The organism is Algivirga pacifica, assembly GCF_039543525.1.
In the GTDB taxonomy this organism is placed as follows: Bacteria; Bacteroidota; Bacteroidia; order Cytophagales; family Flammeovirgaceae; genus Algivirga; species Algivirga pacifica.
This window is the reverse complement of sequence record NZ_BAABJX010000016.1, coordinates 57,672-115,342: the sequence shown is the minus strand read 5'-3', so window position 1 is coordinate 115,342 and position 57,671 is coordinate 57,672. Positions and strand designations below refer to the sequence as shown.

Below are 57,671 nucleotides of genomic sequence, written 5' to 3'. Positions count from 1 at the left end.
TAACTGAGCGAAAGCTCAGTGAATAAATACTTTTGTTGTTATCAAAAACAACTAAACATTATGAACGAGCGAAGCTCATCTAAACATCATGAACAAAACTATTCTTGTATTTTATGTTTCAATTGTTGCTGAAGAGGAATATGAGTGTTTCCTTCTTTTTCTGGAATCATGGACATCGCATATTCACTCAAAGTAGTAATGGTCAAAGATGGGTTCACTCCTAAATTACAAGGTATAATGGAGCCATCCAGAATATACATATTGGGATACCCATGAACTTCGAAACGATCATTGACTACTCCTTCCGACTTGTCTTTTCCCATAGGACAACCTCCGAGAATATGAGCTGTAGTAGCGGTATTCAAGAAGATTTCCATCGCTACATTTTGAGGAATCCCTCCTGTTTTCTCTGCATAGCGGTACATCACCTCTTGACCGATTGGGATATAAGCCGGTACCTTCTGATGGCTTTCCCGATTATCAAAAGCGAGTCCTTTGCGGAAAAAACCTTTTCTCCATCTCATTTTCAAGGACTCTTCCAGGTTCTGCATCACCAAGAGGATAATCGTGTCTTTTCCCCATTGATGAAAATGGAAAAAACTTTTGAGGAACTGAAAAGGACGACTGATTATTTTTCCAATCAATTTAGCCGTACGCACTATACCACTTCCTGGTCCTACAGCCATCATGGCCAAACGTCCCATTACCCCTGAGTCTGAGTTATATTTTACAACTTCGATATGGGTGTTTTTATCTGCATTGAATACTGAAGTAATCGCAATACCATGATTCATCTTCTCCCCTATATTCGTCACTCCGCAAAGCATTTCCGCATTGGTCATAATATTACGACCCAATGTATCCGATAAATCAGGAAGGGTTTTCTTTCCGTGTTTCTGGTCCATCAATAAACTCAATGTCCCCAATACTCCTCCACTAACGATCAGCCCCTTACTCTTGAATAGTTTCTTCTTTTTACGGAACCAGCTTGTCGTGGAATGTACTTCGATCTCGTAATGTCTATTTTGGTAGGTAATTCGATGGGCTTTGGACTCTGGCAATATCTCTGCCCCGAAGTGCTCTGCAAAATGCAGGTAGTTTTTACTAAGGGTATTCTTGGCCCCATAACGACAGCCTACCATGCAACCGGCACATTTGACACACCCTTTGCGTAAAGGCCCCAACCCATTAAAGTAAGGGTCTTTTGCTTCCTCCGTATCTCCGGTATATACCCCTGCATTGACACCACTGAAAGTGTCTCCCCTCCCCATATCCTCAGCGATTTCCTTTAGGATATAATCTTCCTTTTGAAAGTCATCATAGGGAGTCGTACCCAGCATATATTTAGCCCTATCATAAAATGGCATCAGTATCGCCTTCCAGTCCTTGAAGTCTTTCCACACCGGGTTATTAAAAAAGTCATCCTTGGGAACCATATGGGTATTGGCATATACATTACTTCCTCCACCAACCCCAACCCCACTCAACACAAATACCTTACGAAAAAATGTCAACTGCTGTATTCCAAAACAACGAATAAAGGGTGCCCATAAGAACTTACGGATATTCCAATCTGACTTGGGATAATCCTTGTCTTTATAGCGTTTGCCCTTTTCCAGCAATAGTACCTTATAGCCCTTCTCCGCCAATCGCATGGCCGAGACACTACCACCAAATCCGGAGCCTATGACAACGTAATCGTATTCTTGTGTGTTCATCGTTATATGCAGTTAAGGTATTGGGTAATCAACAGGGATGTAGCGGTCCCTTTCCTTAAATATACATAATAAATGAATGATTATTACTCTATTATGGATGGGTAATTGATGAATATCTGCTTCTATAAGAAATATCAGTCATCCCATATTAACAAATGACTTAGTTTTCTGTTAATTCATTACTTTACAGCTACCCCACAAGCCCTTTATTAAGCTTCTTCATTTTTTCCTTGATGAAAAAACGAAGCAAAAAAATCAAGGCTTTGAAGAATTCGCCTAATTTTGAATCGTAAAAGCTAAAAATTCCAAACTCGCTACGCTCAAACAATGGAATTTTCTTAACGCCTTTACGATTCAAAATCTTAACGGCAATTCTTCAAGGCCGTTTTTAAACAAAAAAATAGAGTCCCCCCTTTAAATGTTAATATGGAATGACTCATCTTCTTATTTAAAATCCCAATGCATCTAAGATCTTCGCATCCAAATGCCTGTTCTTTCCTTGATAAGGATGGCAGTGAATATGGATGGCCGGATTAAAGTTCAGTTCTATAATACTGTAATTATTCGGCTGGGCAGGGGCTTGAATATTATCAATCATCATATCCAAACCGGTGATCTTTACACCCATGGCTTTGGCGGCTTCCACAGCAATTGCTTTGTAAGACGGGTGAATATCATCCGTATAATCAATACTGTCTCCCCCTGTACTGATATTAGAATTTTCTCGAAGGTATATCACTTGATCTTTCGCAGGGATATCCTCAAAAGTCAACCCTTGTGTTTTTAGGAACAACGCTTCCGCATCTCCCTTAGCAATTTTTTCAAGAGGTGTTTTATAGCCTTTTCCCCTTAGAGGATCTTCATTTTTACGATCGATTAACTGGGCAATGGTATGCTCTCCATCCCCAACCACATTTGCTGGTACTCTATGAAGAATCCCTACCACCTCATCGTTAATTACGAAAATCCTGAACTCCCTTCCGGAGACAAATTCCTCTGTTAAGATGGTATTATCGTGTTCGAAAGCCATTTCTACAGCTTTCTCATAGTCTTCTCGGGAATTATTTTCTTTCAAAATACTAATCCCCAACCCAAAATTGGTAGACTTCGGTTTAATTACAATGGCCTTTCCTTTCACCAATCCAAAAAAGTCTTTGGCCTTTTGAGCATCCGTAAATTCATTCCCTTCCGGCGCCTGAATACCTGCGGCTTTTAATACTTTCTTGGTCACCACCTTATTTTCCATCATCAAGATATGACTGTAAGAGTCCAAGGAAGTTTTCGTCGCTTGTACCACATATTCCTTTTTCTCTCCCTTACTAAGGGTGATGAAATTCTCGGAGCGGTCTAATAGTTCTACCTTTACGCCTCTTTTGACCGCCTCTTTCATTAAGAGCTGAGTCGATAACTCCAGGTCTTTTTTACCATAGAAGTTATAGTTCTTACCCTCTGCTTCTTCTCGATGTTTTCTGGACTGCTCCAAGTGCCACTGAATAAACATTTCAGGCGTATCAAAGGATGCTGTGATCTTGGATGCTAACCGTTGTTCCGGTTGCTCAAGCAACCCCTTTAAATGATCTATTGCTTCCTGATAAGCTATAGGCAAATCCTGAGGAAGCTCTTTAAGAAAACGCTCTGCAAAATCAGCCAAGACTTCCTGAAAAGATTGCTCTTTTTCACCTGCTACAGAAACCATTGCTTGGGGATCTCTTCCTCTGTCTGCTGCAGTCAGCTGGTATTCATGCGCTCTTCGCTGTGCTTGCTCATTGAACTCCTTATCTTCCTCCAATAGTCCATACAGCATGACTAAATGCACAATACGCAAGTCAATGGCCGATACTCCTGATGCTTCAAAAGGGTTAAGGTCAATATGGCGTACCTCCAAATGAGATATGGCTCCATTATTAGGGTTTTCTTTGATCCGTAAAGCGGAATAGTTCTCTTTCTCCGAATTAATCACCTTATGAGTGATCAATTCCTGTAAACTTTCCTTATACCTTTCGTAACTGCTATAGTCCAGAATAAACTCTCGCTCATTGCGGTACCCACATTTCCCTATTCTAAAAGAAGAAGCCAAAGGGGAAACACAACCTTTTTCCGTATGCGCTGTCTTTGATTTACAGACATACTGGGAATACGAAGCATGTATTGCCGGGCTTCCTCCCAAAAGTGCTATCACAAACCAATGGTTTTTCATATAGTTTGCTGCCGCTTTCATATAGATTCCTTCTCGGAATTGCTCATAAGAAACCTCTTCTGACTTCTTCTCCTGGTATAATAAGGCCAATAGTTCTTCCGGAAAGGATATATTAAAATGAATACCTGACACCAGTTGTTTACGCTTGCCATATACCTTGGAAAGATACTGTCGATATTCCTCCAGTTCTTTTCCCTGTTCTCCAAAATTGGCAATAGGAATTGTTTCCTCATCTATTGGAAGAATTGGCGGCATACTCTGTGGCCACAATAGTTCCTCATTCTCCAATGACTCCTCTACGATATTGTGAAGGGTATGTAAAAAGCCCACCGCTTCTTCAATCGTATCTTGCACAGGCGTAATCATCTCCACCTGACTCTCTGAAAAATCTGTCGTGATATAAGGGTGTGTCAGCTTATCACCCAAGGCGGCAGGGTGTGGAGAAAAAGCTAGTGTCCCATCCGAATTGACTCGAAGGTTTTCTTTTTCTAGTCCAAAATTCCCTTCCACTAACATGGAAGCCTTTAATGTATTCTTCATCGTCTGACTAATTTGTAGTGGATGTATTTAAGATAGATGAACTGGAACCCATGAGTTTACTAAATACAACCCGATAGAGTATAAGCATGGCAATTCCCCTAAAGAATGTACTGATAAATATCGTCCACCATACCCCATCAATTCCCAATACGGTAGGCTGTGCTAGCCATAAGGCCATTGGAATACGGGACAATAAAATGACAATGTTGATCCTTGCAGGCAGCTTCGTTTTCCCTAGTCCATTGATCAAATGACTGGTCAGCATTTCGGTGATCATAAACAATTGGGATAGTCCCACAATCTGTAGGTAACGTCCTCCTATCTCAATCGTCTTTATATCCTGAACAAATAATCTCATCAATTCTTCCGATTGCGTATACAATAAGAAGGTAATCAAGACCCCAAACACCAAGGCCATTTGAAGTGTTACCTTATACCCTTTCTGTATACGGGCATATTGTTGGGCGCCAAAATTTTGTCCCGAAAACGTCATCATAGCTCCTGAAAGCCCTCCAACAGTCATAAAGGTCAAAGCTTCAATCTGATGACCAATCTTCTGGGCGGCAATTGCCTCAGGGCCCCAACCCGCTACAATCTTACCGATAGCAATACTTGCCAAAGAAAAGATAATTCGTTGCACAGAAGGAGAAAACCCCAGCTTAACCATTGGCTTAAATAGCTGCATATCAAAAGTATGTCGAAAACCTTCTCCCAAAAAGGCTGTACGCCCCCTTAACATAAATACCAAGGCTACGATCGCTTGCGCAATAAAAGTGGAAAGGGCGGCTCCTCTAATCCCCATTTCCAATCCATAAACAAATACCGGAGTCAGTATTAGATTGATTACAATACCAATCATCCGAATTCGGAAAGAAGTTTTGGAATCCCCAAAGGCCATACTGATACTGGTCAGCACGTTAGTAGATAGAGTAAAGATCAATCCCAAAGCCATCCAGGTAATATACTCTTCAAATTCACCCCCTCCGGATAAATTAAAAAATGCCCCCAGAGGTCCCTTGTATAGTAAGATTAACAAGGAAAAAAGAAGTGCTATCCCCCAAGTTGCCAATAACGCATGACGGGCAATATGCTGTGCTTTTTCTTTGTTTTTCTCTCCCAAGGAATGGGAAATCTCTATGCCGGATCCTACCGTTAAAATAGAGCTGATGGCCCAAATTAAATGGGTATAAAATCCTGATACGCCTACCGCTGATATAGCTTGGCTCCCTAGTGTCCCTACCCAGTACATGTCAATAATATTATTGGCAAACTGCATAAAAGACGTACCAATCAGTGGAACCGCCAAGCTTACAATAGACTTGGGAATATTACCCGTTGTCAAATCTTTCATAGTGTATGATTGAAATTCAATCTGTCAGTTTAGTGATATAGGTGAATATACCTGTTAATGTCTTAGAGTTTATTCTTACCCATAGGCAACAATTCTCCTAATAGGTTTGGTTTCCGTAGGTACTTTTTAATCTTCCCCATAACCTTTATCGTAATATTGCGATATTACAATTATATAGTATTCCTAAAGACAATACAAATATATTTAAGCATATTCATAGATAAGATGACGGTGATCTCATGAACTCAAGCGATGATCTATATTTTTATAATACAAAATATCACTTCCTAAATCCCCAAAATTCTCCAATTATCAATATATTATGTCTTCATAATAACCAAAGTTAAGAGAGCCCCTTGTAACATGATGAACATCGACCTTCTTACCCTTCTACTTTATCTTTCCATCCCACTATCCAGTGGATTCATTGGTTGGTTTACCAACGTAACGGCTATTCAGATGCTGTTCTATCCTGTGAAGTACTTTGGAATCCCTCCTTTTGGCTGGCAAGGGATCGTTCCAGCCAACTCTCACAAAATGTCGCTGAAAGCGGTAGACCTACTCACCAATAAACTTTTTAAGATAGAGGAGCATTTTGAGCGCTTGGATGCCAATAGAGTGTCACTCGAAATGAAAGGGAGTATGAGGGATTTAACGATACGTACGGTTGATGAGGTCATGCAAAAAGAGCTTCCTAAGGTATGGAATACGCTTCCCTCCTCTGCCAAGGACTTGGTCTATGATGCGGTAGAGGAAAACACAAAGCATATGGTAGAAGATGTATTAATGGATATCAAAGAAAATATCCGACCCATGCTGGACCTTAAGATGTTAACCTTAGAGGCTATTGAGCGGGACCCACAACTATTAAATGAGATCTTTATCAAGTGCGGGGATCAGGAGTTTCGTTTTATTGAAAAATCCGGGTTTTACTTTGGGGCACTATTTGGTCTAACTCAAATGGCCGTTTCTATCTTCTTTATGGACTGGTGGTTATTGCCCCTATTCGGTTTGGTGGTAGGTTATCTAACGAACTGGCTTGCCCTGAAGCTAATTTTCAAGCCCAACAACCCTATACACTTTTTGGGATTTACCTTTTTGGGGCTGTTTCTAAAAAGACAAAAAGAGGTGGCGGCAGAGTATGCCTATATTGTCACCCAGCGTATCGTAACTACAGAGGCATTATTTCGATATGTTTCCCGCTCATCCGGTAAGGAAATCTTAAGCAGCCTAATTCGTAAACGATTGGATAATGTGATTGACAATAGCTATGATAAGGTCAAAGGGATCATTACCCTATGGGCCGATAAGCAAGATGCCGCAGAGCACATTAATATCATCAAGAATGTAGCTCATTTTCGTTTTATGCAAGAATTCCCCATTGCCCTCCGCAATGTCTATCCTTATGCCGATGAGGTATTTGATCTGAACAACGTCATTCGAAGCAAGATGGAAGTATTACCTTATAAAGACTTTGAGGGGGTACTACGCCCGGCATTTCAGGAAGATGAGTGGAAGTTAATTTTGGTGGGGGCTATTTTGGGGGGACTGGCCGGGGTGTTGCAATATATTTTCTTGTTTATGGCGTGATTTGGAGCGTGGACGCTCCACTTGTGGGGTGAGTCGTAGCGTGGACGCTACGACTAGGGCTACCCAATTTGTTGGGTAGTCAATAATTTTACGTAGCAACTGGTCTTTGCGTCCACGCAAAGACCAAAACATAATAGGAGCGTCCACGCTCCAGGTCTCAAAAATTCCCTACCTTTAGGATATAAAAACAAACCTTTCAAAAAATAAACTATGGCTAAAACTGCACTCATCACCGGAGCCACTTCCGGTATCGGCAAGGCTACTGCCGAACTTTTTGCTGAAAATGGCATTAACCTTATTCTTTGTGGTCGAAGAGAAGAGCGTTTACAAGCGCTAAAAGAAGAACTGGAGCAACATGTACTGGTTCATACCCTTAGCTTTGATGTAAGAGATCGTAAGGGCGTACAAAATGCGATGGATTCTTTGCCAGAAGTTTTCTCAACGATTGATATCTTGATCAATAATGCTGGGAATGCCCATGGATTGGACCCTATACAGACTGGGAATATGGACGATTGGGATGCGATGATGGATATTAATGTCAAAGGACTACTTTATGTTTCTAAAGCAATTATTCCTGGGATGGTCCAAAGGCAGGCTGGGCATATTATAAATATTGGTTCTACTGCAGCCAAAGAGGTTTATCCAAATGGAAATGTATACTGTGGCTCAAAACATGCGGTGGATGCTATTACAAAAGGCATGCGTATTGACCTTAATGAGGCAGGGATTCGTGTAGGAGGTATTCATCCGGGACTGGTACATACCGAGTTTTCTGAAGTTCGTTTTAAAGGAGATACGGAAAGAGCAGAGAATGTTTACAAAGGATATGAGCCTTTGAGAGCTGAAGATATCGCTGATATTATTCACTTTGTGGTAACGAGACCTTATCATGTCAATATTGCTGACTTGGTGGTATTCCCTACAGCTCAGGCTTCTTCAACGATTGTCAAAAAGAGTTGAATCAAGTTTTAATATTTATCGGTTATCGTTTATAAACAATAAGCGATAACCGATAAACTCAATATCTACTCATTATAGTAAAAACGCTCATACACGATTTGTCCATCTTTCCAGCGCTGTACTCCCGCTTGCTCCATTTTCACACGATTCCCTCCCTTAAATGTGACTTCCATGGCTGTTTCGTGCATAACGATTCCATTAGCCTCATCACTGGTAATGGCACGAACTTCTAGATCGTGAAACTCCTCTACCATATCCAAGAATTCTACTTCATGTTCACGGCATTCTTTTTTCCCTTTGAAGGTTTTGGTAGGCTCTCTCATTTCGACATTCTCTGCATAGTACTTGTCAAAGGCCTCTAGCAACTTGCCCTCTCCTAGCATACGATAAATGTCTTCGGTTTTTTCCTTTAAGGTCATGATATTTGGGTTAAATGGATAATTAAACAGACTCTTAAGAGTCTATAAAAGTTAAGCGTTCTATCAAGATTATTCAAGGCTTTTAGTTTAATATCCCTAGTAAGTTTTTGTAAGCTGAGGTTTTACAATGTTATCATTACGTTTTCATAAGGTCCTACTCTCATTATTTGATATAATTTAATTCAAACTCTTTTATTTAGTTGCAAGTTTAGACTAAAATACCCTTTAAAAAAAACACACCTCAAAATTAATAGAGGTGTGTTTTTTTAGAGCTTGTTTGGAATACTGATTTAGATAGAGAAAATTTCTACAACCTGTTCAAATTGATTCAAATTTGAGAATAATAGTGGTTCTATTTGTGGAAAATTTGAGTCGATTTGAACAGTGATTAGAGGAATTTTCTATCTGAAGACGTATTCCAAACAAGCTCTTAAAGATTTAAGCGAGAAATCACTTCACTTTCTCTACAACTTCCAACTGAGATACTTCCAAAGCTTGAGCGATATCCGCTTTGATATCTTCTATATGCTCCAAACCAGCAGATATACGAATCAATCCTGGTGTAATCCCCACTTGTAGACGCTCCTCTTCCGTCAACTTAGAGTGTGTTGTCGATGCCGGATGCGCACAAATCGTACGGGTATCCCCCAGATTAGCTGTGAAAGAACACATTTTCAAGGCATTCAAGAACTTTCGTCCCGCTTCAATTCCTCCTTTCACTTCGAAGGTGGTTAACCCTCCTCCTGCTCTCATTTGCTTTTTAGCCAATTCGTACTGCGGGTGTGAAGGCAAGAATGGATATTTCACAAATTCTACCTCTTCCCTTTCCTCCAGGAATTGCGCCAGTGCAAGCGCATTCTCACAATGACGCTCCATACGTACCGCCAAGGTCTCTAAACTCTTGGACAAAATCCACCCATTAAATGGTGATAATGCCGGACCCGTATGTCTAGCCATAAAGCGCACTTGCTCAATCAACTCTTTAGAACCTAGTACCGCACCAGCGATAGTACGTCCCTGCCCATCAATAAACTTGGTAGCAGAATGGGTCACAATATGCGCACCTAGTTTCAGTGGGTTTTGTACATATGGTGTTGCAAAGCAATTATCCACATTCAAAATAATCCCATGCTTATCCGCCAACTTACCCAGGTACTCAATATCTAATAGATCAATCGCCGGATTGGAAGGTGTCTCAATAAAGATCATCTTCGTATTTTCCTGAATCGCCTCCTCAAACCCTTCTGGATTATCAATATCGACATACGTATGAGAGATTCCCCATTTAGGCAATAATTGCGTAAGAATCTGGTGCGTAGAACCGAATACAGAACGAGAGGCCACAATATGATCTCCTGCACTGACAAAAGCCGCAATACTGGTAAACATTGCTGCCATACCCGAAGCCATAGACATTCCATCCTCAGCCCCTTCCATCAGGCAAAGCTTCTCGATAAACTCATTGTTATTTGGATTGGAATAACGGGTATAGATATTCCCCTCTACCTCATTACTAAATAACGCACGAGCATGCTCTGCATCATTAAAGGTAAATCCAGAGTTCATGTAAATCGGAGCAGAATGTTCTCTTTGTGACGTTTGTTCCATCTGCGTACGGATGGCCAATGTTTCGAAGTTTTTGAATTCCATATTCGGTTCGTTTATAGTTGTTCTTTTTGGAAGGTAACTGTTGAGTCCATTACATGGCGTCGATCACGCCGCTAATTGAGTAGCGCTACGTGCCATTGAGTTGAGTTTCGCTTATTGAACTGAATGAGTAATTCACTGAACTCAATCAACAATTCAACTCGGTTCAACGAGCGAAATTCAACTCAGCTGCTTACAGCTGACGTTCAACGATTCAACAAATACTATTCGTTGATAATCTCAAAGCTATGCGTAATCTCTGCAGTCTTTCCTACCATTTCCCCTACGGAGCAATATTTATCTACCCCTAACTCAATCGCTCTAGCTACTTTTTTCTCATCCAAGTCACCATACATTTTGAAATGCAAATGTGCTTTGGTAAATGGAGAAGGCGCTCCTTCCTTACGGTCTCCTTCAATCGAGATCTTGACATCTTTCAAATCTTGACGCTGTTTTTTCAAGATACCCACAATATCAAAAACACTACATCCAGCCAGTGCGGACAATACCAATTGCATAGGACTCATGGCTTTGCCTTCCCCTAGCTCTGAACCAGGCTTTCCATCCATTTCCACTTTCAATCCTTCTTCTGATACTGCTTCAAAGTGAATGCCGTCGTTTAATCTATTTAGTTCGATTTTCATATTTATATTTTCTTATAATTCCATTTGGGGCATGAAACAAGCTCTAATCATACCTCAATAAAAAATTGATTGCGTCCTAAAAATATTTAAGGCAAATTTTGTTGATTGAAAGGAAAATAAAAACTTATTTCGCCTTAAATTCTTCTGCCTAACTAGGCTTTTAACAGAAAAAAAATCTTTAAACAATACTGAGATGAAAGAAATTACGGTTCAAGAATTAAAGAAACTTCAGGACGAAGGAGCTGATTTTCAACTAATAGACGTAAGAGAACCTGTTGAATTTGAAGAAGCAAACCTTGGTGGTGAGCTAATTCCATTGGGAGAATTCATGGAGGATATCGATGCCGCTACAGAAAACATCAGCAAAGACAAGCAAGTGATCGTACATTGTCGCAGCGGAAAGCGTAGTGCTAACGCGATCATGATGATGGAAATGCAAAAAGACTATGATAACCTTTACAACTTGACGGGAGGTATCATGGCTTATATTGACGAGATCGGACTATAATGGAGAAAGGAAGAAGGAGAAAGGATTAATAATTCCTTCTTCCTTCTTCCTTCTTCCTTATTCCTTCTTCCTTCTTCCTTCTTCCTTCTTCCTTCTTCCTTAAACCGTTTAAAAGTAGCACTCAACCATCAGTTTACTTAGCAATCAATTCACTAAAATACTACTCTTCTATAAAGGATCCCACTCTCTGCAGATACTGCTTCATAATATACCTCTCCCAACTTAAAGTAATTCTGTCCATCCTCTGTTACCACCATACATCCTGACGGTAATTGCTCCAGGTACATTTCATTTGGCGGAGGTACTACAGTAAAGAAGATATCCTCCCCCATCGCTCTTGCTTCATAATAGGCACCTTGATACACATAGTAAGTTTCTCCATATACTTCCTCAATCACTGCTCCCTCCGGCAACATATTTACTGTCATCCCTACTAATGGGCGTACTACTTGGTATCTACCCCAACCAAGTCTTCTATAGACTGTCCCTGCAAAGTAATAATACTTCACACCGTCAATCACCATCTTCTGTGCTCCATCAGGCACCACGGAAACAATTGCCCCCAAAGGAGCCTCTATAACTCTGTATCCTCCATCATAAGCACTATAATAAACTCCTTGATTATAATAATATTGATTGCGGTTTAAATAAAAAGACGACCAAGTAGGTGAGTAATCATAATACACTTGCCCTATGGGCCTCCAATAGGTTCCCCAATATCCGGCACCTGCGTAATAAGTTGGTACGTAATGGTGCACTCGGTGATACGGTCTATAATGATATTCCTTGATCACTACTGTTCTAGGAGCATTCACCACTACCGTTGTAGGTCTACTGCGAGGTCGGCTCGTTACACTTGCATAGTCTCTATTCGCATGTGATCGACCACGTGTAGGAGTAGTCACGATTGTTTGTGCTTTAGGTCTACCGTTTACTCCTTGAGAAGTTGGCGTAAAGTTTTTCTCTCGGCTATTGGTTTGATGTATTTTAGTATTAGGTCTGTACACTGCCCTTCCTTTGGTAGGTTCGTGTACATTTGCCGTTCTGCTAGAACTTTTTGATTCATTTGAAGTCGTAGTGGTCGTTCCTCTCACTCTACTGCTTCTGGTGGTCTTATAAAAAGGCTTTGAGGTAGTTTTAGGAGTAGTATATACCGCCTTTGATCTTGTCGAAATAGGTTTCTTCGGTGTAGTCTTTACCGTACTTTTACGAGAAGGTGTTGAAGGACGAGAGGTTACTTTCTTCGTTCTTGAGGGAGTAGAGGATGACTTTACCGTTGACGTATTTCTTCTACTTTTGGTTGACGGACTACTTTTTCGAGTAGGACCTGAAGGACGAGAAGTCGTCTTCTTGGTTCTCGAGGATGAACTCGAAGAAGCTTTTTCTTTTCGGGTGCTTGTACTTGACTTTTTAATTGGCACCGCTGACTTATTGGACTTTGTTCTTGAAATTGTTCTCTGTGCATATCCATCTATACTTCCTAACAATAACGTTAGGCACCCTAACAGCATGACGTATCTGAAAACCATAGCAAATGTGTTTTTAGTTAAAATTTATCTTTTACCCTCCCGCAAAAAAATCCTTTTCATCTGGATTTCAAAGAAGCTCTTAATACAAAGACAAACAAAGGTATTCAGAGGTCAAAATTTTTCATTTTGATAAAATTGTATTGATAGGGTCAGAGGATGAATAGTCCTTTTTGGAATGTATTCATTTCGATCGGTATCACATACCAAATAGTGGGTAGATCTTATCCTTGATTATGGGTAGTACACTTCTAATTTTTCAATTATTTCAATAAAATATACTATCCATTATTTCATTATTAATATTTTTTATGTTTTATTAGCATTCAACTAAAGACTATTGATTGCGTCACGCCATACTAAACAGTATACAAACACAGCCTTACAAAAATATTACAACAGTCCATATTCTCTGTTGACAATAGTCAGCAAAACAATATGGCATGGATTATTTTTTGACTTCCATTCTAAATTTGGGTTAGGAAATGGAAGGCATATCACACACTTAGATTAAATTAGAACTATGGTAATTGGCATTCTGAATGAAACAAGCGACAAGCGTGTAGCTGTCGTTCCTGCACTGGTGCAAAAACTGGTAAAGGAAGGACACAGCGTGTATTTTGAAAAAGGAGCTGGATTAACTGCCTCCGTAACAGATACAGCTTATGAAGAGGCTGGTGCAATCAGCAAAGAACGTAATAGTATTTTAGAGGAATCAGACTTTATTCCTACAATTCACCCAATCAGTAAAGACGAAGCTACTCAATTAAAGGCTAACGCTACCCTACTGACCCTATTGCAACCTTTTCAAACAGATGAATTCTACAAGGGGCTTTCTGTAAAAGAAATCACTGCATTTTCTTTTGACATGATCCCTAGAAGTACGATTGCACAGAGTATGGATGTACTTTCTTCTATGGCTTCTATTGCAGGCTATAAGTCAGTACTGACTGCAGCAGATTTACTACCTCGTTATATCCCTATGCTATCTACAGCAGCAGGTACAATACCTCCTGCCAAAGTACTGATTCTGGGTGCTGGTGTTGCTGGTTTACAAGCGATTGCCACTGCCAAGAGATTGGGAGGACAAGTAGAAGCTTTTGACACACGTCCTGCTGCTAAAGAAGAGGTGCAGTCACTGGGAGCTAAATTTGTAGAAGTAGAAGGTGCTGCTGATGCTAGTAATGCCGGAGGGTATGCCGTAGAGCAAACGGAAGAATACAAGCAAAAGCAAAAAGCATTGATTGAGGAAAAAGTACAGAAAGCAGACGTTATCATCACAACGGCGCAGCTTAGAGGAAAACCTGCTCCTACCCTAATTACAGAAGAAATGGTAAAGAGCATGAAAGAAGGCTCTGTCATTATTGACCTGGCTTCCTCTACAGGAGGAAACTGCGCACTAACTGAAGATGAGAAAACAGTCGTAAAGCATGGCGTTAATATCCTGGGTAGCTCACAACTAGCTGCTGAAGTCCCAGAACATGCTTCTCAACTATTCAGCAGAAATATTGAGAACTTCCTTAAGATTCTTCTGGTAGAAGGTCAACTTACCTTAGACTTCTCCAACGATATTCTTCGCAGTAGCTGTGTCATCTATAACGGGCAAAGCGTTTATGGTGAAACCGATAGCTTGATTAAAAAGAACACTGAAGCTGAAAAAGAGGAAGCTATAGAGGCTTAATCTAAAAGCAATTTTTTTGAAGTGTTTTTTATTTAGTTGCAACAAACGACTAAAAATCTGCCACTTACATCATTTTTGAAAACGAAATCATCTTAATCCTATGGATACGAATGTCTTATTTATAGAGCTGTTCTTGGCTCAATACCTACCAATCATCACTATATTGGTATTAGCTTCTTTTTTGGGAATGGAGATTATCGGTAAAGTCCCTACCGTACTGCATACCCCACTTATGTCTGGTGCAAATGCTATTTCTGGAGTCGTAGTAATTGGTGCGATTATCCTGATTCGCAATGCAGCAGCAGATGACTACCTGACACTAGGAATGGGTTTTTTGGGTATCTGCCTGGCCATGATCAACGTGGTAGGAGGATTTGCCGTGACCAACCGTATGTTAGATATGTTCAAGAAGAAGAATAAATAGTGTTTGCTTGACACTTATACGTATATAGCATCCGTTATTTATTATTTTAAAGATTTAACTTAAGAAAGAAGTGAATAATACTATAGATTTTTTGTACCTGGCCAGCATCATTGTATTCGTCTTTGGTCTTAAAGGACTGGCTCACCCTGAAACTGCCCGTAGAGGGAACCTTATCGCAGCTGGAGCTATGGGAGCTGCTATCCTGATTTCCATCTTCGCTCCTATGGAGAACGGAGACAATAACTACCTTTGGATTCTTGGAGGTATGGTCGTAGGTAGTGTGATCGGCTTGATCTCTGCCAAGAAAGTAGCCATGACCAAAATGCCAGAAATGGTATCCCTATTCAATGGTCTGGGTGGTGCTTGTGCCATGCTGATTGGTATTGTAGAGTTCAAGAACCTTGACCCTATTACGCCAATGATGAGCGGAGCAGTTTTCGCCAACTTATTTGCCTTATTCATTGGTTCTGTTTCCTTTACAGGTTCTATTATCGCCTGGGGAAAACTTAATGGATCATTAAGAGATACTTTAAAATTACCAGCACCACAGGTCATTAACCTGGTTACGCTGCTACTGATCATTGGAGGTTCTGCTTGGACGATGATGCAGCCTGAACTAGACATGACATTGGTATTTGCCCTATTGGCACTATCCCTGTTTTATGGTGTTGCTTTCGTTAGCCCAATTGGAGGTGGCGATATGCCCGTAGTGATTTCCCTACTAAACTCTTTTACAGGGATTGGCGCAACAGGTGCCGGTCTGATCTACGGCAATAATGTCATGATCATTGGTGGTATTCTGGTAGGAGCTTCCGGAATCATCCTTACGGTAATGATGTGTAAAGCCATGAACAGATCCCTGATCAATGTGATTATCGGTGGCCTTGGCAGTGGAGGAAGCAGCAGTGGTTCTGATCGTGAGCAAGTGGTCAAAGAGGTAGGACTTTCTGACTTGGCTATACAGTTGAAATACGCTAGTAAAGTGGCTATTGTACCGGGATATGGTCTAGCGGTAGCACAAGCACAGCACATTTGTCACGAAATCGAAGAGGCCTTGGAAGAAGAAGGCGTAGAAGTAAAATATGCGATCCACCCAGTAGCCGGACGTATGCCAGGGCATATGAACGTACTATTGGCTGAATCTGACGTTCCTTACGAAAAACTAATGGAACTAGAGCCGGCTAATGCTGACTTCCCAACAACCGACGTGGTCTTGGTCATCGGTGCCAACGACGTGGTTAACCCAGCGGCTAAAGAGGACAGCGCCTCTCCTATCTACGGTATGCCTATCCTGGATGTAGAGCAAGCCAAAAACGTTGTGGTATTGAAAAGAGGTATGAGTACTGGATACGCAGGGGTGCAAAACCCGCTATTCTTCGGAGATCGTACCAAAATGCTATTCGGAGACGCTAAAGATTCATTGAATAAGCTGAAGGATGAGATCCATCACGCATAAAATATTAAAGATAAAGCATCTATAACAATTGAACCAAATCACGTACGGCTGCGCCATTGGCGCGGCCGTACTTATTTAAGGGGTGGCCGACTTATTTAAAGCAATGATCTTGCTTTTATATCACATTTATCGAACAGCCTCAATCGTAAATGTCTTTCTCCCGGCTGGCGTCTGTACCTGAACACTATCCCCTACAAACTTATCCCAAAGAGCTTTTCCGATAGGTGACATAATACTCAATGTCTTCTTACGGGTATCAGCCTCGTCCTTTCCTACCAAACGAAACTCCATGGAACGTCCTGTTTCATCCTTGAACTTTACAAAACGTCCGAAACATGCTTGTCCTTCTTTTCCGGCAGGAGTAAATATTTTAAGAATCTGTGTACGCTTATGCAGGTAACCAATACGGCGATCCAGCTCTCTTAGCTTCTTCTTACCATAAATATATTCTGCATTTTCAGAGCGGTCTCCCATGGCTGCGGCTTCTGATACTGCTTCGGTTACAATCTTTCGCTCGTCCCACAACGCCTTCATCTCTTGGTTCAACTGATCGAACCCCTCTTTTGTGATTAATATTGACGTATCCATCTGTTTGATATTATTATAGTTCTTGTATGTTTTATATGCTGTGTTCCCCTATTGTTCACTCTCCTTCTTTTGTTCCACTTCATTCTTCAGGAGTTTCAAGGCTTCTGTATATTGTGCTTTCATATTCTCATCAAAGTCTGACAGCAACGCATATCCTCTAGCTAATAGATTAAACCCAAAATCTCCCTTTTCTTCCCATAACAATTTAGTACCCTCCTCAGAAGGAGTTAGAATAAAAGTACCTTGATTCACAAAACTGCCATCATTAATACTCATCACCACCTCTACTTTCTCATAAGGAATAGAGGTTACAATTTCCAATCTGCCATTCCCTTGTTCTCCCTGATCCCAGGTCAACAGGCTGCCTACCCCTTCTTCTATCCCTTTGTATTGTATAGAAGCCAATTGACTGCTATCCATTTCCGCAAAGGCCCAAGATTCCCATAAGCGCAAGGTATTGATATGAGGAAAAACCTCTTTAGGGGTCGCTTCAATAGTTACCTCTGCCTCTACCTTATAATCACTTGGCAACATAAAAGTAATTAGCATCAATAACCCCAGTACAGAAACTATACCTAGCAAAAACGATTTGATCATACGATATCTACTTTGAACATGTAATTTTTTAACTCACCACATCAGATTTATAGGTAATTATGATTAAAATCCCCATATACCTTTCAACTGCTTTCTTTATTCAAAACTACTCCCAGCCTCCCGTATATCGATCAAAGCGAAGCAAAAGCTTATATAAAACTGAATAAATGAGTTAAGTTCTTAATTTTTTAAAGCGCAAATATCATAATATTTAGTTCTACCAAACAAGTATAAATGACTTTTTGAACACAATTCTTACAACCCTATATTGAAGATATAAATTATTGCATATCGAAACCTTTCTATGCAATCAGGGTAACGTTGAACTATTAATTAAGGTAAGTTTAGGCTTACAAATTGTGCTTACTGCTCCATCTTTGATAAGGTGGAGTAGTTTTTTTTGTTCTCTTCAGAAATACGGTGCGATTCTATCCTAATCTCTTGGATAAATGCAATGAGGTATCCATTTTTGTAGCTGAATACACGGTAGCAATTACAGATCGAAATTAAGAGCGTCATGCAGAATGATCCAACATTAAACGGAAAATACCTGGGTAGCATTACCCAAGACTTCTTGAAAGTAGCCAACGCTTTAAAGGAAAGTGCTTACCAAATCAAGGCACGAAAGATTTCTGAATTCCCCATTTTCCCCATAGCCAAAGAAGAGTTGCTTGTCGGACAACTTTTGATTGGCATCAAGGACAAGCCTCAGTTGAACTGGAACTATCATATTTCCTTTGCTGAAGAGTTCGTTCAAAGAAACTTAATTGAGGAAGACAAGCTGGAGGAATTTGTCGCCAACTACAAAGACCCCGAAGAATACTGTTGTCTTTTTGTAGTGGACGAAGGGTTTGTCAATTTTGTATACGTCCCTTATCCTTTGGAAGAGGACTAGAGCTAGCAATTACATTTACAATAAACTATACAATGGCTGAAATTAAATGGAAAACCGTTAAAGAATACGAGGATATCACTTATAAAAAATGTGATGGCGTAGCCCGTATTGCTTTTAACAGACCTGAGGTACGTAATGCCTTTCGTCCAAAAACTGTCGCTGAACTATACGAAGCTTTTCTGGATGCCAGAGAAGATACAAGCATCGGTGTAGTACTATTATCTGGTGAAGGACCATCTCCAAAGGACGGGAAATATGCATTCTGTAGTGGCGGTGACCAAAACGCCAGAGGATTCCAGGGATATGTAGACGACGACGGTATGCCGCGTCTGAATATCCTTGAGGTACAGCGTTTGATCCGCTTTATGCCAAAGGTAGTCATCTCTGTCGTACCAGGATGGTGCGTGGGTGGTGGCCACAGTTTGCACGTTGTATGTGACATGACTCTAGCGAGTAAGGAACATGCGATCTTCAAGCAAACGGATGCGGATGTTACCAGCTTTGACGGTGGTTATGGCTCTGCTTACCTTGCTAAAATGGTAGGACAGAAAAAAGCAAGAGAGATCTTCTTCCTTGGAAGAAACTACTCCGCACAAGATGCCTATGAAATGGGTATGGTCAACGCCGTAATTCCTCACGACGAACTAGAAGACACCGCTTATCAGTGGGCTCAGGAAGTCCTTGCAAAATCACCTACTTCTATCAAGATGCTTAAATTTGCCTTCAACCTAACCGATGACGGCATGGTAGGACAGCAGGTATTCGCTGGAGAAGCCACTCGTTTGGCTTATATGACAGAAGAAGCTAAGGAAGGTAGAAATGCCTTTTTGGAGAAGCGTAAGCCTAACTTCAAAGATATCAAGTGGATTCCTTAGTGGGGTTGAATCGTTGAATCGTTGAATTAAGCTTCGCTCGTTGAATCGAGTTTAATTGTTGGTTGAATCGTATTCTCTTTCAGTCAACAATTCAACTCGAATCAACTCACCGAAGGTGAAATTCAACGATTCAACGATTCAACATCATGCACATACCGAAGATCTGTATACGGAGTCATTGCTCAGTATACAGATTTTTTATTAGTATTCATCCATCACTAATCACCTACCAACATGTCAACCTTTTCTTTTCAGCCAGCGAACTATAAGATTAAACGTTACCCAAGTACTTCCAACCATTCCCTTAAAAGCTGGAGTGCGGCAGACGAGTATATGCTACAATACCTTTCGGACTTGGAAAGCACCCCTTCCCATGCGATTATCTGCAATGACCGATTTGGGTATTTGGGCTGTCACCTCTCCCCTTTCAGTCCTCAAGTCGTAATCAACTATAAATCACAGGAAAAGGCTATTCGCCTCAATCTGGAAAAGAATGGCATTGCTCCTGAGAAGCTATCCTTCTATACGCCTTTGGATACGCTTCAGGATACTACTATTGCGCTGATACGCATCCCTAAATCTACCGATCTCTTCGAGTGGTTTCTTCATCAAGTACACACACAAATTGACGATAAAGGAGAAGTGATATGTAGTTTTATGACGAAGTACTTCAATCCTCAATTATTGAAAGTTGCAGAGAAGTACTTTGAAGAGGTGGAGCAAAGTAAAGCATGGAAGAAAGCCCGTCTACTGATCTTGAAAAAACCAAAAAAGATAGATACTTCCATCACTTCTTTGGTGCACCAGCTTCCTTATCAGGATCAAAAAGTATTTGAGCAATATTATGGGGTATTCTCAGCCAAGAATATTGACTATGCGACCCAGTTCTTTATGGAAAATATGCTGATCGAAGGAAATGAAAACACCGTATTGGACCTGGCTTCTGGCAATGGCGTATTGGCTTGGGCCGCTAGACAAGTTCTTCCAAATGCAGATATACATTTGATGGATGATGCTCATTTGGCAGTAGCCTCTTCCCAAAGAAATTTAAGTTCTGAAAAGACCTCCTTTCACTTTGAGGACCATATAGAAGACTTACCTGTGAAGCAATTTGATTTGATTGTCAGCAACCCTCCTTTTCATTTTGAGCATGAAAACAATATAGAGGTATCCATAGGGTTATTCCAACAGGTAAAAAAAGCATTATCTCCTACCGGTAATTTCCAGTTAGTAGCCAACAAGCACCTGAACTACAAAACCCATCTGGAAAAAATATTTGAAAAAGTAGAGGTGGTTCAAGAAAATGATAAGTTTATCATCTATCAATGTCGATAGTCCTAAATAGATAAAGGATAAAGGATAAAGGAAGAAGGACTCCTTTATCCTTTATCCTTTATCCTTTATCCTTTATCCTAAAAAAGCTCTTATTGTGTAAGTCCCAATACTCCTAACTTATACAATTCTTTCTCCTTATCAGCAACTCTACTCACATCGCTAATCAACCAACCGATATTGTCCGTAGAACGCTCAAAGTGATCTACCGTAAACACCCAATTATCCGCTTGTAGGAAGTGATAACGTATCTGATCTACTTGATTCATTTTGAGATCTCCCGTTTTCAGTAAATAGAAGAAAACATTGCGTTGGTCTTCCTTAAAGGTTGTTCCCGCATAATTGGCAAAGTTATCAGGATGCTGTTCCGCTGCCGTCATTAACTTCATGAAATTCAACTCATGACTAATAGGTGATAGAGAAGCAGTCATTTTTGTCGGTTTTACAGAAAGAAAATCTGCTTTCACGGAACGAATAATCCATCTGGAAATCTTTTTCGTATTCGTTTCCTGCTGCATGACAAGAGTTATCTTTTCTGACGTCCCTTTATATTCTACATCCACATTTACTTCTGCGTACCAATGGTTGTCATAAAAAGATAAAGCTGTATTGTTTTCCACTACCTGCTGCACAAACTCTTTAACCACCGCAGCCTTTTCCTCGTTCAGGCCACGGGTATATACTGCATCAATCAAACGATGGATTCCCTCCATACGTAAGTCAGCGGTAGGCTCCTTAATTTTATTGCCGTCATAATCAATTTCTAAGTTAAAACGCTTGATAAACTCATCCAGCTGTTTTACTCTCAATTTAAATTGTTCTTCTTGTGCATGAGAAATATGCTGCAATTTGTCTTGTGCGAACAGGGGAAATGTCGTTAACAGCAAACTGAAAACGATAAGGTATTTTTTCATGATGAATTATTTTAAAAAAACGGAGCTAATAATTCTTGGGCTCAGTTAAGATTGGAATATAGCGAACACGCAGCATAAGACCGCTGCAAGCCGTAGCATTACATGACGTACGTAACGCTACGACCAGTGTGTCTAAGACAAGATCTACGTGACTGACTCCACTTTATTAAGTGGAGATTATCAGTCTAGTAGAATCAATTTAGGCAGATTTGGTTTCGGCTACAGAAATATCTCCTAGCAACACAATCCAACGGCCTCCAAACAAATCCACGTGTCTTCTGATCTCAATTTCGATCGTCTTTTTCACGGTATCTTTATATACAGGCACACCATCTGCATTATACCCCACAAACTCCTGAAAGATTGTAGCTGTTGCCGTATAAACAGGATTTCCATCTGCGTCTTCTCCTTTTTTCATAAAGGAGCTAACGACACAACTCTTGGACGACTTGATATCTACTTTTGCATATGGCAATCGAGCCAAACGGTCTAAATACATAATCAAAGGACGTCTGATACGTTTCTCTATTCCTTTTTTAAGAATAGAAACCTCCATCGTCACGGACTCTCCTTTGTTGATGAACATCTTCAGTGCTAAGTCGATGTAAAGCTTTTTGGTATCCACTGTTTCTTCCTTCGACCCAATCACCGAAAAGTATTCTTGTACCTCATTGATCTTATCTACCGTACGGTTACGGAACTCTTCCAGTTCCTCGTAAGTAAGACTTACTGCTTTTGATGTATCCTCTCCTGAAACTTCTTCCTGCGCTCCTACTACACTGCTAAATCCCGCTATTAGAGCGATCATTATAAACCACTTTCTCATCTTAATTTAATCTATTTAGCTAATTAGAAATTTTCATTTTTGGTCTGTCGAATAAACTCAACAGTTAAAGTAAATTACTTGCTTTTACGCTCATAATACTCGTGAATATCCATAGAGGTATACTTTCCATCCTCCGTAGTCTCCGATCGAATTTCAATCACTCTAGCCAAGTTAGTGGACGTCGCTAGTTTCTTAACGAAATCAGCTGCTGTATAGCGATCCAACATAGTGTTACCATCCAAACCAAACACTTGTATTCTTGCATTTGGAGATGCAAAGACGTCATTTAACACTTTACTGAGTAAGCGAATACGTTCTCCTCTGGATTTATTATAATCATAAAGCTGAGCAATCATTTCCATAGGTGTCAATGGTTCCTCCTGTTTTACTACCTTGGGCTCTACTTCTGCGACCAATTCCTCCGGTTGCTCTTCTTCCAAATTGATTTCAAACTGTGGCGTAAACATCTTTTCGGATGCACTACGCTCCATCGTCATCTTTTTGGCATCATTCATCAGGCCATCCCATGTCACAGGGGTTGCCATAATTACTGATTTTTGTAATGCTTCCAGAAAGCTATTGGTGTATATTCCTCCCTTGTCATTTCCCAGTGCTTGTTCTCCAGGGCTACTACTCGTCACAATAATATTCCCTTTCGGAAGTAAAAATAAGTTCTCATATACATCAAAAGACTCATCAATATCTTCTACGATAGATACTCCTCCCCTTGCTTTTTTCACGGACAACCCTTTGATTACCTCATTACAACAATCGGCCATCACAATACTGAATTTAGGATTCTTCTCCTTAATCAAGTCATTGACAAAGGCCAAAGGATAATGACTGGCATTTGTTTTTCTAAGTCCCAAAGACAATTGAGGCCATTTGGATTGATCATCTGCCGAACGAGCACCATGCCCTGTATAATAGAAATAAACTACATCATTTGGACCGCAAGCCAACTCTTCTTTCAAAACCTTTTGTATTGTTTCTTTCGTAAAGGAAGTTCCTTCATGAAAATAACGTTTGATCTTCATTCCATTGGCATTGGCAATCGTTGCAAACTCTACTTCCATGCGTTCATAATCCGTCAAACAACTGGAACCAATACTAGGATCAGCCGTATCGGCAAACATAATGGCATGAAATGTCTGTGCCTTCAAGGTTGTTGCACTCAAAAGCAAGAATAAGAAATATAATAGAGGTAATTGTTTGTTGGTACTTCTCATGTTTCAATTGCTTTTGGTTATTGTTTCGCGGATATTTTTTTGAGATAACGCTTTGGGAAAACGCTCTTTAACGCTTTCATTAAGTGCCTATTTCTATCTAGAGGCGTACGACGTATAGGCATATTCTTGTAGCCAAACCCAGTCTCATCAATGGATAAAAACATATAAATCACAACAGACTCTTCTCCCCGATGAAAAGAGATCGCTAGTTCAGGGGCGAAAGGCGTTCTGCTCGTCATTTCAGTAAAATGATAATTATCGGCATCCAAAAATGTCTGCTTTAGCTTTTCTAAGCTTGCCTCATTGATTTCATAGTGCTCAGAATATGTGAAGTCCCCAACATACGTTGTACTGTCTAGTTCCTCCATAGGCTCTAACATAAAAGCTTGAGCACTATCACTTTGAGCGATCAACGTCAACACTTCTTCACCATAATATTTCTCTAAAGTCATTGTCAGACTATCTTGGGGGGTATATTTACTCGTTACTCCTTGATGATGAATAACCGGAATAGCATAGATCGTGGAAGCTAACAATAAGATAGCCGCACTCAGAATCATTCTTCTCATATAATCGTTTCAGTTGATAGTATAATAGTTATTACAGTACCTTGTTAAAGTATATTGCAATAGCACAATAATACGCTATATTTGCATAAATCGACAACAAGGCAATATTTTTTTAGCAAATATTGCTATCCCAATACAACTTTCCCAAGTGGGCTAACGTTGAATACTATGCGATAGCTTATCGCCTTACTTACTATTGAACAGTTTATCTATATTATCAACGACAAATACTTCTGTGAAGTAGTCAATAAACAACTACATTTCGACGAAAAGTTATCCACTTAAAAAATAAAAGATAATATTTTTTGTCTATTACAAATAAGTGGTTGTCTATAAAACGAACCGTTAGCAGCTATCGCAATAAATCATCTAAAAGAAGGCTAACGGTATTGAATAAAAAAATTACAACTATTTCATAATACATCAGATAATTGTAATATTACGCTAGTATATAGCACTATTTTTAATACGCTTAAATCAACAAAAATGAGAAACACTTTAAAGTTTTTGACGGTATTTGCCATTGCTTTTATGGTAGCCTTCACGGTATCTAATGACGCCACTGCTCAACGTAAAAGAAAAACTATCGGTAAGAAAATGGATACGCCATTTTCACAAAAGAGATATAAAACTGACAAAAAAGCTTTCAGAGCAATTGGTAACGGTAAAAGCCGTAAAGAAAGAAGTGCCATGCTAAAAGCAAGAACTGATGCACAAAGAAAGTTAGCTGAAGAAATGAAAGCTGTTGTAAAAACAGTTACTGAGGAGTATATGAAGGAGTATGAAGTAGGTGATACCTATGAGTTCCAATCAATGATGGAAAACAAAACCATCGTTGCAGCAAAAGCCTCTATCTCTGGTGCTAGCGAAATGGACTCTGAAGTATACACTATCAAGCAAAAGAAAAACGGTGAGAAATTCATCCTATTCAATGCTTATGTAGTTCTTGAAATGGACAAAGAAACGTTCAAGCAAAAGCTGAACAACGAAGTAATGAAAGAGAAAAAGAACGAAGTTGAGTTCAGCAAAGAGAAATTCAACGAGATCTTTGACAAAGAAATGGAGTCTCTTGAGTCTGAAATGTAATACAGGTCACTCCTAATAAATAAGAAAGCAGGCAGTGTCATGTTACGATTGCCTGCTTTTTTTATCTAGTTTCATAATGCCTCAATATTGAGTGCAATATTAATTATCCGGTACATCCTGTCAACGCTCGCTGGCGGACTAACGTACACTATGTACACCTCTCCTACAAACTAGGGTAATCCCTAGCAACACATCCCTAGGGAGGTTTCCTTCTTAACAGCTTGTACCTTGCTATGACTACGTTATTAAAAAATGATGAATAAACACACAGCAACCATCCTGCTTTATAGCTGCCTGCAATTTATGGTTAGCCTGAGTTATGGACAAAAGCCCGAATGGGTAATCAACCGTGGAGAAAGCAGTAAATACCACTCTTCTGTATACCTTACTGGCTTTGGTATGTGCCGTGTCAATAACGATACCTGGCTTGAAGATGCTGAAGCTACTTCCCTGGATCACGCCAAGAAAAACCTTTCAGAAAAAATAGTGGTAAAAGTAGTTTCCCAAACAACTTACTCTGAAGAAGAATACAACGATGAGTTTTCTGACGATATTCAAAGTAAAACTTTTAGTAGCAGCAATATAGAAATCACGGGGTTACAATCTGAAACCTATTACGATGAGCTAGATGGAGTACATTATACGATTGCCTTTGTCAAAAGGGCCAATCTAGTCAAAAGCTATTCAGAAAGAGTCGATCGCCTTCAAAGAGAAATTGATGGATTATATGCCTTTGCGCTAAACTATGAGCAAGAAGGTAACACTGCCATGACCTTGAAAAAATCACTTCGCTCGACGGTACTGTTTGAAGAAATGGAAAAGTATCAGGAAGTACTGATTGGCTTGGGACAAAGCACTCCCTTAAGAAAGGATGCTATCACAAAGCTACAGGTCGAAGAACTTATTGAAAGAAATAAAAATAGCGTAGCCAATAGCCTTGAAGACCTAGCCACTAAATTAGCCTTCAAATTGGATGAGAATAACGGTAAAAACACCCCTCTAAAAGGCGTTATTGTTATTCCTTTCTCCTATGAGGACTCCAAAACACCAACCCCTTTCTCTAAGTACTTCAAGCAAGTGCTGGAGGAAAAACTAAGCAGCTTTGTGGATTGGAAAATCTCGCAATACGAAGACTATAAAAACTCCGGCAACCGAGACCTATTAAAATATTATCTCAAAGGTTCTTATTGGGTAAATGAAGACGTAGTGACCTTCACAGTATTTGTCAAGGCATTTGGTGCGGGCCCTACCCTAGTGAGACTAGAGCAAAAAGTAGACAAAGCAGTAATTACCTCTGCTACACTGGAATATGAAATTCCAAAAGAGGAAAGCATCGTGACTCCAGACTCCATGGCCACCGAGCAGTAATCGTTGACGGAGTTCCTATCAGGATTCCGTATTGAAAAGGTATAGATCTTTTTCTTTCACAAGCGCTAAAGTATATAATATCAAAATGAGACACCTAGCTATCAGATTTTTTTGTGGGCTAAGCCTTCTGCTTATTGGCAGCACTACTGCCTTAAGTCAAAAAAAAGACCCTCCTCGTTGGGTCTTACAGAAAGGAAAAAGCCTTAAATATAATGACAGAGACTTCCTTACAGGCTTTGGTTTTGCTGCCATTGACAAAACTACTACCGTAGAAGAAGCTGCACAGTTGGCTAAAGATATGGCCACCCAAACCTTATCCCAGCAAATCATTGTCAAGTTTAAATCTGAAACAAACATCCACTTGATGGAAACGGAAGATGCTATCTTTGAAGACCTTCAAAGTACTAGTCAGTCCATCAGTAATGTGGAAATATCCGGGCTTCATTTTGATCAATTTGCTGATAAAAAAACATACTATTTTTTAGCGTATATCGAAAGACCGCAGATTATCCTACAGTTCCAAAATAAATTGGACATGGCCAATCAGGAGATCTATAGAGAATACCATATGGGATTAAAGTATGAGAAAGAAAACCAAAAAGAAAAAGCACTGGAAAAATTCACCGCTTGTCAGCTAGTTGCTGGTAAACGCAATGAGTACAAGGCTATTCTGGTTGGTCTGGGTGAGAAAATATCCCAAGATGAAATTTCCTCTAATACGATCGCTGATGCACTTAACCGTAACAGCCCAAACAGTGTTCGATCAGCAGAAGACCTGGCTTATGCCATTGCCTATAGCTTCAAGGAGCAATCGAACATTCCACTGAAAAATGTAAAGGTACACCATCTTACTTTTGAAGAAACGGGAGTCAGCAGTCCTTTCTCTAATTTTTTCACTACGTTATTGGATAATAAGCTTGCTTCTTTAGCCCAATGGCAAATGATAGATTTAAGAGATTATAACCCTGAATTGAGAGACCAATACCAGATTGATTATGCAGTAAGAGGAAGCTACTGGTTACAAGGAGATAAAGTAAAGTTCTCCTTAACCACCAAAGACATACAGTCTGGGCAACTGATCACCGTTTATGAAGTACAAATAGACAAGGAAATCCTGCTAGCAACGGCTAAAGATCTAAAGCCTGTTGGCTACGATGAGCGAAAAAGGGATTACCAACGTTTTCAGCAAAATGAAATCATAAATTCAGGGTTAATGCTAGAGGTCTTCACCAGCAAAGGAGAAGACAACCCTGTATTTGAGGATGGCGATCGTATGAAGTTGAGCTTCCGTGTCAACTATCCTTGTTATATTCGTTTGATCTATCATGATGCCAAGGGCAACAAAGTATTGCTCCTAGACAATATGTATATTGATGAAACTAAAGTGAATAAGGTCTATACGCTTCCTCACACTTTCCAAACCAGCCCTCCTTTTGGACTGGAAACCCTACAGGTCAATGCGCAACCTGAGAAGTTTACTGGACTACAAACGCGTATGTATGGCCCCTACAAGATCATTACGGAAAGCATCGATGAGGTCTTAATGAAAACCAGAGGTATGTTTTTGGATGACAGTGGGCAAACCCAACAAGGCTCTAGTTTTAAGGCTGAGAAACGAATTAATGTCATCACTACTCCAAGAGTAAACTAAGCACCACTCAAGGGTAATAAAAAAACCTCCGTTTCTCTTAGAAACGGAGGTTTTTTTGTTGAATCGTTGAATTTCATCACTTCGTAATGAGTTGAATTGAGCTTTGCTCGTTGATTCGAGTTGAACTGTTGATTGAAATATATACTAATACTTATATCATACAACAAATCAACTCGAATCAACGAGCAAAGCTCAATTCAACGATTCAACGATTCAACTGACATACATCTCGCATAAGACTAATACTTAATCTCTTACCGGTCTAGCCTCAGCAGGCAAGTCCTTCAAAATATTGATGATATTACCTCTTTTGTCTACCACAATATAGTTAAATACCATCTCATCAATCTCATCTAGATCGTTGGAAATCTGCTTCTCAATACGGATAATACCATACTTTTCTTCTACCACCCCAGTACCAGTATCTTCAGCAACTGTTTCTACTCCAGTTCCTTCCTCATTCAAAACTCTAGTATACTGTGACACAACTGCTCCGTTCTCTATTCTCAATCCCCACATTGGCATATTAATAAATGCCTCACTAGGAGGGAATGAAAAAGTAAAGTCACTCATTCGCTTCAGAGAAGTAACGTAACGGCTAATTGAAATTAAATCAGTACGAGAAACATTAATATCATCATATACCTGTGCCTCTTTCTTCTGTCCAAATAATTTAAACATAGCCGTGATTGCATCTACGTCACCAGACATTTGCTTATGAATAACATCACAATAGGTCTTGGCCGCACCACGTACAATAGAACGCATGGTAGGTGTAAGGTCAATCGATTCCTTATACATTGGCTCGTAGAATACCTTTACCAGCTGCTCTGTTGACATCCCCCCTGTATCCTCAGCCTTCACCTGAATTTTATTCTGCCCTTTTTTCAACTTCAGATAGGTCACAAATGTACCGTCATTAGGGTTTACCTTTACTTCACGGCCATCCACAAAAACCGATACGGTTTGCACTCCTCGACTATCTTTCACGTGTCCTTCCAAGCGCATACTTGGCTCACGAAACACCTCTATCTTTTTCCCTGACTCATCCGTCTGCCCTTCCAGGAAAATTCCTCTACTAGCATACGAAGACGTTTCATCTTTAAAGGCCTTAATTTCTGCAAGGAATAATTCTGGTGGATCATTTACTCCAAAGTCCAGATAAAAAGGCTCACTCGTCGCTGTTGCTGTTGGAATGGATTGCTGTGCGAAGGCACTCATACAACTACCCAACAACATCGTTCCAACTATAATTAGTTTAGTATTCATATTATTTATTCTCATTCATTCAACATGGTATAAATGGTCACTTACGGGCCAAATGATCGTTTGACAATAAAGAAAAAGGAGAAAACAATGATCTACTTATACCCCCTCCTATAATCCTTACATCCTACTAGAAGCCCGTTGGATCAAATGGAGGATCAGGCAATGCATTAGGCCCTGGTTCAGGCTCATCTATATCATCACCACCTGATGTTAGCACAACGCCTGCAACGGCCCCTGCAGCACCCAACAACAATACCTTTCCAAAAGCACCACTGCCTTTGACCTTAAACTCCGGCGTCCCTGCTACTATAATTCCTTTCTCATCTCTCAAGCGATACTGGTATTTACTTCCTTTATCAGTTGGAGTACTCAACATCATCTGGTGGTCAGTCGCATTGGCTTCAGCAACTCCCTCTTTGACCAATCTTCCATTTTTGTAAAGGTCTGCATATACCTTATACTTACTGAGATTACCACCTCCCATCCAAGATAATTTTAGTTGCTTTGGCTTTTTCTTCTTGAACTTTGTTCTCATACCTTTATTTGCCAAAGGCATGATAGGTGAATAATTTTGCTTTGCCTCTACCATGACACGGATATTACCACGATACTCATCCAGGTCTTCTTCTGGTTTCCAGTAAATAAGATTCCCTGACCCAGGGCTTACCTTCCCTACTGCTCCTCTTACACCTTTTGCTTCTACCGTATTATCATCCTCAGTAATGTAATACAAGGACACTTCATAGTCTTCTTTTTCACTCAAACGTGGTTGCAAATCATACTTGACTACAATCTGCCCTCCTACACTATCTGTTGCTAAGTTCAATACCTTTTGAGCCTGTACCGTAAAGGCAAAGGACAGCAGGCATAACACACCAAGGATTCTTTTTCTCATCTTATAATTATTGATTTATGTAAATCTTAGTTTTAGTTCGTCAGTTAATGGAGTACCAATATACTTTACGTTCCATTCAAGGGTAGAGTAAATAAAATCCTCTAAAAGCAGATTAAGTACAAATGATTGTAAAAATAAAACATTCAACTGCATTATTGCAAATAATCGTAAAGATATCAAGCGAAGAAACCACTATCGACTTGGCCTAATTTTTATCTTTCATCTAACGAGACGAATTCTCCGATATATATCGCTTATTATTTATAAACGATATAGTATTTTGTAGACTCCGACAGGATAAACCTGAAACACTATATAATATTTGGAATACGCCGATCTACTCATGTTATTTGTCATTTATTATATAGTATTTGCTACACGCTAAATCCACTAATCATGTTAATCTGTAACTCTATTTCAAAGCACCTTTTATCTATAGCGATAACACTTTGTTTACCACTTACCTCATTCGCCCAAGAGCAACCTTCTAATGAATCTTCTGCTCCACAAGAGGAGGTCGTAGAGTCCTCCCTCCCCTTTCAAGGAAAAAAATATCAGACCAATAAAAAATACTATCGAGCAGTAGGGACTGGTAGTTCACAGTCAGAACGTACTGCTACCCTAAAAGCCCGTACCGACGCCCAAAGAAAACTGGCGGAGCAAATCCAACAAAGTGTTTCAAAAAAGGGCAATGTAAAGATTTCGAGTTCAAGCGTTACCTTAAGAGAAGCTGCTGAAAAAGACTTTGAGTTGTACGTAGAGGAAGATACTATCAATTGGATTACGACCTATCATGCGCATGTGGTTTTGGAGGTAGAAAAGAAGAAGGTGGAGGAGCTTTTTGATTAAGCCTAGACTCCCATGTCTACTGCTTTGAGTTCAAGTTCAATAAAACCGTTAGTATGGCCATGGAACAAATTAAAAGTAAAGGCTATCTGGAGAAATTTGGCCAAAGTGGAAAAACTCTTGTGGGGATTGGCGTGAACTTTAGCACAGATGCGAAAGGGATCGATGGATGGGATGTGGAGGTTTTGAGATAATTCATCCCCCAAATATTTTCCCACACACTCTCCCCTTCTAAATCTTCAATTTTTTAATATTTCAGTTATATTTGATCTTCCGTTTCGGATCACTTTTTAAACCGTAGAGAATTTATGCTGCTAAGCAAACTGGAAATTAAGGGCTTCAAGAGTTTTGGCGACAAGGTCACCCTCAACTTTGATAAGGGGATCACGGCGGTAGTAGGCCCTAATGGTAGTGGAAAATCCAATGTGGTAGACTCTATCCGTTGGGTACTGGGAGAGCAACGTACACGTGCCCTTCGCTCGGAAAAGATGGATAACATCATTTTCAATGGTACCCGTAAGCGCAAGCCGCTGCAGATGGCTGAGGTCTCCCTTACTTTTTTGAATAATCGTGGACTCCTTCCTACTGAATATACTGAGGTAACGATTGCCAGACGTTATTACCGCTCGGGAGAAGCGGAGTACCTTCTGAATGGCGTACCCTGCCGTCTAAAGGATATTCAGGGATTATTCCTGGATACGGGGATCGGCCCGGATAGCTATGCCATCATTGAGCTGAAGATGGTAGACGAGATCCTGAATGACGTCAACAACTCCCGTCGAACACTTTTTGAAGAAGCAGCAGGGATTTCCAAGTTCAAGAAGAGAAAAAAGGAAACATTCAAGAAGCTAAAGGATACGGATGCTGATTTAGAGCGTGTAGAAGATCTTTTACATGAGATCGAGAAAAATATGCGCTCCCTGGAACGACAAGCCAAGCAGGCCCGTCGTTACCTTAAACTGAAGCATGAATATAAGGATGCCAGCATTGTATTGGCGAAGAAATCCGTTACCGCTCAGCTGGATGAGATGGAGCGTCTCAATGATGAACTTCAAAATGAAAATAGTAGCACAGGCTCTATTGCCAAGCAGGTCGCAGAAATGGAACTGCAGCTAGAGCAGGAAAAGGAAGCTATTTTCCAAAAAGAACAACTCCTTTCTACTCGTCAAAAGACCCTAAACGAACACATCTTCAAGATTCGCCAAATTGACAGCGAACGTAAGATGAAAGGAGAAAGACGCAAGTTCCTGGAAGACCGCCAAGAAGTGTTGGTACAGCAGATTCAAGATGAAAAAGAAACCAATGAGCAGGTAAATATAAGCCTGAACGCGCTCAAGACACAGTTGCACTCTACCCAACGCATGTTGAGTGAAACCGAGTACCTACTCAAAAATCATGAGGAAGGCTACGAAGCGCAAAAAGAAAAAGTACAGCGCCTCAAGGAACAATTGACCGATCTGGACAGTCGACACAAAGCCAAGGAAACGGTTGTTTTTCAATTGAAAAAGAGTGTGGAAATCAATGAAGTACAACTTTCAGCTCTTAAACAGGAACTAGAGAGAGAACATTCTTCCACTTCCGAAAAAAGTGCGAGTGTACAGGAGTTTGATCGCAAGTTCCTTGAGCTACAAGCCGAGAAGAGTGAATTTGAAGATGAACTTCGATTCGCAGAGGAAAAGCAGTTGCAACATGAGAGTAACATTGCAAGGCTTCAAGGAGAAAGAGAGCAACTCAAAGATGCGCTGGTTCAGAATCAACGTAGCCGTGATGCCAAGCAAAATGAGTTTGAGCTGACCAAATCCATGGTAGAAAATATGGAAGGCTATCCGGAGGCAATCAAGTACTTGAAGCAACATACCGATTTTGCCAAGGATGCCCCTCTCCTTTCCGATATCCTGAACTGTGACGAAGAATATAGAACGGCGATCGAAGGATATTTAACACCTTACCTCAACTACTTTATTCTTTCCTCAGAGGAAGAAGCATGGCAAGCAGTCAATGTATTGGAAGAGGCTAGCAAAGGAAAAGCGAACTTCCTGCTTTTGAATAAGTTCAAAGGGTTTCAGGCCGCTCCTCGAAAAGCCATACAAGATGCCGTACACGCTTTGGATGTGGTTGAGTTTACCGACAAGCATGCGGACCTGATCAACTTCATGTTGCATAACGTCTATATCGTCACGCGTAACCAAAACCACCTTCCCGCGATGGATGATGTGGTATTGGTCACCAAGAATGGTCGTGCAATCCGTAAGAGCATTGCGATCACGGGAGGTTCCGTAGGTTCTTTTGAAGGCAAGAAAATGGGTAGAGTACAAAACCTGAAGAAGCTGGAAGAAGAGATCGAAGCACTATCCAAGGAGATTGAGATTCAAAACCAAAAACTCTTTGACCTCAATGAAGAGTTGCGCAAGCTACAGGATGTATCCTATAAATCCGATGTGGAGAAAGCGAAAAATGACCTTCAACTGATTAATCAGGAGATCATCAAGATTCAGACCCAGAAAGAAGAGTTTTCCAAGTTCCTGATGGAAAGTGAAAACAAAAGGGATGAGATCATGGATCGACTGGCGGAAGCAGAGCGTATTGTGACGGAGAACGGTCCTAGGGTCGCTGGAGAGCAAGAGGAACTTGAAATCCTTCAGGAGCAATTAGAAAATATTCAAGACGAGTACGAAGAGGAAAATAATCGCTACACACAGCTTTCGGCACAATATAACCAGCAAAACATACAGTTCCACCAGCAACAGAATCAGGTGGAAAGTATGGAAAATGAGATTTCCTTTAAGGAGTCTGCCTTTATTAAGGGAGAAGCCAAGATCCAGAGTAATATGGAGGAATTGGGGAAAGTCAAAATGGAGCTGGAAAGAGTAGAAAACATTGATGAGGAAAGTGATGAACTGACCCAAAGTCTTCAAGACGAGCAACTCACGATTGAGGAAGGCGTTAAAGAGGCAGAACTTATCCTGCATCAAGCCAAGGTCAAGATCAATGATATTGAGAAAAAGATCCGGGAGTTTCAGCATAAAAAAGAGGATAGCCAACAACGTAAAATGGACCTCAACAACCGTCTGAATGAAATCCGACTTTCATTGACTTCCATCAAGGAAAAAATGGCTGTAGAATTTGATTTGGACTTGGAAGAAATTGCCCATAAGCAAGGGGAAGAAGAAAACCCTCTGGAAGAGAAAAGTGTTGCAGAATTAGATGCTTTGGTAAAAGACCTTAAAGTCAAGTTAGAGCGCATTGGTCCTGTCAACCATACGGCCATTGAAGCCTATGATGAGATCAAGGAACGTAATGACTTTATTACCGAGCAAAAAAATGACCTGCTCACTGCCAGAGAATCTCTGGAAAAGACCATTGCTGAAATTGATGCCGTGGCTAAAGAAAACTTCCTGAAAGCCTTTGAGGAGATCAAGGCCAACTTTATGGAGGTGTTCCGTTCGCTCTTTACCGAGGAAGATAAATGCGACCTTCGCCTGGCTGATCCTGATGATCCTTTGGAAAGCAAGATTGAGATCATGGCCCAACCAAAAGGAAAGCGTCCACTGACCATCAACCAGCTTTCTGGTGGAGAAAAGACCTTGACCGCTACGGCCCTTCTGTTCTCTATCTACCTATTGAAACCAGCACCATTCTGTATCTTCGATGAGGTAGATGCCCCATTGGATGACGCCAACGTGGGTAAGTTCACCAAGATTATCCAGAAGTTCTCCGAGCGTTCGCAGTTTATCATTGTGACACATAACAAGCGTACCATGGCTAGTACGGATGTAATCTATGGCGTAACGATGATTGAACAGGGTGTCACTACTGTCGTGCCGGTAGATATCCGTAATGCGCCGGATTTGGAAGGGTTTACGGACTAGAGCAGTGAGCAGTGAGCAGTGAGAAAATTGATACTTTCGTGTATCATTGAGAGGGTAGTGGTATATAATTTTCAATTATTAATTTTCAATTGTTTACGACTATCGCTCACGATTAACTGTTCACTGTTCACTGCCCATTGCTCACTGTTCACTATCCACTGTCGTCCAGTCCAGCACCCAATCCACTTGAATTCCTTCCGCATTCGTTTCTAAACGATCCGTGAGTATAACTTTATCTTCCATCACTAAGTATCGGCTCTCCTGATAGGCTTCAGGAAGATAAGCTTCATAGTTATAATTTCCCAAGTAAAAATACAAATAAGCAGGCAAACGTTCCTCCTCCCTTTTAGCCAATTCCGTGATCTTCAGTGACAAGGGTGTTTCAAAAATATATTCCGTTTTTCCTATTAAAATTCTTCTCATCTTGTATTTAGGTTTTCAATTTATTCAAAGACAAATTAGATGATAGGCAAGACAAAATTAGATTTTAAAAATCATCCACAAAAAAAGAGGGTGTTCTAAGAAGAACATCCTCTCTATAATTAAGATCGAATAGGTCTTTAAACTCGGCTAACTAGTTTGCTTCAACTTATACTATACTCTACCTATTAAACACCACACTGTCTTAAAATAGTTCTATTTCATTGTATTTTTTTAAGATGGGACTCAGGTTGTGGGATTATTGGTTATTTTTGTGGTACAATTTTCAACCAAAATCCGCTTATTTTGAATAATCGTTGGAGCAAAACCGTCCGATCTTTACAGCAAAAGAAGTATCGTAAGAAAGAGCAACTATTTATTGTAGAGGGCCGCAAGAGTGTGGAGGAATTATTGTCTTCTCCCTACCTTGAAACAGTAGCCCTTTTCTATACAGAAAAGCATGCCCCTGCTTTTGAGCAACATCCTGCTTTCGGGAAGATTCCTGAAACCTATATCTCTACCGAAAAGCAACTCTCACAGGTAAGTCATGTTAAAAACAATGACAGTGCACTGGCAATCGTACGTATCCCAACCCAATCTACCCCTAAGACACTAAGTGGGATCACGTTAGCCTTAGATGATGTCAGAGACCCCGGAAACCTGGGAACGATCCTTCGTATAGCGGATTGGTATGGTATAAAAAATATTATCTGTTCTGAGAATTGTGCAGATTTTTATAACCCCAAGGTAATTATCTCCTCTATGGGATCGTTTACTAGAGTAAAGGCCCATTATGTTCAACTTGGAGAATTCTTAAAAGCACAGCCTGATTCCTTACCGATATTGGGAGCATTTATGGAGGGAGAGAATATCCATAAAGCCACTTTACCACAAGAAGCAATTGTGGTCATGGGGAATGAGTCCAATGGTATTTCGGAGGAAATCGAACAGCTGGTGAGTCAGAAAATCAATATTCCTCGATTTGGGGGAGCGGAGTCGCTGAATGTGGCGATTGCTACGGCGATTATTTGTGATAATTTGTTTCGATAGGTATTTGCTAGCTATCTAAAACGTTATTGCTTTTTGTGAATGTAGTGCAAAACCGCTGCAGGTCGTAGCGAGGACGCTACGACCAGTACTTAGATGCCATATAGTAGATTCAACTGACTGCGTGCTTTATAATTATTTACATTATTCTAAGAAATAAGTGAATTTTCTCCATGCCTCTTGGTGTTTATTGAACGTGCATGCCTGATAAGCAAGCGCATTTCGATAACAAAACGAACAAACAAAACGATTTTCTACGGCACTTTTGGCGGTAGGGAATGTTGGGCCTCTGTGGCTTCACCAAAAGACAAACGCAATGATGAATCAACGTATACCAGTTATTATCTTAACCGGTCCCTGCAAGGATGGGAAAAACCGTATCATTCAGGAACTAAATAACAAGTATAACTTCTTGCATATCATTTCTAATCATAGTGATGAAGCATATCCATTTCCCGAAAACTGGGAGGGGGATTATTTGCCGGAAGACCATATCTTGTATGAACTGACGGTTTCTTCTTTACCTGTCAATGCGCTGATCATCGATGTTCCTACTACCGTCTCAGCTACTGAAGTTGCTTACTACCTCTTAACAGATCACCTATTACAACCCTACTACGATATACAAGATATTGTTTACGTTTCTGAGGCATCAGACTTCGAGGACTCTATTGATGCTTACGCACTTTCTCAGGACCTTCCCTGGTGCAGTAAAGTATACCTTACAGAAATGGAGCATCTTACACCATTGGAACAAGATGTATTACAGATGACCATAGAGGAGCTCGCTCCAGCAGCCTCTCTCATTACAAACTATTCTACATTAACAAACAAATCGGTGTTTAGCACGACCACTGCCCTACAGGTATTGAATACGGCAACACCTCAAATTATTGGAAATATGCAAGCGTTGGAAAAAAACCTAAAAGGAGTAAGCCTAAAACAATTTACAGATTGGGCTGAAGGAGCTTTAATGACAAAAGGAGTCAACCGACTGTGGGCAGTCATCGAAGAAGAAGAGCATAACTACCTATTAACCAATATCAAATCACAACTGATCATCAACAAGCTACAAAAAAACACTATTGTTCCCAGAGCGATGATCATTGGCCAAAACATTTCATTGGATTTCAATTTTGAGAAAACCGCTATGCCAAAAGAGCTTTTAACGCTTGTAAATACCAAGTTAGAAGAGGCTGCAGCAAAAGCCTTATTAAAGTAAGAGGTAAAAAGTAAAAGGTAAGAGGTCACCCTTTTACCTTTTACCTTTTACCTTTTACCTTTTACCTTTTACCTTTTACCTTTTACCTTTTACCTTAAAAATAAATATTTGAGGCTCCCGGAGTTCCACATTCTCACATAACCTTTTTGCTCTAAAGTCTCATTTCTCTCTTGAAGCTCTTCGGGTAAAAACTGTGGGTACCATCGTTTTCCTTCCTCGGGATGTACCCAGAAAAACATAGGAGGAACCTCCTCCTGAAACTCAAACCCCTGCTTGACATACGTTTTCCCATCCGACCAGTCCCGGTCTACGTAGCTCATAATATCGTCAGGCTGTACTTCCCTTATAAAGTGCTTGAGTAGCTTACTCATCCCTCCTACAACTGTTGTTCCTCTCTTGTTACAAAAGCGCATTAGTTCATAAGAGGCATGGGCTACGCCAGCTCGGTCAATCATACGCTTCCTGCTTAATACCATGACTGCTACGAGTTCTTCTCCTAAAAATAAACCGTATTTGTACTTTCCGGGAATAGGCACTTGTAAATGATGTTGTTCTAAAAATTGTAGGGCATCTGTTTTGTTGAGCTTTCTTATTTTCGTTTGCCTGCCATGGATACGTTTTGTATGTCCCATCAAGGATCTTAGACGAGAGGTTACGATTTCATTTTGGTACTCCCATTGATCCTGCCCTATCCATATCATGGATTGTGTTGAGAATTCTTTTCTAAGTTTATTCCAATCCATTGTCTCTGTGATACTGCCATAGGACTGCAATACGACTACGATAGGAATATTTTTTACCTGCAAGGTGATCACTCCACTATTGGATGAAGATAGAATGTCTACCTCCTGCTCCAATTTTTCTTTAAAAAAATGAATAATTTCTCGTTGAAAAAGCTCCTTTCTTCTAGGTAAATCCATGATGCCTCTAATACCTTTTCTTACTGCTTGATATGACGGCAAGGTATCACAAAAGAAAATAAAAAAAAACACCCCATAAAGGGTGCTTTTTTATTCTACCTATCACTAAATTTATTCAAGCTAAAAGTACAAATACTACTATACTTTCAGTAAGGCTTATTTTTCCCAAGCAAACTTCTCAAATGCTTTGTCCACAGGAGTTTTTGCTAAATGGTTGGTATAGTTGCTGATCACTTTTTGAGACAAGCCCAATACGATATCCAATAGATTGCGTTGTGTATACCCTGCCGCAAAGAATTTCTCTACTTCTACTTCTGTAATATTCCCTCTGTTTCTCACCATAGAAAGTGTTGTTTCGTGAAGGATCTGTAGCTTTTCTGTAGGTAGTTCCGTACGGTTTCTCAATGCTTCCGTGATCGCTGGATCTACCTCCATCATATGGGCGATACCCGTATGTGCTGGCACACAGTAATGACACTCATGCTCTACGTTAATTGTCTGCCATACGACTGTCAATTCTTCCTTATTGAAAGAAGACGAAGAGAATAATTGATGCAATGTTTGGTATGCCTCGAATAACTCTGGAGACTCCGCTAATACCGCATGAAGGTTTGGTAAGAAACCATTCGCTTTTTGTGATCCTTCCAATAGGGCTTTACTCTTCTCTGGTGCTGATTCAATCGTATGAATGTTCAATGTGCTCATTTTATTTCGTTTTTGATTTAATTGATTGTTTTTTAAATTATTTCTAACCTATCGTTTAGATTAATTTCAACTACCGAACATAATAACTAAATGATTGTTTAGATTTAACTTAAAAAAAGATCCTTAACTCAAAAGAGAAAAGGACTCAAAACACTCATAAACAACACCTTACATACTTATAAATTATTGAAAATATTTTCTATATAATGGTGTAATTGTTTTTGAGTGAAGACTCTTGAAGCAGACGATAAACCAAACATGGCCACCAAAAGGTAATCCGCTTTCTCTTCCGGATCATCAATCTTTAAGTTGGAGTCCTGTTGTATCTTCTCTAAAAAAACTGATCGAATCTCTGAGGTGAAATCTGATAAAGCGGCCAGTATTTCAGGATTGGCATCTGCTCTCAGTTCATTCGCTGTATTGGTCACCAAACAGCCCTTCACCATTTCATGCTCTTTGGAAAACGTGATAAAATCATAAAAATAAGCCTTAATACCTTCAATTCCGTCAGTAGAACGTCTCAGTTTTTCTACTACTTTTTGTAGCTTTTCCTTATAGCACTGAATACTTCTCAAGAAAAGCCCCTCTTTACTTCCAAAGCTCGCATAAATCGAAAACTTATTGATCCCCATCTCCTTCTCCAACTGTTGCATAGAGGTCATCTCAAAGCCATTTTTCCAGAATACCTCCATGGCTTTTTCAATCACCTCGTCTTCGTTATATGATTTCTTTCTAGGCATATGCTTTGTTTTTTAGATGCTTGACAAAGAGTGTTTTAAGGAATAATCATGTAGATATAGCTTCTTTGTGCAAAGATAAGGTATTACAATGCCATCAAGCCAGAACAATAGTGGATATAGAAAGCGTAGTGCAAACCCGCTGCAGGTCGTAGCGTGGACGCTACGACCAGTGTCTAGATCTTAGGGAAGACCCTAAGACAATGCGACAGATAAATATTAAAACTTAATATAAGGCAGCTCTACTGCCAGATTAATAGATACGGTACTTCACCCCATCCATCATTTCCAATTTCTGTATCATAGCAGTTGTAGGATCTACCTTATACTTACGGGATAACATATTGACCACCAACTTATCTTCATTGGATACGATCTCTATTTTCATCTCGTAGTTTCCTTGATTGTTCTCTACCAAAGAGACCAGATCCATAATCAAGGCATCATCCAGTGCTGCAATATCAATGGACAAATCGACTCCCTTGCAGAACTTCTCTTTCATGTCCGAAAGGAGCATAATGCTCATCGGAGATAGTTCCCACTGCCCTTTGTTACGGAAGCTTTCTCTTACCTTACCGGTCACACAAACAAAATCTCCTACATTGAAGAAGTGCTTGTGCTTATTGAAAGGCTCCCCGAACATGGCCATTTCTACTACTCTATCGTAATCCTCAAGGGTTAGAATACCAAACTTGTTACCATTCTTACTCTCTCGGATCTTGGCATCCGTAATCATTCCACCAACTGTAATTTCCTGATTGGAGTATAATTCTATATCCTTCAGTGGAATACAGAAGTTCTCCATTTCCATACGGTACATATCCAATGGGTGCCCTGAAATAAAGAAACCTACGACATCTTTTTCATGGCGCAACTCCACCAGCTTGCTCCAACGCTCACAATCCGGAATCTTAGGTTTAGGCAGTTCAACACCACTTCCTGCTCCAAAGAGTGATTTTTGGGCGGACATTTTCTCTGCCTGAAAAGCATTTCCAAAACGCAATAGCTTCTCAATACCATTGGTCATATCCCCATCAGCCTTAAAGAAGAATTGTGCTCGGTGCATATCACCCAACTCATCAAAAGCACCTCCATAAGCCAAGCCTTCCATCGCCTTTTTATTCACCGATTTCAGGTTGACACGCTCTACAAAATCAAAGGTACTCTTGTATGGTCCACCTTTCTCCCTTCCTTCAATAATCGCATTAATAGGTCCTTCTCCAACTCCTTTGATTGCCCCCAAACCAAAACGGATGGCGCCATCCTCATTCACGTTGAACTGATACTCTGACTCGTTGACATCAGGTCCCAGTACCGGTATTTTCAATCGGGCACATTCCTCCATAAAGAACGTGACCTTCTTGATATCATTCATGTTGTGCGTCAGTACCGACGCCATATACTCTGCCGGATAATTCGCTTTCAGGTAGCCGGTATGGAAGGCTACTACGGAGTAACAGGTCGAGTGCGACTTGTTAAAGGCATAGGCTGCAAAGGCTTCCCAGTCCTTCCAGATTTTCTCCAGCTTGTCCTTGGCATGTCCACGAGCCGCTGCCTGCTCAATAAACTTCGGCTTCAATTGCTCCAGCAAGGCAAAGATCTTCTTACCCATGGCCTTACGAAGCATATCGGCCTCACCCTTAGTAAATCCTGCCAAACTCTGAGACAAGAGCATTACCTGCTCCTGGTATACGGTAATACCATAGGTCTCTGCCAAGTACTCTTCCAAGGCGGGAAGGTCATAGACAATCTCTTCCTCCCCGTGCTTACGGGCAATAAAGTTCGGGATATACTCCAAAGGTCCCGGACGATACAGGGCGTTCATCGCAATCAAGTCACCAAACTTATCGGGTTTTAGGGCACGCAAGTGTTTCTGCATACCCGGGGACTCGAACTGGAACGTACCGTTGGTTTCTCCTCTCTGGTATAGCTCATAAGTCACACGGTCATCCAATGGAATATCATCTGGATTAATCTCAATACCGTGTAGTTTTTTGATCAGCTTTACGGCATCCTTGATGATGGTTAGGGTTTTCAACCCCAAGAAGTCCATCTTCAGCATTCCCGCATTCTCTACCACGGAGTTATCAAACTGCGTCACCAAAAGATCCGCATCCTTGGCTGTAGATACCGGAATAAACTTGGTGATATCATCCGGTGTAATGATAATACCACAGGCGTGGATACCGGTATTTCTTACTGACCCTTCCAGAATATGGGCAGTTTTCAGTACTTCCCCTTCTAGATTTGGTTGCTCGGCAATGGCCTTCAACTCATTGGCCATAGCAATCTGATCCCCATTCAACTTAGCTTCCAGTGCCTTGTCATCCATGGCGAATAGCTTCTTCAGCTTCATATCGGGTACCAGCTTGGCAATACGGTCAGCATCACTCAACGGCAAATCCAATACACGGGCTGTATCTCGAATAGACGATTTGGCAGCCATTGTACCATATGTAATGATATGGGATACCTGCTTGAAGCCATATTTCTCTACTACCCAGTTGATGATATTTTGTCTACCTTCATCATCAAAGTCAATATCAATATCGGGAAGGGATACACGGTCAGGGTTCAGGAATCTCTCAAATAGCAAATCATAGGCAATTGGATCGACATTCGTAATCCCAATACAATAGGCTACGGCAGAACCCGCCGCTGATCCACGTCCCGGCCCTACGGATACGCCCATATCACGAGCTGCAGAAGTGAAATCCTGTACAATCAAGAAGTAACCCGGATACCCGGTCTTCTCAATAATCATCAACTCGAAATCCAAACGTTCCCGAATCTCAGGGGTGATCTCTCCATAACGATCTTTGGCACCTATATAGGTCAGGTCTCTAAGGTAAAGGTTCTCTCCCCTTTTACCTCCATCCTCGGCATCCAGAGGGTCTACAAACTTCTCAGGAATATCGAAGGCCGGCAAGAGCACGTCCCTCGCCAGTTTATATTCTTCAATCTTATCAAAGATTTCATTGGTCGTCTCAATGGCTTCGGGCAGGTCATAGAACAGCTCTTTCATCTCGTCTGGGGACTTGAAATAGAACTGATCATTTGGGAAACCGAAACGGAATCCTCTACCTCTACCAATAGGCGTATCACGTTTTTCACCCTCCTTTACACAAAGCAAAATATCGTGAGCTGTTGCGCCTTCCTTATCCAGGTAATAGACATTATTGGCAGCGAAGTATTTTACATCATACTTTTCTGCAAACCCTAGCAATACCTCATTGACGTGATCTTCTTCCTCTAGTCCATGACGCATCAACTGTATATAGAAATCATCCTGAAACTGCTCCAGCCACCAGACAAACTCTTGTTCGGCTTGCTCTTCACCTACATTCAGAATCAAGTGATTGACCGGACTATCCAATCCACCGGTAGTCGCAATCAATCCCTCTTTATACTCTTCAATCAAAGGTTTATCAATACGAGGGTAGCCTGCATAATATCCAGAGATAAAGGCTTCGGAAGCAAGTTTTGCCAGGTTGTGGTATCCTTCCTTATGCTTGGCGATCAGTACCTGATTACGTCTGCGATCAGGGTTATCTTTGGTAAACTTATGCTTGGTACGGTCTTCCGCTACAAAGAACTCACATCCTACGATAGGCTTCACCCCCTCCTTGAGGGCATCTCTCACAAAGTGATAGATACTGTACATATTTCCCAGGTCTGTCAAGGCTACCCCTGGCATCCCCATCTCCTTTGCGGTATTGACTAGCCCTCCAATAGGGCAGGTAGCCTGTAGGATAGAGAACTGAGAATGTACGTGTAAGTGTACAAAAGGGACATCCTTCAAGCGGGCCAACCCTTCTTCCTTACTGATATCCCCTCTACCGGCTTTCTTGGCTTGCTTTTGCTGTACAAAATTGGAAGGATCCAGATCAGGAGCTTCATATACCACCTCTGATGCCGGAATATCATGAATAGGTGTCACCACTCCCTGGGTAATCAACCCAAAGAAACAGCGAGCCGTGGCGTCAACGTCAAAAGCGGCATCATGGGCTGCATCAAACGGCTTTCCGAAAAGTTTGGTATGCAATTCGGTCAAGGTAGGCGGCTTGAACTTTCCTCCACGTCCACCAGGAAGGGCACAGAAATCTACGGCACTTTTCATGGTGTCAATCACTTCCGTTTCATGAAGCTGACTCTCCACATTGCCACGGATATACTCCGCTCCCATCACATTGATATCGAACTCCAGGTTGTGACCTATCTGACGGTCGGACTTGGCGAGTGCTTCTGCAAACGTCTCCAACACAAACTTCAGGTCATGCCCTTCCTCCAATGCCCTATCGGTGGTAATCCCGTGAACTTTGGTTGCATTAAATGGAATCGTAAATCCCTCTGGTTTAATCAGATAATTCTGTGCTTCCAGTAACTTACCATGATCATCATGTAACTGCCAGGCGAGTTGTACTACCCGAGGCCAGTTGTCCAGATCCGTGATCGGTGCATTAAAGTTCTTCGGTAAACCCGTGGTCTCCGTATCGTATATTAAATATGCCATACCCTTTTAATCCTATTATTCAGCATGTAATATTACTAAATGTTTGGGAGGAAAGTAAGTATTCGGAGAAAGGAGTTGGGGAAGTAACTCAAGGACAGGGGGATAATTGTTCATTGTGAGGAGGAAGGATTCTATTGTATTTTTTCTAAATTGGGAAAAACAAACTGAACAGACCAATGATAACTACTCAAAAAAGCTTTTTACTACTCTCTCTACTTCTATTTCTTCTAACTTTCAATGCGCATACTCAGGAATCACAGGACAGCACCTTAATCCAACAAAAAGTAAAGGTCACGACCACTACAGGGGATATCTTTTTAGGAATACTGACCAATTATGACCCTACTTATTATTACATCACAACGGAATATGGTGAGCTTAAACTCGACCGTGACAAAGTAAAAAAAGTCAAAAAAGACACCTATCAAGGCGCCTACTCTTTTGGCAACCCCAATGCTACACGTTACTTCTTTGCCCCTACGGGAGTCCCTATACAGAAGGATGAAGGGTACTACCAAAATATCTATGTGACGGTGAATATGGTCAACTATGGTGTTAGCAATAATTTTTCTATGGGTGGAGGAATAGAACTTATTACCCTATTGTCTGGAAATCCGGTGGGATTCCTCAGTCCTAAAATAGGGTTCAAATTAACGGAGAAACTCCATACTGGAGGTGGAGTATTTTTAGGAGGAAGTCCTAATATGGACGGGGAATCTTTCCTCGCTGGTATAGGGTATTGGGTCATTACTTACGGTACAGCAGATGCCAATATCACGGCGGGTGCTGGCTATTTATGGGCAAGTACAGATGGAGAAACAGAAAGTTTGGAAGCTCCTCTCCTAACCTTTTCCGGTATGAAAAGAGTCAGCAGATCTATCGCCCTGGTGTCAGAAAACTATATCTATACAGGAGAGTTGGATGATACTAGTCCTTATAAAGGTATACAAGGAATCCGTATTATGTCCCAAAAAAATACTTTTGATATCGGCTTGCTTATTGTTCCAGAGATTACTGATGAGATCTTAGGTATCCCTTACCTCAGCTACGTACGATATTTCTAAAAAGGTAATAGGTAAAAAGTATAAGGTAATAGGTTTTTACCTATTACCCTTCACCTTCACGGTCACAAAATCTACTAGCCACAAACTGTCAAATGTGCTAATGTAGTTGGTATTCATGACTTCATACCTTAAAGAATCAGCATAGGTTTTGGTAGTTAAATAAGCCAATACCGTATAATTCCCTGGGGTATCAATCGTTATATTCCCTTTCCATTTGTGGGAGGTAGATATCAAGGCAGGATGATCTGCCGTATAGTTTTGCTGTCCATTGGCGGTGGCGACCAACCATAACTGATAGGTTTTTTGCTCAATCAATCCCTTGTATCGCCCCTCCACTTCCAGGGTTCCTACCTTCACGTCTGTATACGCCTGTGGGTAGAGAATCTCAAAACCTTCAAAAAAATCAGGGACCGTCAGGTATGCGGGAATTTCTTCTTTCTCGGCAATCAGATCCCATAACTTTCCTTCGTCATCCTTGATCAAGCCCGACTCTATAAAAAACTTCAGATTTTGTATGCTTTGCTCTCGGGTATTTTCCTTAATCACCTTTTCCACCAACTTCACTTTAAACTCGGTCGCCTTCTGCTGTGCTTCTGCCTTTTTCTGTGACATAACGCCCAAAAAAGAAAATACTCCTCCCAAGATGGCCACTGTAATAGTTCCTAAAACCGGAATCAGCACCGCCCAATTACTTTTCTTTGTATCTGTCATGAGATTGGGTTATTGAGTTAACAAGTAAATGATTGATGCTATCTCATGTGTTTTTGTTTATCGGTTACCGATTATTGCTTATTTTTTATATTACAATATCAATACTCAACACAATAGCTTCAAACTTGCCTACCATATCATTATTAGATTCCTATTAATAAATTGAAAAACAAAGGATTATTCAATGACTTCAGTAATATTCATTATATTTTGTTGAATCGTTGAATTTCAGCTTATAACCCTAAACCCATGAAAACGAAAATTCTTCGCCTACTCCTCGTACTACTCTCTATTTATCCTTATACTACACTTCGAGCCCAAATAGATACAGATATTTCCAGTCGATATATAGGAGTTCGGGGGATGCGCTACCAACCGGCCAATATTGCAGACACGCCTTTCCAATGGGACATTAACGCAGGGGGTGCCAATATCGCCACCCTATCCGACCAATTTTTACCGGACTTTGATTTTATCGGCAACCTCAAAAGTGGAGGAATTGACAATATTCAGGATGCTTTTGTGGTAGGTCGTAGTGGAGCAATCCTTACCGGGAATATTTATCTCCCCTCTGTATCTTACTCCATCAATGATCATTCGGCCGTATATCTGGTAAATGAGTTCCGTTCATACGGCATCTATGATATCACAGATGCCGATTTATATAATATTGTCAGGGGAGATTTTGAAGGAGTTCAGGAAACCATCGCTAACGGTGATGCTTTCTCGGGCTACTTGAACATCTGGTTGGAGATTGGAGCGGGGTATGCCCACAGCTTTACCCTTGGTAATGGAGACCGCCTAAAGCTAGGAGGAAAAATCAAACTCCTATCGGGTACAGCTTCCGCCTTTTTTGATATTGACAATATAAGCCTTAATACAACAGAGGATGGAGAAGTGGCCAATGTAGAAGCCGTCCTTAGCCTTGGATTGGATGGCAATATCAATAAGATTTTTGAGGATGAAAGCATTGACTTACTGAATAGCGCAGGGGTAGGGTTTGACCTGGGAGCAGTCTATGAATACTACCCCGAAGACGACGCTGAAAATTACCGCTGGCGAATCGGACTTACTGTCAATGACTTGGGAAGAGTCAACTATAGTGACAGTGAACAACTAGAAAGCATTAAGGTGAGTCGTGATACCTTGAACACCCGTCCTTTTCGTGATGCAGAATCCATCGGTGACTTCTCTGATGCCTTGACCGATAATTTTGGGGTTGAACCAGAAGCTAATAGCAAATACAATATCCGCCTGCCTACAACCGTATCCCTGCAGTTTGACTATTACTTTGGTAAGAACTGGTACCTGCACTTTAACCCTGCCGTCACTTTCCCAGATTTTGATTTACTGGTACAAAATATCAATGAGGTCTATTCTTTTGACATTACACCAAGATATGAAACCCTTCGGTGGGGCGTCTACATGCCTTTCAATATTAATACCTACAGTGAACGTTTGGATGCAGGCATAGGGGCCCGTTGGCGTTTTATCAGCGTAGGATCCAATTCATTGATCAGTAACTTATTTAATCCTGACAGCCCCTACTCTAACCTATTCTTCAATGTGCGTATCCCACTTTATAAAGAGCGCTACAAGCGGAATAGAGATCAATAAAAAAAGAGCTGCCTCCAAGAAGTAGGCAGCTCTAAAGCTGAGGTTTAATGATATTTTACTAGCGTCGTTGAATCGTTGAATCCATTACATGGCGTCTCGAATTGAGCTTCGCTCGTTGATTCGAGTTGAATTGTTGTTTGATTACTCTAGGAAAAGTTCAATAAACGGTTCAACTCAAATCAACTCACCGAAGGTGAAATTCAACGATTCAACGATTCAACGACGCTAGAGATTTAGCACAATACCACTTCCTCTTCTATATTGGTCACGCTATCATATATTTCATTTAATTCTTTTTCATATTGATGCAGTTGCTCCGTGATCTGCTCCACCTTTTGCTGGAAATAGATTTGCTCTTCAGACAAGAAGGCCAGATAATACGCAATCCCCTTTAACATATTCTGGTGATAGGTTCTATAGTATTTCTTACGCTTGGCATTGAGTGGCTGCACTTCCTGAGCGGCTTGTTTTTTCAGGTAATCGATATATAGGGAGATTTCCTTCACCAAGAAGTTTGGTCGATCTTCCCTTCCAATCACATTGGCACGACCATAGATATGATCTACCATCTGGGCTAAAGTCATTTTCTGCGTATAATACGCCATATTAGGACCCGGACACACAGAGATTTCCTCTCCTTCTACCTTATGCTCAATACCATTCACCAATAAGGCAGAGGTTCCCAAGCCCAGGCAAATACAAGACTTCTCTGTCATCTTTGCCATCTCTGCTTCCAATGCTTCTTCCGAGAATCCTGCAGCCTCTAACTCTTTTTGCTTCTTGTTCTGATAGGTTCTGGAAGCAATACAAATAGCCTTCTCTCCAAACTCCTTATTCAACTGTACGTACTTCTTTGGACATGGGCTCCCCGGCTTTCCAGCCATGATTCGCTCTGCTTTCAGTACATCCATACTATTGCCTCTTACGGTATTGAACGGCACACCTAGAGGAGAAATACCACTCAGGTACAGATCCTTTTCCTTCGCCTTTAGAAGCAAGGCCATAGTCTTGTCATCTACATTGGTCACTTCTGGTACCAATAAAAATGGCGTACCCCATCCGATGGCATCCAGTCCATAATGGTCCATTAAAAAGCTATGTTCTTCAAATGTCCCTACCCCTCCTTGGGCCGTGATACGCATACTTGGCGCTACCGTACAAGTAGGCATTTCCTTTTGCTCCAGACTTTTGTTCAACATCTCAAAAGTCGTTTCCTTCAAGGCCTCTCGTCCTTCCTTGAACTCCTGCAAGATAGGTCCCATTAGCAAGCCATCCGTTGCAAAAGCATGTCCTCCGCAGTTCAGCCCTGACTCTATTCTGTATTCCGACACCCAAATGCCTTTCTTCGCCAATACCTTGCCCTGTACCAATGCCGAACGGTAGTCACTCACTTTCAAGACAATCTTCTTCTTGATCTCCCCTTTCTCGTTAGGGTAGAAATCCTCATGCTTCTCCATATAAGAAAAAAGTCTTGGGTTCATTCCTGCTGAAAGGATCAACGAAGATCTTAAATTACTATTGGCATAGCCTCTCAAGGCAGCGTGTGCATCGTTGTACTCTACCGGAAGCAAGGTATTCTTATGGAAATTCTCCTTATCTACCTTTGTCATGATATTGACATCAATCGATCCTGCTTTCAGGTTTTCTCTTGCCCAATCACAAAGTTCATTTTCCTCTGCCCCCCTTTTCACCATTGTCTCATAAGCCTGACGAACCGGATGACTCTCCTGCAAATAAGCGATGTATTGCTCTCGCCCTGTAGCCGTTGTCACGACTTGTTCCATTTTTCGTTGTACAATCTCCTGCACTAAGTTCAGGTAGTTTGTAAAGCGCAAGGCTCTAAGGTCCTTTTCATTCTTATCCACTACCGGGAAGTCAATTCCCCATTCTTTAGCATGGTATTGTCCTACTTTCTCTGCCAGTTCATCATCTACCAGAGAAATTACCGAGTCCATTCCATAAGCAGCTACTTTAATAGGAGTATCAATCGTGAAGCCAATTCCCATTACAGGGATCTGAAAGTTGTGTATTCTTTGCATATCGTAGGTAAGTCAGGAAGAGTATTTAAAATCTTCTCTTCATAAGAAATAATTACAATCTACTAACCGAATAAGCAACTACATATAAATGGCAATGATGCCCAATTCGGCCGTGTGTTATACTTGATTACTATACCCTAAGACTACGAATACTTGATTTTGTGACAACTTTTCTTGAATACTCCCTAATAAAAATTGGCAGGAATTAAATGAATGAATGATTCATTTTGTAATAAATAAAGGAAGTGAAATAAATAGGTATTTTGGGAGTTTTTTTGTTCATGCTATTTAATTGAGCTTCGCTCGTTCATGATGTTTAGTTGAGGAGATGTGGGGTTGTTTATTAAGGTTGAATAAATAACCGACACAATAGTTATCTCCATCTCCGCCTAGGGTTGAAACCCCAGGCTCTTTTAGAAATACCGCTTTGCGGTTATCAATTCAATCTTTTTGTGAGAGATACGTTAGAATAGATCGCCACGAAGTGGTACTTCTTGAAGAGCCTGGGATTTTAATCCTAGGCGGAGTTGAGGGAAGCATTTATGACGCTTAATTATTCAACCTTAATCAACCCATCTCTTCACATAATATCACTAAAAGGTAAACCCCATAAGCAAAAAAATGATGTTCAGTTGTTTATGGAAGGCTCCAAAACAACTAAACATCATGAACGAGCGAAGCTCAATTAAACACTATGAACAAACGGATCGCTTAAGCGACTTGCGCTACCTTCAGTTCTTCCGCTTCTTTCTGTGCATTCTCTTTCTGGATCTGCTTAATATTGCGTTGCATCAACAAAGATACTACAATACCGATGGCAAACATCCCTGCAAAGATATACATGGTTTGCTCGTAGCTTCCGGTGGTCTCTCTCACGTAAGCGGCAATCTGTGGCCCGATCAATCCTGCAGCCGCTTTTGCCGTCAGGGTATTTCCGTGGATAGCAGAAAGGTTTTTCGTTCCGAAGATATCACCAATATAGGCTGGAATCGTGGCGAACACTCCTCCGTAACAAGAGATGATCAAGAACATCAGCACCTGGAAGAAGAATGGGTTGGTGGCTTGTGGAAGGAAGAAGTAAGCGATCAATTGCAAGGCAAAGAACATGGTATAGGTAATCGGTCTGCCGGCCATGTCTGAGAAGCTAGCCCATCCGATTCGTCCAAGGCCATTGAATAGTCCCATGGTTCCTACCATGGCTGCTGCGGCTGCGATGCTTAGCCCTGCCACTTCCTGTGATAGCGGTGCCGCTACAGAGATCACTGCAATACCACTGGTAATGGTAATAAAGAACATCACCCACAGATAATAGAATCGTTTGGTTTTCAACGCCTCTACAGAAGTAAGCTGTGCCAGATCCTTTTTCAGTGCTTTGCCCCCTTTGTTGGCATTCAGATCAAATCCTGCTGGCGCCCATCCTTCCGGAGGAGCCGATAAATACTGTGCAGAAAGGGCCATCACCACCATATAAAGTGCTCCCAATATATATAATGCTCCACTCAAGCCTACCATCGGCATCACGGATTGGATAATGCTACTTGCCACCAATGCTCCAAACCCGAAGCCCATAATGGCCAATCCTGTCGCCAGTCCTCTTCGATCCGGGAACCACTTTACCAGGGTCGCTACGGGACAGATATACCCTATCCCCATACCGATACCTCCAATTACCCCGTATCCTAAGAAGAACAACGGAAGGCTTTCCATACTAATGGACAGTCCTGAGATCAAAAATCCTGCTCCATACAAAGCCGCTGACAGCAAACCACTCTTGCGAGGGCCTATACGCTCTACAAAACGCCCCAGGAATGATGCCGACAATGCCATAAAGATAATAGCAATACTAAACGCCCAGGAGGTCTCGTTTAATGCCCAACCCATCTGTTCCTGCAAAGGGTTTTTCAACACACTATACGCATAAACGGCACCAATGGAAATATGAATACCTACTGCTGAGGCGGCAATCAACCAACGATTTTTGATCTGTTCTTTCATCGTTCTGTCACTTTTAAGGATTGTAAAAACTAAGGGTATTAAAGCTTACACTAAAAACTGTTTATCTGCTTGTTATGGCCTGTTGCTAGATTCCCCTTAGCTGAAGTCATTTCGTTAATCATTAATATTTTTTGTAAAGATAATCCATTCCATAAAAATTATTTAATAATCAAAGTTAATGCATTTATTGACCTTTATTACCAATCGGAATAAACACTCAACCATCGCACAAGAAAACCATAGAAAACAATCCCCATAAAAAAAGAAGGAAAGAATATTTCAAGAATACCCTTTCCTTCTTTATGAATAATATTTTTAAACGATTGTGAAAATCAATTATCAATTATCAATTATCAATTATCAATTATCAATTATCAATTATCAATTATCACCAAAAAGTTCCTTTATCTCCCTAAACAAGTCAACTTCCCAAAGAGAAACTTTGAGAACCTCACCTAATAGATTCAACTAAACATCATGAACGAGCGAAGCTCAATTAAACAGTATGAACAAACTTAATGCAAGATCGCATGCTCCAACGCATGTCGGTACTGTATATCAAACTGACTAAAGTCAAAATCCGGATAATCCCGCATAATCTGTGCGCGCCCATTCCTTACGGCATCCTCAAACCACTCCAGCCTTGGCAAGATTTTTCTGTAGACACTAAGTCCGTGATCTTTCATGGCGCTCTTCCACCCTACCGTATACCATTCCATGCTCGGCTGATGAAAGTTCCTCAGTGAAGTCTTGTCGAACACAAACTTCGTGATCTTTCGCTTGATCACTTCCTTCCCGATCTCCCGAAACATCTCCTGGAAGTCCGCATAAGGAATATACTCTTTGGTGGAAATGCAGACAAAGGTGTGTTGTCCCTCCACTAAATACAGATCGGCAAACGGGAAACTCCTTACCTCAAGCAATTTGTACGTTGGAACAGTCATGGTTTTATTATAGTATAGTTTATTTCCTGTGGATAATATGATATAAGGTGATCAGTACAATAAACGCCTCTACCGTTGAAATGTTCACAATATCCATAACATCTTACATCCCACGCAAGGTTTGGGGGGAATAATTTGGGGATTTTGGCTGGTGATTTAGAGAAGAGGTAGTCCTTTTGAAGCTGAAAGGAACTTGTATGGGGTGTAGGGGATGAAAAAAGCCTCCCTACTTGGTGTGGGGAGGTCTGAGAGATTCTTAGAAACACGGAAATAGTTAAAACTGCTTGTTCAAAGAGCGCTTTGCCGCTATTGAGCCTATCGAAACAATGTTGCAAAGCTGAACTCTTTGAACAGGGAGGGAATGATCCTCATATGTTCTAAAAGAGCTTAACGAAAATTATATTCTATAATTGAATTTTTTCCTCTATAGCAACAAGTACACCATTACATTTGGGGGAAATCCAATTTGGCATGGATTCAACAACTCGTATTAATTCTCGATTAAATGCAGTTACTTGTGATTTTCTTTTAATTCTTCCTGAATTATTGATAACTCTAACATTTACGATTTCACCCATCTAATATCCTTTACTTTACAGTCTCTGTATACAATTCCCACTATTATTAGCTTTAATCAAATACGGCTCAGGTAGCTCATAACTTATTATGAAATAGTCTTTTGTTTGTTCCTGCTCAAAAAAGAAGAGTGAGAACTTTCTCTCATAATAACTATATTTTACTATACTCCATTTCCCAGTTTTATAATCTTGTGACAACTCTATCTTCAGATAGGCATTCCATTGTTCCCCTTCGACGGTGAACCATATTTCTTGATAACCATTTTTCTTAGGATGACGCTGATTATCTACATACCTGACAACTAATGATCCCGCAAACTGAAAATTTATAACTTCTCCCGTAACTTCATTATCATAGTGATTTAATTTATACCAATTTACAATCGCTTTATATCGACAACTATTCAGTTCTAAAAAATATAGAGCGGGGTATGATAAAAATATAAATAACCCTGCCCCAATAAGGAATGCTTTTAATTTCATATTATCTATTTCTGTACAGTCACCCCATTGGAGTTTTAATAAATAATCCTGAGGATACACGTAGCACATACTTCGCTGCAAAACCGCTGGTCCGAGAGCGCTCGTATACTCGTTCAAGGTCACCCAGACCTCACATAGCTCACTGAACTCTCGAACCAGTTTTATTTTTCGACCAGGTTTAGACTAGACAGGGGCAAAGATTAATCAATTCTTAAGTTTCCAATCTCAACGGTAATTAACTGATTGTAAAAAGTTGTGACAGGATTGAGATTTCCTTGCAGTTCCACGCCTACAGCGATGTAACGTATGGGGATAATCTTAAAACTAACTTTTCCTACTCCACTGACATTCCAAAAATCTTTACTCTCATAGATGTCCCATCCTATATAAGGCCCTTCGTTCTTATCGATTATGGTGTCAGTTCTGTACCGTCCCCATATGATTCCGGCTCCTGCTTGGTATTCTAGTCGGATGTATTTGTTTCCTATATAACTTCCGGCGAGTACTCCTATATTTTCGTACTTTTCACTTGGAGCATCCCCAAATAGATTAAATTCATCATTGAGGGTATAGTCAATACTATACATCATCCTTTTACGGAAGACATCCATATCAAACCCGAGAGCAAATCCACCATTACTTTTGTTTGGATTAAAGCCTTCACTGTATCCCCCTCCTTTTCCTCCAATTGAAAAGGCATCAAATAAAGGTTGCTTTTCCTGAGCGATTGCGCATGTTTGTAGCATGTTTAAAGCAAGCAGAAAAATACTTGCAAAAAGTAATTTGAAATAAGTGTTGGGTTTGTTTGTCATGATTGTTTTTGAAGTTATTAATCAAGTAACGAATATAGCTACTTATTGATTGCCCCTTTCCCCTCCCCTCAAGTTTTTTTACTTAGAGCCTGCTTGGAATATCCGTCTTACACCTGAGACATTACTAAAAAAGCGACCTCCTTCCCTCTAAAAGTTTAAGAACGTGTTTGGAATCACATCTTTTGGTATAAAACTCCTCAAAATATGGATTCCAAACACGTTCTTAAACTTTTGGAAAGAAGAAGATCGCTTTTAATAATGTTTACAACGTTTTCAACTAAACATCATCAAGGAGCGAAGCTCAATAAACGCTGTGTAGCGGTATGGACATCGCACTTAATGGGACACCAATTGCATCAACTGCGCACAGATAATCGCTCCATAGGTACCTAAAGCATAACCCATAACGGCTAGCAATACCCCTACGGGTGCCAGTGATGGATGAAAAGCTGAAGCAACGATAGGCGCAGAAGCTGCTCCTCCCACATTGGCTTTACTTCCTACTGCCAGGAAGAAGAATGGGGCACGGATCAATTTGGCTACAATCAGCAATAATGCTACGTGTACAGCCATCCAGATCAAACCGATCGCTAGCAGTCCCGGATTCTCCAAGGTCTTGGTGATGTCCATTTTCATCCCGATGGTTGCTACCAGGATGTAGATAAATAGCCCACCAATCTTCGAAGCTCCTGCTCCTTCCAGACTTCTGGCTTTGGTGAATGACAATACCAAACCTACCGTGGTCGACACGACTACTACCCAGAAGAAGCCACTGCTTAATACGGATCCTTTTAGCGCAGCACTGTTGCTTGCGAAATCACCAACCATATCGGCTACAAAGTGAGAAAGCCCTACAGCACCAAAGGCAACCCCTCCGATCTTCATCATATCGGGTAAGGTTGGGATTTTGGCAATACTGGCTTGGTAATCTTCTACCTTATTTTTCAAACGCTCAATAGCAGAAGCATCTGCATTCAGCCATTTGTCAATTTTATCAGATTTACCTACACCCAATAAGATAAAGGCCATCCATATATTGGCTACAATAATATCTACGGCCACCATTCCTGAGTAAAGGTCCTGATCATACCCATAGATCTCCAACATCGCCGCCTGATTGGCTCCACCACCAATCCAACTTCCCGCTAACGTCGCTAACCCTCTCCATACCTCTGTAGGGCCTGCACCACCAACGGTCTCCGGTGACACCATAGATACCAACATAATGGCAATCGGTCCACCAATCACAATCCCTACGGTTGCCGTAAGGAACATGATAATACTCTTGGAACCTAAGCGGACAATTCCCTTCATGTCTACACTCAAGGTCATCAATACTAAACTGGCTGGCAGCAAGTAATTCTTGGCCATGGAATACAGATTGGAATAATCCTTAGAGATCACCCCAAAAGAGTTTAACAAAGATGGGATTAAATAACACATCAATAAGGCAGGAATAAACTTATAGAAGGTTTTCCAGAATGAACTGCCACTGTTGGATGTCCAGAAGACAAAACCCAAAGAAAGCATTAGTAAACCGAAAACGACTGCATCATTCGTAATTAATGGAGGGGTTGCCTCCAATAGAAGTGTATTCATCATAGTTTGTTCGTTCGTTGTTTTTGGTTAAAGGATACTTGATGTAAGTCCCTGTCACTACCTTCAACCTGATTTTCTTAATTTGACTTATACAAAAAAAGCACCTTGTAAAGTCAAGGTGCCGCAATATAATCAATATTCTACACTACCTCTTTCTCTACAATACATAATTGTAAATAGCTAAATAGATAGAAAAGGTTCCTGCCATCACAAATATATGCCAAAAAGCATGGTTATAAGGCAATTTATTCCAGATGTAAAACAATACGCCTACCATGTACAAGACAAAACCTATAAACAGAATCAGCATACCATCACGCAAGAACATTGTCAGGTCATCAGCCTTGAGTAGCCAGACCCATCCCATTAATAAGTAAACGGTTAGTGAAAGCCACTTAAAAGATTTCTTAGACGTAGCCTGATGCAATACTCCCAAAATAGCCCCACCCCATATCAGGTAGCATATTGTCCAACCTCCCTCCTTGCCCAGAGTGAGCACCATAAATGGTGTATAGGTCCCTGCAATCAGCAAATAGATTCCGGAATGGTCTAGCGTCTCAAATATCCCTGTCCAACGATGATTATGGTAAAGGTGCAGTAATGTAGAAGCGGTAAAGACAAAGATCATACTTCCTCCATACAAGCAAACACTAATTAAGGCAGTCTGATTATTCGTATCTACCTTGTCCAGCATCATCCACAAGCCCCAGACACTTAATATGGCTGCAATACCGTGTGTCCAGCTGTTCCACCGCTCTTCCTGTCGCCTAAGCAGCTCTCCCTCCTCTAGCA

Annotated in this window: 46 protein-coding genes and 1 pseudogene (1 of these 47 only partly in view); 19 read left to right on the top strand and 28 right to left on the bottom strand. The window is 40.8% G+C overall.

Features of this window, described 5'->3' with window-relative positions; genetic code table 11:
• Window positions 1-98: 98 nt before the first annotated feature.
• From ABD985_RS04165 to ABD985_RS04155, 3 genes are all read right to left on the bottom strand, one after another.
• Entirely contained in the window at window positions 99-1,718 is a 1,620-nt protein-coding gene (locus tag ABD985_RS04165) for a GMC oxidoreductase (protein ID WP_345369445.1), read from the bottom strand.
• Window positions 1,719-2,166: 448 nt separating this feature from the next.
• On the bottom strand, window positions 2,167-4,455 hold the full coding sequence (gene gshAB / locus ABD985_RS04160; RefSeq protein WP_345369443.1) for a bifunctional glutamate--cysteine ligase GshA/glutathione synthetase GshB: 2,289 nt from the start codon (window positions 4,453-4,455) through the stop codon (window positions 2,167-2,169).
• Between the two features lie 7 nt (window positions 4,456-4,462).
• Entirely contained in the window at window positions 4,463-5,806 is a 1,344-nt protein-coding gene (locus ABD985_RS04155; RefSeq protein WP_345369442.1) for an MATE family efflux transporter, read from the bottom strand.
• A gap of 363 nt (window positions 5,807-6,169) precedes the next feature.
• On the opposite strand from ABD985_RS04155, the gene ABD985_RS04150 reads away from it, so the two are divergent.
• Both ABD985_RS04150 and ABD985_RS04145 read left to right on the top strand, forming a co-directional pair.
• Window positions 6,170-7,396 (top strand): DUF445 domain-containing protein, encoded by a 1,227-nt coding sequence (locus ABD985_RS04150; RefSeq protein ID WP_345369440.1) that lies wholly within the window; start codon window positions 6,170-6,172, stop codon window positions 7,394-7,396.
• A 210-nt stretch (window positions 7,397-7,606) separates the two neighbouring features.
• Window positions 7,607-8,359 (top strand): SDR family NAD(P)-dependent oxidoreductase, encoded by a 753-nt coding sequence (locus ABD985_RS04145; protein WP_345369438.1) that lies wholly within the window; start codon window positions 7,607-7,609, stop codon window positions 8,357-8,359.
• Window positions 8,360-8,424: 65 nt separating this feature from the next.
• Here the strand turns inward: ABD985_RS04145 and ABD985_RS04140 are convergent, their stop codons facing one another.
• From ABD985_RS04140 to ABD985_RS04130, 3 genes are all read right to left on the bottom strand, one after another.
• Window positions 8,425-8,778, bottom strand: coding sequence for a SnoaL-like domain-containing protein (locus ABD985_RS04140; RefSeq protein WP_345369436.1), 354 nt, complete (start codon window positions 8,776-8,778; stop codon window positions 8,425-8,427).
• Between the two features lie 450 nt (window positions 8,779-9,228).
• Complete coding sequence (locus ABD985_RS04135; protein WP_345369434.1) at window positions 9,229-10,428, bottom strand: trans-sulfuration enzyme family protein; 1,200 nt, start codon at window positions 10,426-10,428, stop codon at window positions 9,229-9,231.
• A gap of 221 nt (window positions 10,429-10,649) precedes the next feature.
• Complete coding sequence (locus tag ABD985_RS04130; RefSeq protein ID WP_345369432.1) at window positions 10,650-11,069, bottom strand: OsmC family protein; 420 nt, start codon at window positions 11,067-11,069, stop codon at window positions 10,650-10,652.
• A 193-nt stretch (window positions 11,070-11,262) separates the two neighbouring features.
• Here ABD985_RS04130 and ABD985_RS04125 point away from each other — a divergent pair, with 193 nt between their 5' ends.
• Window positions 11,263-11,577 (top strand): rhodanese-like domain-containing protein, encoded by a 315-nt coding sequence (locus ABD985_RS04125; RefSeq protein ID WP_345369431.1) that lies wholly within the window; start codon window positions 11,263-11,265, stop codon window positions 11,575-11,577.
• A 152-nt stretch (window positions 11,578-11,729) separates the two neighbouring features.
• On the opposite strand, the gene ABD985_RS04120 is transcribed toward ABD985_RS04125, so the two are convergent.
• A complete protein-coding gene (locus tag ABD985_RS04120; RefSeq protein ID WP_345369429.1) occupies window positions 11,730-13,106 on the bottom strand; it encodes a DUF6515 family protein in 1,377 nt (458 codons plus the stop codon).
• Between the two features lie 520 nt (window positions 13,107-13,626).
• Here ABD985_RS04120 and ABD985_RS04115 point away from each other — a divergent pair.
• From ABD985_RS04115 to ABD985_RS04105, 3 genes are all read left to right on the top strand, one after another.
• On the top strand, window positions 13,627-14,784 hold the full coding sequence (locus tag ABD985_RS04115; protein ID WP_345369427.1) for a Re/Si-specific NAD(P)(+) transhydrogenase subunit alpha: 1,158 nt from the start codon (window positions 13,627-13,629) through the stop codon (window positions 14,782-14,784).
• A gap of 100 nt (window positions 14,785-14,884) precedes the next feature.
• Window positions 14,885-15,208, top strand: coding sequence for an NAD(P) transhydrogenase subunit alpha part 2 (locus tag ABD985_RS04110; protein ID WP_345369425.1), 324 nt, complete (start codon window positions 14,885-14,887; stop codon window positions 15,206-15,208).
• Between the two features lie 70 nt (window positions 15,209-15,278).
• Window positions 15,279-16,664 (top strand): NAD(P)(+) transhydrogenase (Re/Si-specific) subunit beta, encoded by a 1,386-nt coding sequence (locus ABD985_RS04105; protein ID WP_345369423.1) that lies wholly within the window; start codon window positions 15,279-15,281, stop codon window positions 16,662-16,664.
• Between the two features lie 126 nt (window positions 16,665-16,790).
• Here the strand turns inward: ABD985_RS04105 and ABD985_RS04100 are convergent, their stop codons facing one another.
• Both ABD985_RS04100 and ABD985_RS04095 read right to left on the bottom strand, forming a co-directional pair.
• Window positions 16,791-17,252 (bottom strand): GreA/GreB family elongation factor, encoded by a 462-nt coding sequence (locus ABD985_RS04100; RefSeq protein WP_345369422.1) that lies wholly within the window; start codon window positions 17,250-17,252, stop codon window positions 16,791-16,793.
• 48 nt (window positions 17,253-17,300) lie between these two features.
• Window positions 17,301-17,849: an SRPBCC family protein gene (locus ABD985_RS04095; protein ID WP_345369421.1), complete on the bottom strand. Its 549-nt coding sequence runs from the start codon at window positions 17,847-17,849 to the stop codon at window positions 17,301-17,303.
• A 517-nt stretch (window positions 17,850-18,366) separates the two neighbouring features.
• Between ABD985_RS04095 and ABD985_RS04090 the strand changes: the two genes are divergently transcribed.
• The 3 genes from ABD985_RS04090 (at window position 18,367) to ABD985_RS04080 (ending at window position 20,954) form a co-directional block, all read left to right on the top strand.
• On the top strand, window positions 18,367-18,744 hold the full coding sequence (locus ABD985_RS04090; RefSeq protein WP_345369419.1) for a hypothetical protein: 378 nt from the start codon (window positions 18,367-18,369) through the stop codon (window positions 18,742-18,744).
• A gap of 32 nt (window positions 18,745-18,776) precedes the next feature.
• The gene (locus ABD985_RS04085; protein WP_345369418.1) at window positions 18,777-19,619 is read left to right on the top strand and encodes a 1,4-dihydroxy-2-naphthoyl-CoA synthase; all 843 of its coding nucleotides are present in this window, start codon (window positions 18,777-18,779) and stop codon (window positions 19,617-19,619) included.
• Between the two features lie 234 nt (window positions 19,620-19,853).
• Complete coding sequence (locus ABD985_RS04080) at window positions 19,854-20,954, top strand: methyltransferase (protein ID WP_345369417.1); 1,101 nt, start codon at window positions 19,854-19,856, stop codon at window positions 20,952-20,954.
• 89 nt (window positions 20,955-21,043) lie between these two features.
• Here the strand turns inward: ABD985_RS04080 and ABD985_RS04075 are convergent, their stop codons facing one another.
• The 4 genes from ABD985_RS04075 to ABD985_RS04060 form a co-directional block, all read right to left on the bottom strand.
• On the bottom strand, window positions 21,044-21,865 hold the full coding sequence (locus tag ABD985_RS04075) for a hypothetical protein (protein ID WP_345369416.1): 822 nt from the start codon (window positions 21,863-21,865) through the stop codon (window positions 21,044-21,046).
• A 199-nt stretch (window positions 21,866-22,064) separates the two neighbouring features.
• The gene (locus ABD985_RS04070) at window positions 22,065-22,673 is read right to left on the bottom strand and encodes a hypothetical protein (RefSeq protein WP_345369414.1); all 609 of its coding nucleotides are present in this window, start codon (window positions 22,671-22,673) and stop codon (window positions 22,065-22,067) included.
• Between the two features lie 92 nt (window positions 22,674-22,765).
• Window positions 22,766-23,920, bottom strand: a complete 1,155-nt coding sequence (locus tag ABD985_RS04065) for a caspase family protein (protein ID WP_345369413.1) — start codon at window positions 23,918-23,920, stop codon at window positions 22,766-22,768.
• A gap of 17 nt (window positions 23,921-23,937) precedes the next feature.
• Window positions 23,938-24,489, bottom strand: a complete 552-nt coding sequence (locus ABD985_RS04060) for a hypothetical protein (RefSeq protein WP_345369412.1) — start codon at window positions 24,487-24,489, stop codon at window positions 23,938-23,940.
• Between the two features lie 486 nt (window positions 24,490-24,975).
• Here ABD985_RS04060 and ABD985_RS04055 point away from each other — a divergent pair, with 486 nt between their 5' ends.
• The 3 genes from ABD985_RS04055 (at window position 24,976) to ABD985_RS04045 (ending at window position 28,594) form a co-directional block, all read left to right on the top strand.
• Window positions 24,976-25,575 (top strand): hypothetical protein, encoded by a 600-nt coding sequence (locus ABD985_RS04055; protein WP_345369410.1) that lies wholly within the window; start codon window positions 24,976-24,978, stop codon window positions 25,573-25,575.
• A 252-nt stretch (window positions 25,576-25,827) separates the two neighbouring features.
• Window positions 25,828-26,943: a hypothetical protein gene (locus tag ABD985_RS04050; protein ID WP_345369409.1), complete on the top strand. Its 1,116-nt coding sequence runs from the start codon at window positions 25,828-25,830 to the stop codon at window positions 26,941-26,943.
• Between the two features lie 85 nt (window positions 26,944-27,028).
• Window positions 27,029-28,594: a DUF4384 domain-containing protein gene (locus ABD985_RS04045; protein ID WP_345369408.1), complete on the top strand. Its 1,566-nt coding sequence runs from the start codon at window positions 27,029-27,031 to the stop codon at window positions 28,592-28,594.
• Window positions 28,595-28,840: 246 nt separating this feature from the next.
• Here the strand turns inward: ABD985_RS04045 and ABD985_RS04040 are convergent, their stop codons facing one another.
• Window positions 28,841-29,863 carry a hypothetical protein gene (locus tag ABD985_RS04040; protein ID WP_345369407.1) on the bottom strand — a complete coding sequence of 341 codons (1,023 nt, stop codon included), beginning with the start codon at window positions 29,861-29,863 and terminating at the stop codon, window positions 28,841-28,843.
• A 127-nt stretch (window positions 29,864-29,990) separates the two neighbouring features.
• On the bottom strand, window positions 29,991-30,758 hold the full coding sequence (locus tag ABD985_RS04035) for a hypothetical protein (protein ID WP_345369406.1): 768 nt from the start codon (window positions 30,756-30,758) through the stop codon (window positions 29,991-29,993).
• A gap of 396 nt (window positions 30,759-31,154) precedes the next feature.
• Between ABD985_RS04035 and ABD985_RS04030 the strand changes: the two genes are divergently transcribed.
• The 3 genes and pseudogenes from ABD985_RS04030 (at window position 31,155) to smc (ending at window position 35,473) form a co-directional block, all read left to right on the top strand.
• Window positions 31,155-31,607, top strand: coding sequence for a hypothetical protein (locus tag ABD985_RS04030; protein ID WP_345369405.1), 453 nt, complete (start codon window positions 31,155-31,157; stop codon window positions 31,605-31,607).
• A 20-nt stretch (window positions 31,608-31,627) separates the two neighbouring features.
• A pseudogene (locus ABD985_RS04025) lies at window positions 31,628-31,798 on the top strand (PD-(D/E)XK nuclease domain-containing protein); the annotation flags it as partial.
• A gap of 114 nt (window positions 31,799-31,912) precedes the next feature.
• Entirely contained in the window at window positions 31,913-35,473 is a 3,561-nt protein-coding gene (smc, locus tag ABD985_RS04020; protein ID WP_345369403.1) for a chromosome segregation protein SMC, read from the top strand.
• Window positions 35,474-35,614: 141 nt separating this feature from the next.
• On the opposite strand, the gene ABD985_RS04015 is transcribed toward smc, so the two are convergent.
• Complete coding sequence (locus tag ABD985_RS04015; protein ID WP_345369401.1) at window positions 35,615-35,896, bottom strand: hypothetical protein; 282 nt, start codon at window positions 35,894-35,896, stop codon at window positions 35,615-35,617.
• A gap of 303 nt (window positions 35,897-36,199) precedes the next feature.
• Between ABD985_RS04015 and ABD985_RS04010 the strand changes: the two genes are divergently transcribed.
• Window positions 36,200-36,943, top strand: coding sequence for an RNA methyltransferase (locus tag ABD985_RS04010; protein WP_345369400.1), 744 nt, complete (start codon window positions 36,200-36,202; stop codon window positions 36,941-36,943).
• Window positions 36,944-37,256: 313 nt separating this feature from the next.
• A complete protein-coding gene (locus ABD985_RS04005; protein ID WP_345369398.1) occupies window positions 37,257-38,162 on the top strand; it encodes a hypothetical protein in 906 nt (301 codons plus the stop codon).
• A gap of 89 nt (window positions 38,163-38,251) precedes the next feature.
• Here the strand turns inward: ABD985_RS04005 and ABD985_RS04000 are convergent, their stop codons facing one another.
• The 4 genes from ABD985_RS04000 to dnaE form a co-directional block, all read right to left on the bottom strand.
• Window positions 38,252-39,082 carry a hypothetical protein gene (locus ABD985_RS04000; protein WP_345369396.1) on the bottom strand — a complete coding sequence of 277 codons (831 nt, stop codon included), beginning with the start codon at window positions 39,080-39,082 and terminating at the stop codon, window positions 38,252-38,254.
• A gap of 156 nt (window positions 39,083-39,238) precedes the next feature.
• Complete coding sequence (locus ABD985_RS03995; protein WP_345369395.1) at window positions 39,239-39,787, bottom strand: carboxymuconolactone decarboxylase family protein; 549 nt, start codon at window positions 39,785-39,787, stop codon at window positions 39,239-39,241.
• Window positions 39,788-39,963: 176 nt separating this feature from the next.
• Window positions 39,964-40,527, bottom strand: coding sequence for a TetR/AcrR family transcriptional regulator (locus tag ABD985_RS03990; protein WP_345369393.1), 564 nt, complete (start codon window positions 40,525-40,527; stop codon window positions 39,964-39,966).
• A 250-nt stretch (window positions 40,528-40,777) separates the two neighbouring features.
• Window positions 40,778-45,037, bottom strand: coding sequence for a DNA polymerase III subunit alpha (dnaE, locus tag ABD985_RS03985; RefSeq protein ID WP_345369392.1), 4,260 nt, complete (start codon window positions 45,035-45,037; stop codon window positions 40,778-40,780).
• A gap of 176 nt (window positions 45,038-45,213) precedes the next feature.
• Here dnaE and ABD985_RS03980 point away from each other — a divergent pair, with 176 nt between their 5' ends.
• A complete protein-coding gene (locus tag ABD985_RS03980; RefSeq protein ID WP_345369391.1) occupies window positions 45,214-46,101 on the top strand; it encodes a hypothetical protein in 888 nt (295 codons plus the stop codon).
• 36 nt (window positions 46,102-46,137) lie between these two features.
• Here ABD985_RS03980 and ABD985_RS03975 read toward each other — a convergent pair whose 3' ends face one another.
• Window positions 46,138-46,812: a hypothetical protein gene (locus tag ABD985_RS03975; protein ID WP_345369389.1), complete on the bottom strand. Its 675-nt coding sequence runs from the start codon at window positions 46,810-46,812 to the stop codon at window positions 46,138-46,140.
• A gap of 249 nt (window positions 46,813-47,061) precedes the next feature.
• On the opposite strand from ABD985_RS03975, the gene ABD985_RS03970 reads away from it, so the two are divergent.
• A complete protein-coding gene (locus ABD985_RS03970) occupies window positions 47,062-48,429 on the top strand; it encodes a DUF5723 family protein (protein WP_345369388.1) in 1,368 nt (455 codons plus the stop codon).
• A gap of 233 nt (window positions 48,430-48,662) precedes the next feature.
• On the opposite strand, the gene ABD985_RS03965 is transcribed toward ABD985_RS03970, so the two are convergent.
• From ABD985_RS03965 to trhA, 7 genes are all read right to left on the bottom strand, one after another.
• Complete coding sequence (locus ABD985_RS03965; RefSeq protein WP_345369386.1) at window positions 48,663-50,468, bottom strand: hypothetical protein; 1,806 nt, start codon at window positions 50,466-50,468, stop codon at window positions 48,663-48,665.
• 711 nt (window positions 50,469-51,179) lie between these two features.
• Window positions 51,180-52,463: an L-lactate MFS transporter gene (locus tag ABD985_RS03960; protein ID WP_345369384.1), complete on the bottom strand. Its 1,284-nt coding sequence runs from the start codon at window positions 52,461-52,463 to the stop codon at window positions 51,180-51,182.
• Between the two features lie 515 nt (window positions 52,464-52,978).
• The gene (locus tag ABD985_RS03955) at window positions 52,979-53,407 is read right to left on the bottom strand and encodes a hypothetical protein (RefSeq protein WP_345369382.1); all 429 of its coding nucleotides are present in this window, start codon (window positions 53,405-53,407) and stop codon (window positions 52,979-52,981) included.
• A 593-nt stretch (window positions 53,408-54,000) separates the two neighbouring features.
• Window positions 54,001-54,468 carry a nucleotidyltransferase family protein gene (locus tag ABD985_RS03950; RefSeq protein WP_345369381.1) on the bottom strand — a complete coding sequence of 156 codons (468 nt, stop codon included), beginning with the start codon at window positions 54,466-54,468 and terminating at the stop codon, window positions 54,001-54,003.
• A gap of 200 nt (window positions 54,469-54,668) precedes the next feature.
• A complete protein-coding gene (locus ABD985_RS03945) occupies window positions 54,669-55,214 on the bottom strand; it encodes a hypothetical protein (RefSeq protein ID WP_345369379.1) in 546 nt (181 codons plus the stop codon).
• A gap of 402 nt (window positions 55,215-55,616) precedes the next feature.
• Window positions 55,617-56,882 (bottom strand): DUF819 family protein, encoded by a 1,266-nt coding sequence (locus ABD985_RS03940; RefSeq protein WP_425550432.1) that lies wholly within the window; start codon window positions 56,880-56,882, stop codon window positions 55,617-55,619.
• Between the two features lie 154 nt (window positions 56,883-57,036).
• Window positions 57,037-57,671: the 3' portion of a PAQR family membrane homeostasis protein TrhA gene (trhA, locus tag ABD985_RS03935; protein ID WP_345369377.1), read on the bottom strand. Its footprint extends 31 nt past the window's final position; only the last 635 of its 666 coding nucleotides appear in the window; its start codon lies off the right edge, out of view — the gene reads right to left on this strand; it ends in the stop codon at window positions 57,037-57,039.

What these genes read in the sequence shown, in the direction of transcription:
- ABD985_RS04110 (WP_345369425.1), top strand. Translation starts at nt 14,885, where the DNA reads ATGGATACGAATGTCTTATTTATAGAGCTGTTCTTGGCTCAATACCTA.
- ABD985_RS04155 (WP_345369442.1), bottom strand. Translation starts at nt 5,806, where the DNA reads ATGAAAGATTTGACAACGGGTAATATTCCCAAGTCTATTGTAAGCTTG.
- ABD985_RS04150 (WP_345369440.1), top strand. Translation starts at nt 6,170, where the DNA reads ATGATGAACATCGACCTTCTTACCCTTCTACTTTATCTTTCCATCCCA.
- ABD985_RS03995 (WP_345369395.1), bottom strand. Translation starts at nt 39,787, where the DNA reads ATGAGCACATTGAACATTCATACGATTGAATCAGCACCAGAGAAGAGT.
- ABD985_RS04005 (WP_345369398.1), top strand. Translation starts at nt 37,257, where the DNA reads ATGATGAATCAACGTATACCAGTTATTATCTTAACCGGTCCCTGCAAG.
- ABD985_RS04100 (WP_345369422.1), bottom strand. Translation starts at nt 17,252, where the DNA reads ATGGATACGTCAATATTAATCACAAAAGAGGGGTTCGATCAGTTGAAC.
- ABD985_RS04120 (WP_345369429.1), bottom strand. Translation starts at nt 13,106, where the DNA reads ATGGTTTTCAGATACGTCATGCTGTTAGGGTGCCTAACGTTATTGTTA.
- ABD985_RS03960 (WP_345369384.1), bottom strand. Translation starts at nt 52,463, where the DNA reads ATGAAAGAACAGATCAAAAATCGTTGGTTGATTGCCGCCTCAGCAGTA.
- ABD985_RS04060 (WP_345369412.1), bottom strand. Translation starts at nt 24,489, where the DNA reads ATGAGAAGAATGATTCTGAGTGCGGCTATCTTATTGTTAGCTTCCACG.
- ABD985_RS04145 (WP_345369438.1), top strand. Translation starts at nt 7,607, where the DNA reads ATGGCTAAAACTGCACTCATCACCGGAGCCACTTCCGGTATCGGCAAG.
- ABD985_RS03955 (WP_345369382.1), bottom strand. Translation starts at nt 53,407, where the DNA reads ATGACTGTTCCAACGTACAAATTGCTTGAGGTAAGGAGTTTCCCGTTT.
- ABD985_RS04055 (WP_345369410.1), top strand. Translation starts at nt 24,976, where the DNA reads ATGAGAAACACTTTAAAGTTTTTGACGGTATTTGCCATTGCTTTTATG.
- ABD985_RS04000 (WP_345369396.1), bottom strand. Translation starts at nt 39,082, where the DNA reads ATGGATTTACCTAGAAGAAAGGAGCTTTTTCAACGAGAAATTATTCAT.
- ABD985_RS04070 (WP_345369414.1), bottom strand. Translation starts at nt 22,673, where the DNA reads ATGATCGCTCTAATAGCGGGATTTAGCAGTGTAGTAGGAGCGCAGGAA.
- ABD985_RS04095 (WP_345369421.1), bottom strand. Translation starts at nt 17,849, where the DNA reads ATGATCAAATCGTTTTTGCTAGGTATAGTTTCTGTACTGGGGTTATTG.
- ABD985_RS04065 (WP_345369413.1), bottom strand. Translation starts at nt 23,920, where the DNA reads ATGAGAAGTACCAACAAACAATTACCTCTATTATATTTCTTATTCTTG.
- ABD985_RS04085 (WP_345369418.1), top strand. Translation starts at nt 18,777, where the DNA reads ATGGCTGAAATTAAATGGAAAACCGTTAAAGAATACGAGGATATCACT.
- ABD985_RS04115 (WP_345369427.1), top strand. Translation starts at nt 13,627, where the DNA reads ATGGTAATTGGCATTCTGAATGAAACAAGCGACAAGCGTGTAGCTGTC.
- ABD985_RS04030 (WP_345369405.1), top strand. Translation starts at nt 31,155, where the DNA reads ATGTTAATCTGTAACTCTATTTCAAAGCACCTTTTATCTATAGCGATA.
- ABD985_RS03945 (WP_345369379.1), bottom strand. Translation starts at nt 55,214, where the DNA reads ATGCTACAAACATGCGCAATCGCTCAGGAAAAGCAACCTTTATTTGAT.
- dnaE (WP_345369392.1), bottom strand. Translation starts at nt 45,037, where the DNA reads ATGGCATATTTAATATACGATACGGAGACCACGGGTTTACCGAAGAAC.
- ABD985_RS04015 (WP_345369401.1), bottom strand. Translation starts at nt 35,896, where the DNA reads ATGAGAAGAATTTTAATAGGAAAAACGGAATATATTTTTGAAACACCC.
- ABD985_RS04045 (WP_345369408.1), top strand. Translation starts at nt 27,029, where the DNA reads ATGAGACACCTAGCTATCAGATTTTTTTGTGGGCTAAGCCTTCTGCTT.
- ABD985_RS04130 (WP_345369432.1), bottom strand. Translation starts at nt 11,069, where the DNA reads ATGAAAATCGAACTAAATAGATTAAACGACGGCATTCACTTTGAAGCA.
- ABD985_RS04165 (WP_345369445.1), bottom strand. Translation starts at nt 1,718, where the DNA reads ATGAACACACAAGAATACGATTACGTTGTCATAGGCTCCGGATTTGGT.
- ABD985_RS03950 (WP_345369381.1), bottom strand. Translation starts at nt 54,468, where the DNA reads ATGAAATTAAAAGCATTCCTTATTGGGGCAGGGTTATTTATATTTTTA.
- smc (WP_345369403.1), top strand. Translation starts at nt 31,913, where the DNA reads ATGCTGCTAAGCAAACTGGAAATTAAGGGCTTCAAGAGTTTTGGCGAC.
- ABD985_RS03965 (WP_345369386.1), bottom strand. Translation starts at nt 50,468, where the DNA reads ATGCAAAGAATACACAACTTTCAGATCCCTGTAATGGGAATTGGCTTC.
- ABD985_RS04090 (WP_345369419.1), top strand. Translation starts at nt 18,367, where the DNA reads ATGCAGAATGATCCAACATTAAACGGAAAATACCTGGGTAGCATTACC.
- ABD985_RS04080 (WP_345369417.1), top strand. Translation starts at nt 19,854, where the DNA reads ATGTCAACCTTTTCTTTTCAGCCAGCGAACTATAAGATTAAACGTTAC.
- ABD985_RS03990 (WP_345369393.1), bottom strand. Translation starts at nt 40,527, where the DNA reads ATGCCTAGAAAGAAATCATATAACGAAGACGAGGTGATTGAAAAAGCC.
- ABD985_RS04125 (WP_345369431.1), top strand. Translation starts at nt 11,263, where the DNA reads ATGAAAGAAATTACGGTTCAAGAATTAAAGAAACTTCAGGACGAAGGA.
- ABD985_RS04075 (WP_345369416.1), bottom strand. Translation starts at nt 21,865, where the DNA reads ATGAAAAAATACCTTATCGTTTTCAGTTTGCTGTTAACGACATTTCCC.
- gshAB (WP_345369443.1), bottom strand. Translation starts at nt 4,455, where the DNA reads ATGAAGAATACATTAAAGGCTTCCATGTTAGTGGAAGGGAATTTTGGA.
- ABD985_RS04140 (WP_345369436.1), bottom strand. Translation starts at nt 8,778, where the DNA reads ATGACCTTAAAGGAAAAAACCGAAGACATTTATCGTATGCTAGGAGAG.
- ABD985_RS03975 (WP_345369389.1), bottom strand. Translation starts at nt 46,812, where the DNA reads ATGACAGATACAAAGAAAAGTAATTGGGCGGTGCTGATTCCGGTTTTA.
- ABD985_RS04035 (WP_345369406.1), bottom strand. Translation starts at nt 30,758, where the DNA reads ATGAGAAAAAGAATCCTTGGTGTGTTATGCCTGCTGTCCTTTGCCTTT.
- ABD985_RS04135 (WP_345369434.1), bottom strand. Translation starts at nt 10,428, where the DNA reads ATGGAATTCAAAAACTTCGAAACATTGGCCATCCGTACGCAGATGGAA.
- ABD985_RS04050 (WP_345369409.1), top strand. Translation starts at nt 25,828, where the DNA reads ATGATGAATAAACACACAGCAACCATCCTGCTTTATAGCTGCCTGCAA.
- ABD985_RS03940 (WP_425550432.1), bottom strand. Translation starts at nt 56,882, where the DNA reads ATGATGAATACACTTCTATTGGAGGCAACCCCTCCATTAATTACGAAT.
- ABD985_RS03980 (WP_345369391.1), top strand. Translation starts at nt 45,214, where the DNA reads ATGATAACTACTCAAAAAAGCTTTTTACTACTCTCTCTACTTCTATTT.
- ABD985_RS04040 (WP_345369407.1), bottom strand. Translation starts at nt 29,863, where the DNA reads ATGAATACTAAACTAATTATAGTTGGAACGATGTTGTTGGGTAGTTGT.
- ABD985_RS03970 (WP_345369388.1), top strand. Translation starts at nt 47,062, where the DNA reads ATGAAAACGAAAATTCTTCGCCTACTCCTCGTACTACTCTCTATTTAT.